Origin of the sequence: Streptomyces sp. NPDC048142, assembly GCF_043202835.1 — a bacterium.
Classification (GTDB): domain Bacteria; phylum Actinomycetota; class Actinomycetes; order Streptomycetales; family Streptomycetaceae; genus Streptomyces.
Genome location: NZ_JBIDBC010000026.1, coordinates 1 through 57,671 on the forward strand (window position 1 = coordinate 1; position 57,671 = coordinate 57,671).

Annotated in this window: 45 protein-coding genes and 3 pseudogenes (1 of these 48 running past the window's edge); 25 read left to right on the forward strand and 23 right to left on the reverse strand. The window is 72.1% G+C overall.

Annotation, left to right across the window (positions count from 1 at the left end):
• From ACGF2Y_RS27110 to ACGF2Y_RS27120, 3 genes and pseudogenes are all read right to left on the reverse strand, one after another.
• Positions 1 to 172 (reverse strand): helix-turn-helix domain-containing protein (locus tag ACGF2Y_RS27110; RefSeq protein WP_392952717.1); only part of this gene is annotated, 172 nt, incomplete at its 3' end.
• Between the two features lie 109 nt (positions 173 to 281).
• Positions 282 to 1,778: pseudogene (gene ligA / locus ACGF2Y_RS27115) on the reverse strand (NAD-dependent DNA ligase LigA); the annotation flags it as partial.
• 162 nt (positions 1,779 to 1,940) lie between these two features.
• A complete protein-coding gene (locus ACGF2Y_RS27120; RefSeq protein WP_392952719.1) occupies positions 1,941 to 4,142 on the reverse strand; it encodes an alkaline phosphatase family protein in 2,202 nt (733 codons plus the stop codon).
• A gap of 284 nt (positions 4,143 to 4,426) precedes the next feature.
• On the opposite strand from ACGF2Y_RS27120, the gene ACGF2Y_RS27125 reads away from it, so the two are divergent.
• Positions 4,427 to 5,209: an MBL fold metallo-hydrolase gene (locus ACGF2Y_RS27125; RefSeq protein ID WP_392952482.1), complete on the forward strand. Its 783-nt coding sequence runs from the start codon at positions 4,427 to 4,429 to the stop codon at positions 5,207 to 5,209.
• The gene (locus tag ACGF2Y_RS27130; RefSeq protein ID WP_392952485.1) at positions 5,206 to 5,856 is read left to right on the forward strand and encodes a DedA family protein; all 651 of its coding nucleotides are present in this window, start codon (positions 5,206 to 5,208) and stop codon (positions 5,854 to 5,856) included. Before ACGF2Y_RS27125 ends, ACGF2Y_RS27130 begins: the two co-directional genes overlap by 4 nt.
• A 141-nt stretch (positions 5,857 to 5,997) precedes the next feature.
• Here the strand turns inward: ACGF2Y_RS27130 and ACGF2Y_RS27135 are convergent, their stop codons facing one another.
• Positions 5,998 to 7,371, reverse strand: a complete 1,374-nt coding sequence (locus tag ACGF2Y_RS27135) for an aminotransferase class I/II-fold pyridoxal phosphate-dependent enzyme (protein WP_392952488.1) — start codon at positions 7,369 to 7,371, stop codon at positions 5,998 to 6,000.
• A 373-nt stretch (positions 7,372 to 7,744) separates the two neighbouring features.
• Here ACGF2Y_RS27135 and ACGF2Y_RS27140 point away from each other — a divergent pair, with 373 nt between their 5' ends.
• Together ACGF2Y_RS27140 and ACGF2Y_RS27145 are read left to right on the forward strand one after the other, a co-directional pair.
• A complete protein-coding gene (locus ACGF2Y_RS27140) occupies positions 7,745 to 8,554 on the forward strand; it encodes a methyltransferase domain-containing protein (RefSeq protein WP_392952491.1) in 810 nt (269 codons plus the stop codon).
• Positions 8,555 to 8,699: 145 nt separating this feature from the next.
• A complete protein-coding gene (locus ACGF2Y_RS27145; RefSeq protein ID WP_030588922.1) occupies positions 8,700 to 9,053 on the forward strand; it encodes a VOC family protein in 354 nt (117 codons plus the stop codon).
• 44 nt (positions 9,054 to 9,097) lie between these two features.
• Here the strand turns inward: ACGF2Y_RS27145 and ACGF2Y_RS27150 are convergent, their stop codons facing one another.
• The 6 genes from ACGF2Y_RS27150 to ACGF2Y_RS27175 form a co-directional block, all read right to left on the reverse strand.
• Positions 9,098 to 9,337, reverse strand: a complete 240-nt coding sequence (locus ACGF2Y_RS27150; RefSeq protein WP_392952494.1) for a LapA family protein — start codon at positions 9,335 to 9,337, stop codon at positions 9,098 to 9,100.
• Between the two features lie 139 nt (positions 9,338 to 9,476).
• Positions 9,477 to 11,234: a CocE/NonD family hydrolase gene (locus tag ACGF2Y_RS27155; RefSeq protein ID WP_392952497.1), complete on the reverse strand. Its 1,758-nt coding sequence runs from the start codon at positions 11,232 to 11,234 to the stop codon at positions 9,477 to 9,479.
• Positions 11,235 to 11,521: 287 nt separating this feature from the next.
• Complete coding sequence (locus ACGF2Y_RS27160; protein ID WP_392952500.1) at positions 11,522 to 12,484, reverse strand: LD-carboxypeptidase; 963 nt, start codon at positions 12,482 to 12,484, stop codon at positions 11,522 to 11,524.
• Positions 12,481 to 14,496: a S9 family peptidase gene (locus tag ACGF2Y_RS27165; RefSeq protein ID WP_392952503.1), complete on the reverse strand. Its 2,016-nt coding sequence runs from the start codon at positions 14,494 to 14,496 to the stop codon at positions 12,481 to 12,483. The genes ACGF2Y_RS27160 and ACGF2Y_RS27165 overlap by 4 nt, the downstream gene beginning before the upstream one ends.
• A 29-nt stretch (positions 14,497 to 14,525) precedes the next feature.
• Entirely contained in the window at positions 14,526 to 15,887 is a 1,362-nt protein-coding gene (locus tag ACGF2Y_RS27170; protein ID WP_392952506.1) for a M20/M25/M40 family metallo-hydrolase, read from the reverse strand.
• Entirely contained in the window at positions 15,880 to 16,713 is an 834-nt protein-coding gene (locus ACGF2Y_RS27175; protein WP_392952509.1) for a M55 family metallopeptidase, read from the reverse strand. The genes ACGF2Y_RS27170 and ACGF2Y_RS27175 overlap by 8 nt, the downstream gene beginning before the upstream one ends.
• A gap of 276 nt (positions 16,714 to 16,989) precedes the next feature.
• Here ACGF2Y_RS27175 and ACGF2Y_RS27180 point away from each other — a divergent pair.
• Positions 16,990 to 17,410 (forward strand): annotated as a pseudogene (locus ACGF2Y_RS27180) (allantoin permease); the annotation flags it as partial.
• Between the two features lie 24 nt (positions 17,411 to 17,434).
• Here the strand turns inward: ACGF2Y_RS27180 and ACGF2Y_RS27185 are convergent.
• On the reverse strand, positions 17,435 to 18,439 hold the full coding sequence (locus ACGF2Y_RS27185; protein WP_392952512.1) for an aldo/keto reductase: 1,005 nt from the start codon (positions 18,437 to 18,439) through the stop codon (positions 17,435 to 17,437).
• A 282-nt stretch (positions 18,440 to 18,721) separates the two neighbouring features.
• Here ACGF2Y_RS27185 and ACGF2Y_RS27190 point away from each other — a divergent pair.
• Positions 18,722 to 19,312: pseudogene (locus tag ACGF2Y_RS27190) on the forward strand (LysR substrate-binding domain-containing protein); the annotation flags it as partial.
• A gap of 11 nt (positions 19,313 to 19,323) precedes the next feature.
• Here the strand turns inward: ACGF2Y_RS27190 and ACGF2Y_RS27195 are convergent.
• The gene (locus ACGF2Y_RS27195; RefSeq protein ID WP_392952515.1) at positions 19,324 to 21,816 is read right to left on the reverse strand and encodes an MFS transporter; all 2,493 of its coding nucleotides are present in this window, start codon (positions 21,814 to 21,816) and stop codon (positions 19,324 to 19,326) included.
• 220 nt (positions 21,817 to 22,036) lie between these two features.
• A complete protein-coding gene (locus ACGF2Y_RS27200; protein ID WP_392952517.1) occupies positions 22,037 to 22,480 on the reverse strand; it encodes an SRPBCC family protein in 444 nt (147 codons plus the stop codon).
• Between the two features lie 275 nt (positions 22,481 to 22,755).
• On the opposite strand from ACGF2Y_RS27200, the gene ACGF2Y_RS27205 reads away from it, so the two are divergent.
• The 3 genes from ACGF2Y_RS27205 (at position 22,756) to ACGF2Y_RS27215 (ending at position 26,191) form a co-directional block, all read left to right on the forward strand.
• Positions 22,756 to 23,793 (forward strand): Rv2578c family radical SAM protein, encoded by a 1,038-nt coding sequence (locus tag ACGF2Y_RS27205; protein WP_392952520.1) that lies wholly within the window; start codon positions 22,756 to 22,758, stop codon positions 23,791 to 23,793.
• A 155-nt stretch (positions 23,794 to 23,948) separates the two neighbouring features.
• Positions 23,949 to 25,535, forward strand: a complete 1,587-nt coding sequence (locus ACGF2Y_RS27210) for an alpha/beta hydrolase (protein ID WP_392952523.1) — start codon at positions 23,949 to 23,951, stop codon at positions 25,533 to 25,535.
• Between the two features lie 92 nt (positions 25,536 to 25,627).
• The gene (locus tag ACGF2Y_RS27215) at positions 25,628 to 26,191 is read left to right on the forward strand and encodes a GNAT family N-acetyltransferase (protein WP_392952526.1); all 564 of its coding nucleotides are present in this window, start codon (positions 25,628 to 25,630) and stop codon (positions 26,189 to 26,191) included.
• Here the strand turns inward: ACGF2Y_RS27215 and ACGF2Y_RS27220 are convergent.
• Entirely contained in the window at positions 26,169 to 26,741 is a 573-nt protein-coding gene (locus tag ACGF2Y_RS27220) for an adenylosuccinate lyase (RefSeq protein WP_392952528.1), read from the reverse strand. The genes ACGF2Y_RS27215 and ACGF2Y_RS27220 overlap by 23 nt on opposite strands.
• Positions 26,742 to 27,100: 359 nt before the next feature.
• Here ACGF2Y_RS27220 and ACGF2Y_RS27225 point away from each other — a divergent pair, with 359 nt between their 5' ends.
• From ACGF2Y_RS27225 to pssA, 10 genes are all read left to right on the forward strand, one after another.
• On the forward strand, positions 27,101 to 28,882 hold the full coding sequence (locus tag ACGF2Y_RS27225; RefSeq protein WP_392952531.1) for a 3-hydroxyacyl-CoA dehydrogenase family protein: 1,782 nt from the start codon (positions 27,101 to 27,103) through the stop codon (positions 28,880 to 28,882).
• A gap of 91 nt (positions 28,883 to 28,973) precedes the next feature.
• Positions 28,974 to 29,789, forward strand: coding sequence for a TetR family transcriptional regulator (locus tag ACGF2Y_RS27230; protein WP_392952534.1), 816 nt, complete (start codon positions 28,974 to 28,976; stop codon positions 29,787 to 29,789).
• 65 nt (positions 29,790 to 29,854) lie between these two features.
• On the forward strand, positions 29,855 to 30,652 hold the full coding sequence (locus ACGF2Y_RS27235; protein ID WP_392952536.1) for a GNAT family N-acetyltransferase: 798 nt from the start codon (positions 29,855 to 29,857) through the stop codon (positions 30,650 to 30,652).
• A gap of 353 nt (positions 30,653 to 31,005) precedes the next feature.
• Positions 31,006 to 32,343 (forward strand): crotonyl-CoA carboxylase/reductase, encoded by a 1,338-nt coding sequence (gene ccrA / locus ACGF2Y_RS27240; RefSeq protein ID WP_392952540.1) that lies wholly within the window; start codon positions 31,006 to 31,008, stop codon positions 32,341 to 32,343.
• 9 nt (positions 32,344 to 32,352) lie between these two features.
• On the forward strand, positions 32,353 to 34,365 hold the full coding sequence (locus ACGF2Y_RS27245; protein WP_392952543.1) for a protein meaA: 2,013 nt from the start codon (positions 32,353 to 32,355) through the stop codon (positions 34,363 to 34,365).
• Complete coding sequence (locus ACGF2Y_RS27250) at positions 34,362 to 35,336, forward strand: HpcH/HpaI aldolase/citrate lyase family protein (RefSeq protein WP_392952545.1); 975 nt, start codon at positions 34,362 to 34,364, stop codon at positions 35,334 to 35,336. The genes ACGF2Y_RS27245 and ACGF2Y_RS27250 overlap by 4 nt, the downstream gene beginning before the upstream one ends.
• Before the next feature lie 2 nt (positions 35,337 to 35,338).
• Entirely contained in the window at positions 35,339 to 35,842 is a 504-nt protein-coding gene (locus ACGF2Y_RS27255) for a MaoC family dehydratase (protein ID WP_007450804.1), read from the forward strand.
• Positions 35,843 to 35,922: 80 nt separating this feature from the next.
• Positions 35,923 to 37,128, forward strand: coding sequence for an acyl-CoA dehydrogenase family protein (locus ACGF2Y_RS27260; RefSeq protein ID WP_392952549.1), 1,206 nt, complete (start codon positions 35,923 to 35,925; stop codon positions 37,126 to 37,128).
• A 180-nt stretch (positions 37,129 to 37,308) separates the two neighbouring features.
• The gene (locus ACGF2Y_RS27265) at positions 37,309 to 37,956 is read left to right on the forward strand and encodes a phosphatidylserine decarboxylase (protein WP_392952552.1); all 648 of its coding nucleotides are present in this window, start codon (positions 37,309 to 37,311) and stop codon (positions 37,954 to 37,956) included.
• Positions 37,943 to 38,806 (forward strand): CDP-diacylglycerol--serine O-phosphatidyltransferase, encoded by an 864-nt coding sequence (pssA, locus tag ACGF2Y_RS27270; RefSeq protein WP_392952555.1) that lies wholly within the window; start codon positions 37,943 to 37,945, stop codon positions 38,804 to 38,806. The genes ACGF2Y_RS27265 and pssA overlap by 14 nt, the downstream gene beginning before the upstream one ends.
• Positions 38,807 to 38,971: 165 nt before the next feature.
• On the opposite strand, the gene ACGF2Y_RS27275 is transcribed toward pssA, so the two are convergent.
• Positions 38,972 to 41,548 carry a collagenase gene (locus ACGF2Y_RS27275; protein WP_392952558.1) on the reverse strand — a complete coding sequence of 859 codons (2,577 nt, stop codon included), beginning with the start codon at positions 41,546 to 41,548 and terminating at the stop codon, positions 38,972 to 38,974.
• Positions 41,549 to 41,952: 404 nt separating this feature from the next.
• Here ACGF2Y_RS27275 and ACGF2Y_RS27280 point away from each other — a divergent pair, with 404 nt between their 5' ends.
• Complete coding sequence (locus ACGF2Y_RS27280) at positions 41,953 to 42,663, forward strand: GntR family transcriptional regulator (RefSeq protein WP_392952561.1); 711 nt, start codon at positions 41,953 to 41,955, stop codon at positions 42,661 to 42,663.
• Between the two features lie 237 nt (positions 42,664 to 42,900).
• On the opposite strand, the gene ACGF2Y_RS27285 is transcribed toward ACGF2Y_RS27280, so the two are convergent.
• The 8 genes from ACGF2Y_RS27285 to ACGF2Y_RS27320 all read right to left on the reverse strand — a co-directional run bounded on the left by ACGF2Y_RS27285 (position 42,901) and on the right by ACGF2Y_RS27320 (position 53,487).
• Entirely contained in the window at positions 42,901 to 43,848 is a 948-nt protein-coding gene (locus tag ACGF2Y_RS27285) for an ornithine cyclodeaminase family protein (RefSeq protein WP_392952563.1), read from the reverse strand.
• Entirely contained in the window at positions 43,845 to 44,891 is a 1,047-nt protein-coding gene (locus ACGF2Y_RS27290) for a proline racemase family protein (protein ID WP_392952722.1), read from the reverse strand. Before ACGF2Y_RS27290 ends, ACGF2Y_RS27285 begins: the two co-directional genes overlap by 4 nt.
• 190 nt (positions 44,892 to 45,081) lie before the next feature.
• Positions 45,082 to 46,083: a proline racemase family protein gene (locus ACGF2Y_RS27295; protein ID WP_392952566.1), complete on the reverse strand. Its 1,002-nt coding sequence runs from the start codon at positions 46,081 to 46,083 to the stop codon at positions 45,082 to 45,084.
• A 1-nt stretch (position 46,084) separates the two neighbouring features.
• Entirely contained in the window at positions 46,085 to 46,993 is a 909-nt protein-coding gene (locus ACGF2Y_RS27300; RefSeq protein ID WP_392952569.1) for a dihydrodipicolinate synthase family protein, read from the reverse strand.
• A 9-nt stretch (positions 46,994 to 47,002) separates the two neighbouring features.
• The gene (locus ACGF2Y_RS27305; protein WP_392952725.1) at positions 47,003 to 48,442 is read right to left on the reverse strand and encodes an NAD(P)/FAD-dependent oxidoreductase; all 1,440 of its coding nucleotides are present in this window, start codon (positions 48,440 to 48,442) and stop codon (positions 47,003 to 47,005) included.
• 73 nt (positions 48,443 to 48,515) lie between these two features.
• On the reverse strand, positions 48,516 to 48,779 hold the full coding sequence (locus ACGF2Y_RS27310) for a (2Fe-2S)-binding protein (RefSeq protein WP_392952571.1): 264 nt from the start codon (positions 48,777 to 48,779) through the stop codon (positions 48,516 to 48,518).
• Positions 48,776 to 49,936 carry an NAD(P)/FAD-dependent oxidoreductase gene (locus ACGF2Y_RS27315; RefSeq protein WP_392952574.1) on the reverse strand — a complete coding sequence of 387 codons (1,161 nt, stop codon included), beginning with the start codon at positions 49,934 to 49,936 and terminating at the stop codon, positions 48,776 to 48,778. The genes ACGF2Y_RS27310 and ACGF2Y_RS27315 overlap by 4 nt, the downstream gene beginning before the upstream one ends.
• Positions 49,937 to 50,553: 617 nt before the next feature.
• Positions 50,554 to 53,487, reverse strand: coding sequence for a BTAD domain-containing putative transcriptional regulator (locus ACGF2Y_RS27320; protein ID WP_392952576.1), 2,934 nt, complete (start codon positions 53,485 to 53,487; stop codon positions 50,554 to 50,556).
• A gap of 80 nt (positions 53,488 to 53,567) precedes the next feature.
• On the opposite strand from ACGF2Y_RS27320, the gene ACGF2Y_RS27325 reads away from it, so the two are divergent.
• The 5 genes from ACGF2Y_RS27325 to ACGF2Y_RS27345 all read left to right on the forward strand — a co-directional run.
• Positions 53,568 to 54,113, forward strand: coding sequence for a carboxymuconolactone decarboxylase family protein (locus tag ACGF2Y_RS27325; RefSeq protein WP_392952579.1), 546 nt, complete (start codon positions 53,568 to 53,570; stop codon positions 54,111 to 54,113).
• Between the two features lie 182 nt (positions 54,114 to 54,295).
• Entirely contained in the window at positions 54,296 to 55,300 is a 1,005-nt protein-coding gene (locus ACGF2Y_RS27330; RefSeq protein WP_392952582.1) for a GNAT family N-acetyltransferase, read from the forward strand.
• Positions 55,301 to 55,353: 53 nt separating this feature from the next.
• The gene (locus tag ACGF2Y_RS27335) at positions 55,354 to 55,926 is read left to right on the forward strand and encodes a dihydrofolate reductase family protein (RefSeq protein WP_392952585.1); all 573 of its coding nucleotides are present in this window, start codon (positions 55,354 to 55,356) and stop codon (positions 55,924 to 55,926) included.
• Positions 55,923 to 56,375 carry a VOC family protein gene (locus tag ACGF2Y_RS27340; protein WP_392952588.1) on the forward strand — a complete coding sequence of 151 codons (453 nt, stop codon included), beginning with the start codon at positions 55,923 to 55,925 and terminating at the stop codon, positions 56,373 to 56,375. Before ACGF2Y_RS27335 ends, ACGF2Y_RS27340 begins: the two co-directional genes overlap by 4 nt.
• A 182-nt stretch (positions 56,376 to 56,557) precedes the next feature.
• Positions 56,558 to 57,671: the 5' portion of a glycosyltransferase gene (locus ACGF2Y_RS27345; RefSeq protein WP_392952591.1), read on the forward strand. 134 nt of this gene lie beyond the right edge of the window; the window shows 1,114 of its 1,248 coding nt (coding positions 1–1,114); it begins with the start codon at positions 56,558 to 56,560; the stop codon falls past the right edge of the window.

Consider the following 57,671-nt stretch of genomic DNA (forward strand, 5'->3'; position numbering starts at 1 on the left):
CCTCGGCCCACGCATGACGCCATCGCTGGACCGAGCGGACACTGACCCGCAGATCTCTGGCGATCGCGGTACTGCCCTCGCCCCGGGCGAACCGCTCGGCCGCCTGGAGCCGTAACTCTTCGCGGAACTGCTGCCGTTCGGCGGTCAGCCCGCCCCCTTGTGGATACCGCATGACTCCGGTGATACCGCAGCCACCGGCCAGCCGTCACCCCCTACGACACTACGAGTTCAGCCTCAGTAACAACTAGCCTCAGTATGTGTCAACTAAAGGCAGTAGTTGCAGAGGTCTCGCCCATCCGGTCGAGGGTGATCAACTGCTCGCGCTCCAGGGTGAACAGGTCCACATAGTCCGCGACCAGGCCCGCGTCGACGAGCTGGACGACCCGCGTGGAGCCGAGGCCCTCGATGTCGAGCTGATCGCGCCCCGCCGCGTACGACACGGAGGCGACCAAACGGCAGTCTCGGCCCCGGGTGCAGCGCCAGCGCTGCTCGCTCGTGTCGATGGCGGAGCCGCACTGCGGGCAGCTCTCGGGGAAGGCGATGGGCGTCTCCTCGCCGGTGCGCAGGTGCACGACGGGGGCCTCGATGCGCGGGATGATGTCCCCCGCCTTGTAGACCATGACCTGGTCCCCCAGCCGCAGGTCGCGGCGGGTGATGTCGGCCGGGTTGTGCAGGGTGGCGTAACCGACGGTGGAGCCGTCTATCTCCACGGGCTCCAGGACGGCGCGCGGCGCGATGATGCCCGTGCGGCCGACATTCCACTCGACGGCCAGCAGGCGGGTGATCTTCTCCACGGCGGGCAGCTTGTGGGCGACGGCCCAGCGGGGCGCGCGGGTGCCGGAGCCGGCCTCGCGCTGATCGGCCGCCAGGTCGGCCTTGATCACGATGCCGTCGATACCGAACGGCAGCGAGGCACGCAGGGAAGCCGTCTCGGCCACCCGCGCCTGGACCTCCTCGACCGTGGTGGCCCGGAGCGGCGCCACGTCGGTGCCCGCTGCCGTGTGCACGCCGAGGCCGGCGACGTACGCCAGGACCTCGCTGTGGGGCAGTTCGGCGAGGGTCTCGGCGAGCTCCCCCGAATCGGGCAGCGGCAGTGCGCCGTAGGCGAAGAACGTGGTCTCCACCCGGTAGGCGCGGTCCTTGGCGCGGAGGGTGCCCGCCGCCCCGTTGCGCGGGTTGGCGAAGGGGGCGCCGCCGTGCTCCGTGCGGATCGCGTTGCCCTGTTCGAACTGCTCGTTCGTCATGAGGATCTCGCCGCGCACCTCGATGGTGACCGGGGCGGCCAGCCGCTCCGGCAGTCCGACGACGGCACCGGCAGCGTGCGAGACGTCCTCGCCCGCCGTGCCGTCGCCCCGGGTGATGAGGCGTTCGAACCGGCCGTCCCGATAGCGCGCGGCGACCGCCAGTCCGTCGAGCTTCGGCTCGACGCTCCACGCGGTCACGGGTCGGCCGATCCGCCGCTCCAGCGACGCGGTCCAGGTCGCGAACTGCTCGGCCGAGAACACGTTGTCCAGCGACAGCATGGGCACCGTGTGCGGCACATCGCCGACGGCGGCCCCGCCCGCGACCTTGCCTGTCGGCGACGCGGCGAGCACCTCCTCCGGATGGTCCGCCTCGTAGGCCGCTATCCCCCGCGCCAGCCGGTCGTAGGCGTCGTCGTCCAGCGCGCTCTCGCCCGTGGCGTAGTACGCGGCGGCGGCGAGGGATGCCTCTTCCACCGCGGCGGCATAGGCGGCGGCATCGGCGAGCACAGCAGCTGAGTTCGTCATGACCACCATTCTTCCGCCCACCACTGACAGCGCCCCTGATCTCTCCCCTCGCCCTCCGTGCTCTTCCCGTCTACGCCGGTACGGCGGGAGAGTCGGCCTGAGCCGGCGAGTACACCCTCGCCGCCGGCGGGGCGCCCCCGTACGGGCGACGTCCCGGAGAGGTGACCTCACTCAGGCCGTCGCTCCAGGCGCGTCCGGCACCGGCGTTTCTCCCGGGAACGGCGCGCCCGGCACGGGAGCCTCTCCCGGAAACGGCGCGCCCGGCGCCGGAGCCTCTCCGGGAAGCGGCTCGTCCGCCCGATCGGCCCCGGCGAAGCCCTCGGCCCGGACCGGTACTTGCGGGCCGGAGGACTCCTGGAGCCAGCGGGTCAGCACCCGGTGCACCGCCTCGGCGCCCACCAGCCCGCCGCCCGGCGGCGCGGGCGCACCCTCCGCGGTCTCGGCGGCCACGATGTCGAGCGGGTCCGTCAGCCCGCGCGGCCAGAGCAGGAACGGCCGGGACTGTTCACCGCCGAGGCCGCCGTGCGAACCGATCTGCTCCTCGAAGGCGTGCACGGTCCCGGTGTCAGGGTCGTACATGGAGTTGACCATGATGTCGGCGACGTGCGGGAAGATGTCGGTGCGCCGTACGGCGGCGGCCGCCCCGACGCCGAAGACCGCGAGCGGTCCCCCGCCGTCCGTCAGTTCGGCGACGGGGACTTCCGCCCCGCCGGGCCCGAGCACCACCGAGCCGTGCTCCCCGCGGACGAGGAGGAAGCCGATTCCCGGGTGGTTGGCGAGCGTGGAGAGCAGCGCCGGGTGGCGGCGCTCGATCTGTCCGCGGGAGGCCCGGCCCTCGATGTCGGGGAAGGAGATCAGCCCGAGGTTGCCGGAGGCCAGCACGATCGGGTCGGAGAGCTTGGCCGGGTGCTCGGCCTCCTGCCCCTCGACGGGGCGGTGCAGCGCGATCCGCACCGCGTCGCGGGCCTCGGACGCGCTGCGGGTGCGCTGGGCCCGGCGTGGCACGGGCAGCCCGCAGCCCGCCCGTACGAGGTCCTTGAGCGTGAGCCCGTACTCCCCCGCGAACGTCTCCCCGGGGCTCTGGCCGTGGTCGGACAGGAGCACGATCCGGTAGCTGCGCGGGGTGTGGTCGGCGATCTTCGCGATCAGGGCTAGGGAACGGTCGAGGCGTACGAGGACCTTCTCCGCGTCGCGGCTGCGCGGGCCCGAGTGGTGGGCGACCTCGTCGTAGGCGACGAGGTCGGCGTAGACGACGGTGCGTCCGGCGAACATGTCGCCGAGGACGGCGGCGGCGACCACATCGCGCTCCACGACGGTGGCGAAGGCGCGGATGAAGGGGTAGAGCCCGCCGCGCTTGATCCGCGGGGTGACCTTCCGGGCGCGGGCCCGGGTCGACTGGCCGATCTCGCGGAGGATCTCGGCGACGAAGGAGAGAGCGGTGCGGGTGGCGTTGGCCGGGTCGGAGAAGTAGGCGAAGTATCCGGCGCGGGAGCGGCGGCCCTTGCCGCGCCGGGCGGCCATGGAGAGCACCAGGGCCAGCTGTCCGGCGCCGCCGCTGAAGAGGTTGCCCCGGCTTGCCCCGTCGACGGTGAGCAGACCTCCGTCGCGGGTGCGCTCGATGGCCCGGCGCTGCATTTCGAGTGCGCTCGCCGGACGGCTGGAGACCATGACCGTACGGGTCTCCTTCTCGTACCAGCGGAACGCGGGCACGTCGTGGTTGCTGCCGTGCAGGATGCCGAGCTGGCTGGCGCCGGTCTGGCTGGACCAGTCGGTGCGCCAGGGGGTGAGGCGGTGTCCGGAGGGGTCGGCGAGCCAGCCGGCGACGGTCGGCATGAGCCCGTCGTCGGCGGCCTTCACCAGGACGTCGTGGCCGACGCCGTCGAGCTGGAGAAAGACGGTGCCGGGCGGTCCGTCGCGGCCGGGTTCCGGCGGGCCCGGGGAGCGGCCGCGTCTGCGGCGCCGGTCGGCGAGCCGGGACAGCCTGCGGCGGTAGGCCTCGTCGTCGCGGACGGCGAGGGCGGTGGAGGTGGCGGAGGCGACGGCGGACATCACCGCGGCGACGACGACCGCGGTCTCCGGCGCGGCGTCCCCGCGCCCGTCCGGGATGAGGCGCAGCGCTATCAGCAGCAGCGAGCCGTTGAGGAAGAAGACCAGCGCGCCGAGGACGAGCGCGGGCACGATGAGCAGGGACCGTACGAGAACGGGCCAGACCAGTGCGGAGAGCAGGCCGAACGCGCCCGCGCCCCAGGCGGCGGTGAAGGCGGTCCTGGTGATGGTGTCGCCGTCGTCGGACTGGAGCTGGAAGTCGGGCAGGATGCCGGCGAGCGCGAGCATGGTGAGGGTGGACACCGCCCAGACCGCGATCACCCGCATCAGGGCTCTGCCCGCCGTACGCCACTTCCCGTCACCCACGCCGGTCCACCTCACGCCCTCTCCGCCCCCGGGCCCGGCCGTCCGGGGCCCGCCCTTCAGCTTTTCACAGCGCCGGTCCCGGTCAGCGGCTTCGGCCGACCGGCCAGGGGGCGGCGGGACGGTACGGGGGGCGCATAGGCTCGTACCGGCAGCGCACCCGGGCGCGGGCCGCGCGGGCCGTGCCGGGACACGAGGTCGCGGGGATCCGGCAGGGATCGAGCAGGGATCGAAGGAGGGAGCCGGACGTGCCGGTGGAGGTCACCTGGTGGGGTCATGCCACCTGCACGATCGAGGACTCGGGGGTGCGGGTGCTGACCGACCCGCTGTTCGTACGGCGCTTCGCGCATCTGCGCCGCCGCCGGGGCGAGGTGCCGCCGCCGCAGGCCGCGGTCGCCGAGGTGGTGCTGATCTCCCATCTGCACTCCGACCATCTGCATCTGCCGTCGCTGGCCCGGCTCGCTCCCGGCAGCCGGCTGATCGTGCCGAGCGGCGCGGTGGCGGCCGTGCCGGGGCTGCGGATGCTGCGGCGGATGCACCGGCTGCACATCACCGAGGTGAGGCCGGGCGAGACCGTGCGGGTCGGTGAGGTGCGGGTGCGGGCGGTCCCCGCGCTGCACGACGGGCGGCGGCTGCCGGTCGGGCCGCACCGCGCGCCCGCGCTCGGCTATGTGGTCGAGGGCGAGGCCCGGACGTACTTCGCCGGGGACACCGGGCTCTTCGACGGGATGGCCGACGCGGTGGGGCCGGTGGACGTGGCGCTGCTGCCGGTGGGCGGCTGGGGGCCCTACCTGGGGCACAGCCATCTGGACCCGGCCCGCGCCGCCGAGGCCCTGACCCGTCTCGCACCGCGTTCGGCGGTGCCGGTGCACTACGGCACGTACTGGCCGATCGGTCTGGACGGGGTGCGTCCGCACGAGTTCCACGCGCCGGGCGACGAGTTCGTACGGCACGCGGCGAAGCGGGCGCCCGAGGTGACGGTCCATGTGCTGGGGCACGGCGAACGGGTCAGGCCGGAGGCCGGCCGGTGATCCACGAGATCCAGCAGGTGGTGCGGGAGCTGCCGCCCGAGTCGACCCAGCAGGCGGTCGGCTATCCGACGCTGTTCACGCTGGTGGCGCTGGGGTCCTTGGTGCCCGTGGTGCCGACGGGGGCGCTGGTGAGTTCGGCGGCGGTGGTGGCTTTCCATCAGACCTCTCCGCTCGCCCTCCTCTTCGTGTTCCTGGTGGCGTCGGCCGCCGCGTTCCTCGGGGACATCTGTCTGTACTGGCTGGGTCAGCGCGGGTTGAGATCGAAGAACGGCTCGAAGTGGCTGGAGGCGATCACCCGCCGGGCCGCCCCGGAACGGCTGGCCCAGGCGCAGGCGAAGCTGGACGAGCGCGGCGGGACCGTGCTGGTGCTGTCCCGTCTGGTGCCGGCCGGGCGGATACCGGTGATGCTGGCGTGTCTGCTGGGCCGGATGCCGTTGCGGCGGTTCGCCCGGGGCGACGTTCCGGCGTGTCTGGCCTGGGCGGCGACGTACCAGTTGATCGGGATCCTGGGCGGCTCGCTGTTCCCGGAGCCGTGGCAGGGGGTGGTCGCGGCGGTGGCCCTGACACTGCTGATCAGCGGGGCTCCGGCGGTGTGGCGCCGGCTGCGGTCACGGTTCGGCCGGGGGGCGGGCCGCGCGACGGGGTGAACGTTTCGCTTCCGGCCCGGGGCGGCCGTGGGTCTCGTAGACCTCTCTCCCCCCGGGTCTCGCGCTTCCTCCCAGATCTCTCTGACTTCCCGGGGCTCTCAGCCTTCCCGGGCTCTCAGCCTTCCCGTTTGCCGGCCGCGTTCAGCGCGGCGCGCCGAAGACCGCCGCGAAGCTGTCCAGCGCCTGCGCGACGTGTGCGAGCTCCAGGGGCTTCGCGGCGGTGAGGGACTCCGTCTGCTGCTGCGGCGTGGCGCCCAGCAGCGGACCGGTGCCCAGGCGTACGCGCAGGGCGCCCAGCTCGTCCCCGAAGCGGTGCCCGCCCGGGGCCGGTGCGCCGAGCCGGTCGGTGAGGTACTCCTCCAGCTCCATGGAGTCCGTCACGCCCAGCTCCGCCAGCCGGCCGCGCAGCGGGCCGAGGTCGGCGTAGAGGTGGCGGCCCGCCTGCGGGGGGCGGGCCAGCGCGCCGGAGCCGAGTACCGCGCGGTGGGCGGCGGCGGCGACCTCGCAGTGGAGCGCCGCGGCCCGCCGGGTCCGGTCGCGTACGGACTCCGGCTCCCCCAGGGCGTGCGCGGCCGCGTGGGCGAGGGGTCCGGCGACGAGGGCGCCGAGTGCGGTGAGGATGTCCAGGGTGCGGGCGTGCCGGACGGCGGCGCGGGCGGTGTCCGGGAAACGGGCGACGGCGACCGGCCAGGCGGCGGGCGTGAGGGCTCCGGCCAGGTCACCGATCACCGTGACGTCGTCCGGGCACATCTCGGCGGGGCTGAGCAGGACGGTGTCGCGGGGCCGGTGCACGGTGTCGCGCCAGGTCTCGTCGCTGATGATGTGCAGCCCTTCGCCGACCGCCGCCTCGCAGGCCTCGCGAACCAGCTCGGGCGGGGCGACGGTGGCCGTGGGGTCGTCCACGACGGACAGCAGCAGCAGCTTCGGCCTGCCGCCCTCCGCACGGACCCGGCGGACGGTCTCCAGCAGGGCGTACGGGTCGGGCACGCCGCCGCACTCGGCCGGGGTCGGCACATGGTAGGCGGGCCGGCCCAGCAGCCGGGCCTGCGGCATCCAGGTGGCCGGGCAGGGGCGCGGCATGAGGACGTCACCGCCGTGCGCGCCGATCAGGGCCAGGAGGAGCGGCTGGGCGCCGGGGGCGGCGGCGATGCTCCCCGCCGTGCCGTGCAGTCCGCGCCGGTCCCAGTAGCCGCGGGCCGCCTCGCGCAGGAGCGGGCCCCCTCCGGGAGGCTCCGGACGGGTCCGGGCGGAGGCGGCGGCGAGGACGGCGGCCAGTTCGGGGAGGACCGGGAGGCCGGGGTCGGGGGCGGGTGGCCCGTAGCGGACGGGGCCGTGATCCTCGTGCGTGGGCGCGTGGACCTCGTGCGTGGGCGGTGGTCGTCGGCCGGACGGGCGCGAGGCGCCGCCCGGGACGGCTTCGGTGGCGTGGCGCGGCGCGTCGGCCCGTTCGTCGCCGCCACGCGCCTCGGGCCGTTCGTGCGCGCCGAGCGGGCCGGTGTCCTCGGTCCCGTGCATCCGGCCCTCCTCCGCCGCTCGTCGCTCCGCGTATCGGGCGCTTCCGGCGTCTCTCCGACGTCTCCACGCCTCCGGCTCGTCGGCCGGTCGTCGTCGGCCCCGGGTCCTGGTCCGGCTCCGGTTCCACGTCCGCTTCCTCTGGCTTCTTTATACGGAGGTTCCGGGCGGCCCGCCCGCCCAATAGGGATGGACCTCGTCATGGCGGTGCAGTACGGGCCGGAGCGCGCACTGCACCGCACCTACCGGCGGTGACCGTGACCGTGACGGGCGTCCACATTGCAAGACTTCGATCTCGCCATCCGACATATCGACGTACGGTGGTTCCTGTCGCCGCGCCCGTCGGCGCGAGGTTTTCGGGAGAGGACGCACCGCCATGCCGAAGGAGACTGCCGTGTACACGCACGGCCACCACGAGTCGGTCCTGCGCTCGCACCGCTGGCGGACCGCCGCCAACTCGGCGGCGTATCTCCTCGACGAACTCCGCCCCGGCCTGGCTGTGCTGGACGTCGGCTGCGGCCCCGGAACCATCACCGCCGATCTGGCCGCACTGGTCGCGCCGGGCCGGGTCACCGCGGTGGACACCACCACCGACATCCTCGCCCAGGCCGCTGCGGTGGCGGCCGAACGGGGCCTGGACAACGTCGAGTTCGCGGTGGCCGACGTCCACGCCCTGGATTTCCCCGACGACTCGTTCGACGTGGTCCACGCCCACCAGGTGCTCCAGCACGTGGGCGACCCGGTCCAGGCGCTGCGCGAGATGCGGCGCGTCTGCCGCCCCGGTGGTGTGGTCGCGGCGCGCGACAGCGACTACACGGCGATGACCTGGTATCCGGAGGTCCCCGGTCTCGGCACATGGCTGGACGTGTACGGCAGGGTGGCCCGCGGCAACGGCGGCGAGCCCGACGCCGGCCGCAGGCTCCTGTCGTGGGCGCGGCGGGCCGGGTTCACCGACATCACCCCGACCGCGGCCGCCTGGTGTTTCGCCACCCCGGAGAGCCGCGCCTGGTGGAGCGGCCTGTGGGCGGACCGTACGACGGACTCGGTCTACGCAGAACTGGCCGTACGGGGCGGCCATGCGAGCACCGAGCAGCTCACGGCCATCGCCGGGGCGTGGCGCTCCTGGGGCGAGGAGGGCGACGGGTGGTTCATGGTCCCGCACGGCGAGGTGCTGTGCCGGGCGTGAGGCCAAGAGGGCCTGAGGCGTAGGGCACGGCAGGCGTACGGCACGGGCAGGAGAGGCACGGGCGGGAAGGCCCGGACGGGAAGAGCGGATCCGGCCCGCCCGGAATCGATCACACCGGTCGCGGCCGCCAACTACCCTCGTACGCATGGAGATCCTCGGAACCACGCTGCGTATCTGCGTCGACGACCTGGAGGCCTCGGTGGCCTTCTACGAGGGGCTGACGGGCACGTCGGCCCTGCGCTTCGAGCGCGGTGGGGTGTCGGTGGCCGCGATCGGCTGCTTCCTGTTGATGAGCGGGCCGGAGTCGGAGCTGGAGGTGCTGCGCAAGGTGGGCGCGACCATCGCCGTCAAGGACGTCGACGAGGCGAACGCGGCGCTGACCCGGGCGGGTGCGCGAGTCATCGCGGGACCGGTGCCGACCCCGGCGGGCCGGAACCTCATCGCGCTGCACCCGGACGGCTCGGTCTTCGAGTACGTGGACCGCAACGTCACCGTCTGACCGGCCGCCCGGAGTGCCGGCGGCCCGCCATGGCCTCCAGGACCTCACTTCCCCCGGCGGCGGAAAAGGTAGCCGCCGCAGCCCAGGCCGATCAGGAACATGGCCAGCAGGGCGAACCAGAGGGGCATCGTCACTTCGGGGATCAGCACCCGGATGGTGACCTTGTTCGTGTTCACGCAGATGAACACGATGACGAGCACGACCAGCACTCCGACCACGATGCGCCCCGGAGTGAGCCACCCCTTGGCGCGCGCGGTACCGCTCGGTACATCCTTGGGGCTCATGGTCCGGCCTTCCGCTCGCTCTTCGCCCGTCCGGCCCGCCGTCGTGCGCGCGGCCGCCCCCCGGAGTCCCAGCATGTCCGGCTGCCGGGCTCGGGGGGCGGTGCTGTACGGCCGTTCGGGTGAACGGGGGCGCCGGGCGTCAGCCGGCCGGGACCACCGGGAGCTCCAGTACGCCGGTGTCCTGGGGGGCGTGGACGACGGTGACGGGCTTGATGCCCCGGTTGCCGAAGTACGCGGTGTCGCTGGCGGCGATCACGAACTCCAGGCGGTGCCCCGTTTCGTACCGGTGGACGATGCCGGGCAGCTCCACCGTGAAGGGCCGGGTGACGTCGGGGACCCGGACCGGGGAGACGAGCCGGTTCACCAGCGTTCGGCTGCCGTCGGGCGCGACGTCGTAGACCTTGGCGAACAGGACGAGCTTGTCCGAGGCGTCGCCGCTGTTCTGGACCCGTTCCGCCTTCGGGGAGACGACCTTCAGGGTGGCCTTCGGTGCGCCGACGACGTCGAGGGGCGCGGTGAGGGGTTCGCTGCGCCAGCCGAGGTAGGTGCCCTTGGTGTCGTACGGCTTGGGGTCGGGCAGCCCGATCAGCGGGGCGATGGAGCTCTCGGAGTGGCTGGTGGGCACGAGCCAGTTGGTGTACTGGCGGCTGCCGCGTGCCACCTTCGCCCGGTTGTCGACGAGTTTGCCGTCGCCGGAGAGATACAGGGACCGCGAGAGGGCGGGAACGTCGGCGGCGGTGCCGTAGCCGCTCCGCCAGTCGCGGTAGTAGGAGAAGGCTGGTCCGGTGTCGGTGTCCGTCTTCTTCTGGAGGTAGCGGTCGAACCAGGCCAGGACCCGCTGTCCGACGTGGCTGGTCTCCAGATTGCCCTGGCTCAGGTCGAGTTCGCCGGGGACCTGGCCGCCGCTGTGCCCCCAGGACTGCCAGATCATCTTCGTCTCGGTGCCCTGCGCCTTGAGCGTCCGGTACGTGGCGGTGGCCTCGTTGAGGTTGAACAGGCTGTCGGCCTGGCCCTGGACGATCAGAGTGGGGGCCTTGACCCGGTCGAGGTAGGAGACGGGCGAGACGCTGCGCGCGTAGGCGAGCATCTCCTCGGCCTGGGCGGCGGGGTAGCGGCCGGAGTTGAGCAGCCGGATGATCTCGCAGGCGCGGGTGGCGAAGTGCAGGCAGTCCAGCCGGTTGATGCGGGACGGGTCCGGGCTCGGGTTGAGGAGCGGCTGGCCTTCGCCGATCAGGTAGAAGCCGTTGGTCCACTGCCACTTGAAGACGCCGGGGGTGTCGGAGGTGACGCCGGTGCGCGCCCCGGTGTTGTTGGGGGCCAGTGCGTAGCCGAGGTCGTTCCAGGTGATCAGCGGGACGAGGGCGTCGACGCGGGGGTCGACGGCGGCGGTCGCCAGTTGGATCGCCCCGCCGTAGGAGCCGCCGATCATGCCCACGCGCGGGTCGCCGTCGGCGTCCTGGGTGACGTAGTCGGCCTTGGTCCCGTCGTCGGCCGCGCGAACTCCCCCGAGGAAGTCGAGGAGTTCAGTCGCGGCCCTGCCGTCGATGGCGGGGTCGTCGAGGGTGATCAGGCAGCCGGACTCGCCGAAGCCGAGGCCCGAGTAGACGAGCCCGACGTAGCCGCGCTCGGCGAAGGCCTTGCCGATGACGTCGGTGGAGCCGTCGGACTTGCTGCCGCCGAAGCCGTTGGTGGCGAGGACGGCGGGGGCGGGGCGGTCCGCGTCGACCCCGGCGGGCCGGTAGAGATCGGCGTCCACCGCGCAGGTGCGGCCGCCCGCCTCGACGGTGAACGTCAGCGGAGTGACGGTGTACGGTTCGGCCTCGGCGTGGGCCGGACCGGCGAGGACGAGGGGGGCGACGAGGGCCGCCCCGGCGACCGCGACGAGCGGGCCGCGCACTCTGGAAACAGCACCTGACACGAGGACCTCCACACCGAGGACACCTTACCGACCGGTAAGTATTGGCCGCGCCCATGCTGTGACACAGCTCATAGCCGTGTCAACGTATCGGTCAGCGGTTCTTGACGGATGTTCACGTTCCGCGCGCGAATGCACACTTCCGGATGCCCGCACGGACAGCGGCACGGGCGTTCGGAAGCGATACGGGCACGAGTACGGGTACGGGTACCGGTACGGGCACGGGCATGGGCGAGTACCGATACGGCTCGGGGCGGCCGAGGAGAGGCTCAGCGCAGGGCCGGCGCCTCGACGGTCAGCGTGCAACGCCCGCCGTCCGCCGGTGCGTCGAGCACCGCGGGCAAGCCCAGCGGAATCGTCAGCGCGGTCGCGCTGTGCCCGAAGCCCAGCTCCTCGACCACGGGTATGCCCAGCGGGCCCAGCCGGTCGGCGAGCACGGAGCGGATCTTCTCGTACGGTCCGCACTCCCGCCAGGAGCCGCAGGCCACCCCGGCGACTCCGTCCAGGGCTCCGGACCGCAGGAGCCGGGTGAGGTTGCCGTCGAGCCGGTAGGGCTTCTCCCCCGTGTCCTCGATCACCAGCAGTCCGCTGCGGGTGCGGGTCCGGCCGCCCGGGGTGCCGGCGTCGTCGGCGAGCAGGCTGACGCACCCCCCGTACAGGACGCCCCGCGCCCGGCCGGGGACCAGGGTCCCGGCTGATTCGAGGCCGAGGGTGCGGACGGTCTCCGGTGCGAAGAGCGTGGCGCGCAGGTGCTCACGGGTCGCCGCGTCCGTCAGGAACGTCTCGGTGGCGACCATCGGCCCGTGCAGGGTCGAGAACCCGGCCCGCCGGGCGAACGCCTCGTGCAGGACCGTGATGTCGCTGTAGCCGACGAACGCCTTGGGCCCGGCGGTCCGGATCGCCGCCCAGTCGACCAGGTCGACCATCCGGTGCGCGCCGTATCCTCCCCGGGCGCACAGCACGGCGTCCACGGACGGATCGCACCACGCCTCCTGAAGGTCCGCCGCACGGTCCGCGTCCGCCCCGGCGAGATAGTCCAACGCCGGGTGGGTGTCCTGGACATGCGGGCCGACGACGGGTTCGAGACCCCAGTCGCGCAGGACGGCCAGGCCCTCCTCCAGTCGGTCGGCGGGCACGGGACCGCTGGGCGCGACGACGGCGACCCGGGAGCCGGGGCGCAGCCGTGGCGGCCGGGCGAGGGGGGTCGCCCGGCCGTGCTGCTCCCGGGTCACGTCGTCAGCTCCAGGGGCGGCACGTCGGGGCGGTCGATACCGAACGTCTGCGCGTAGAGGGAGAGTTCGGCCTCCAGCGCCTGGACCAGTGTCTCCGCGCGCCGGAAGCCGTGGCCCTCCCCCTCGAAGGCGATGTAGGCGTGGGCGATGCCCCGGCCGGCGAGGGCGGCGAGGAACCGCTCGCACTGGGCGGGCGGGCAGATCACGTCGTCCAGGCCCTGGAGCAGCACGAACGGCGTGCTCAGCCGGTCGGTGCGGTGGATCGGGGAGCGTTCGCGGTAGCGCTCGGGCACCTCGGCGAACGGACCGACGAGGGACTCCAGATACCGCGACTCGAAGTCGTGGGTCTCGTCCGCGGCCCACCCTTCGAGATCCAGGATCGGGTAGAGGATCGTCCCGCAGGCGTAGAGGCCGGTGGAGGTCAGCGAGGCGGCGGCGGTCCAGCCGCCCGCGCTGCCGCCCCGGATCGCGAGCCTGTCCCGGTCGGCGGCGCCCTCCTCGACCAGGGCCGAGGCGACGGCCGCGCAGTCGGCCACGTCGACCACGCCCCACTGGCCGCGCAGCCGTTCCCGGTAGTCGCGGCCGTAGCCGGTGGAGCCGCCGTAGTTGACGTCGGCCACGCCGATGCCGCGCGAGGTGAAGTAGGCGATCTCCAGGTCGAGGACGAGCGGGGTGTGGCCGGTGGGCCCGCCGTGCGCCCGGACGACGTACGGGGGCTTCTCGCCCTCGGGGCCGGTGCGGTCGGGACTGTGCGGCGGGTAGATGTGGGCGTGGATCTCACGGCCGTCGGAGCCGGTGAAGGTGCGGTCCTCGGGCACCGGGTAGTACGCGGGGTCGACCGCGTCGTGGTGGGGTGCGCCGATGGTGCGGGTGTGCCCGGTCGCGGTGTCCAGCTCGACGATCTCGGGGCCGCTGCGGGGGCTCGCCGCGATGCCGACGACCCGGCTGCCATGGACGGCGAGCGTGTCGGCCCAGGCGGTCCAGGGGCCCGGTACGTCGGCGAGTTCGCCGGTTTCCGGGTCGAGGATGCCGAGCCGCATGCCGCCCCTGCCGTGCAGGACGGCGATCAGCCCGTTCTCCAGCGGGTGGAACCAGCGCAGCCCGATCTTCCACAGCGGTCCGCCGAACTCCTCGCCCCGGGGCGGCAGGAGACGGCTGCCGGAGACCGTGCCGCCCCCGACGGCGTCGGGGCGGATGCGCTGGATCTCCCACCAGCCGGCGGGGTCGGAGACGAACAGCAGGCTGCCGTCACGGTCCCACTCCACCTGACAGACCGCTTCGTCGAGGCCGCCGACGAGGGGCCGTGCGCCCGTGAGTTCGCCCGCTGCGGTGATGTCCGCCAGCATGACCACCGTGCCGTCCCACGGCATCCGGGGGTGGTCCCAGGCGATCCAGGCCGCCCGCCGGCCGTCGTGGGAGATCCGGGGGCCGGTGACGAACCGGTGCCGGTCGTCGGAGAGTTCACGGACCGCCGAGCGGTCGTCGGCCGCCGAGCCGTCCAGCGGCACGGCGGCGACGACGCGCCGCACGTCGGTGGGTGCGGGTCCGGTGAACTCCTCCAGTACGCACCAGACTTCGCCCGCCGCCCCACGCTCCGGGCACAGCTGCGGGTCCGCCCAGCGCAGCCCGCCACCGACGTCCGAGACGGGGGTGAGCGGCCAGGGCTCGTCCGGGCCGTCGGGCGCGTAGGCGTACAGCCGCTGGTCGGTGAAGTGGACGAACACCACGAGGAGTTCGCCGTCCTCGCGCACCGTGCCCGCCCAGGGCTGTCCGCCGTACTCGATCACCCGGCTGCGGGCGTTCCAGGGGGCGGGCAGCACGGGGGCGGTCGTGCCGTCGGCGCGGCGGCGCATCAGGGCACGCCGGCCGCCCTCGGCGGGGCGGGGTTCGGTCCACCACACCTCCTCCCCGAGGGTGCCGAGGTGGTCGGGGCGGCCGTCGTGCGAGGCGGCGAGTGCCGCGTCGATCGGCGACGGCCAGGTTCCGTACGGGGCTGCTGGCACGGTGTTCACGAAGGTCCCCCCGGGTGCGGGTCGGCAGGTCAGGCGGTGCGCAGGTAGTGGTCGAGGACGCGGACGCCGAAGTGGAGGGCGTCGACGGGGACGCGCTCGTCGACGCCGTGGAACAGCCGCTGGTAGTCGAAGCCGACGGGCAGCTTCAGCGGGGTGAAGCCGTATCCGGTGATGCCGAGGCGGGAGAACTGCTTGGCGTCGGTGCCGCCCGACATGCAGTACGGGACGGTGTGCGCGTCCGGGGCGTAGCGCTCGACGGCGGCGCGCAGCTTGGCGTACGTCGGTGAGTCGAGGGGGGCTGTCAGTGCCGTCTCGCGGTGGTAGAACTCCCAGGAGACCGAGGGCCCGGTGAGCCGGTCCAGGGTCTCGTGGAACTCGTCGTCGCCGCCGGGGACCATGCGTCCGTCGACGAAGGCGGCGGCGTGGCCGGGGATGACGTTGACCTTGTAACCGGCGTCCAGCATCGTCGGGTTGCTGCTGTTGCGGATGGTGTTCTCGACGAGGGACGCGGCCGGGCCGAGCTTGCCGAGGAGCTGGGCGACGTCGAAGCCGGGTTCGTCGAGGTCGGGAGTGATGCCGTGCAGGGCGGCGATCTCGGTGATCGCGGCCCGGACGGTCGGGGTGAGGCGGATGGGCCACTCGTATGCGCCGATCCGGGCGACGGCGGCGGCCAGGGAGCTCACCGCGTTCTCCCGGTTGACCTTGGAGCCGTGCCCGGCCCGGCCCTCCGCGGTCAGCTTCAGCCAGCCGGTGCCGCGTTCGCCCGCCGCGATCGGGTAGAGCGAGAGGCCGTCGCCCGCGTGGAAGGTGAAGGCGCCCGACTCGCTGATGCCCTCCGTGCAGCCCTCGAACAGCTCGGGGTGCCGGTCGACGAGGAAGCCGGAGCCGTCGGCGGCGCTGTCCTCCTCGTCCGCCGTGTAGGCGATGACGATGTCGCGCCGGGGGCGGAACCCCTCGCGGGCCCAGCCCCGTACGACGGCGAGGACCATCGCGTCCATGTTCTTCATGTCGACGGCGCCGCGCCCCCACACGACTCCGTCGCTCACCTCGCCGGAGAAGGGGTGCACGATCCAGTCGGCCGGCTCGGCGGGTACCACGTCGAGGTGGCCGTGGACGAGCAGTGCGTCGGCCGACGGGTCGGTGCCGGGGATCCGGGCGACCACGTTGGTCCGGCCGGGGGTCCGCTCCAGCAGCGTCGGTTCGATTCCGGCGTCGGCGAGCCGCTCCGCGACGTATTCGGCGGCCGGACGCTCCCGGCAGTCGCCGCCGCCCCGGTTGGTGGTGTCGATGCGGATGAGTTCGGAGGTGAACGTCACCGCCTCGTCGAGCGCCTGCCGGTCAACGGGTCCGAGCGGGTCGACGGGTCCGAGCAGGTCGGGGGCCTCAGCCATACTGTTCCTCCACAGCGGCCGACACGATCGTCGTCACCGCCTTGAACGTGCGAATTCCTTCGTACATCGTCGCGCTGGTGTACGCGACGCGCCTTTCGCCGCTCGCCGCCACGCCGGGGACGACGGTCGCCGCCGCCGCCAGATGTTCGGCGTCGAACTCCAGCTCCACGGTGAACGTGGCTCCGGTGACGGGCTCCCGCCGGCCCGCGAGGGCGCCGGCCTCTTTCGCCGCCGCCCTGATGTCGGCGGCGGTACGGGCGGGGGTGCGGCACACCGCCGCGTACCGGGAGACATAGTCCTTGACGGCGACCTTCCGGGCGTCGGGGGCGTATCCCTCGGCGTCCACGCAGGTCAGGTCGTCGCCGGTGACGAGGACGACGGGCACGCCGTACTCGGCGGCGACGTGCGCGTTGAGCAGCCCCTCGCTCGCGCGGACTCCGTTCAGCCAGACTCCGGTGATGGAGTTGGCGAGGTAGGTGTGGGCGAGGACGCCCTCCGTGCCGGCTCCGGTGTGGTAGCCGACGAAGGCCACCGCGTCCACGTCGCCGTGCTGGATGCCCTCCACCATGGACAGCGACTTGTGCTTTCCGGTGAGCATCTGGACCCGTTCGTCCATGTGCTCCAGCAGCAGGTTGCGCATCGACCAGTGGGCCTCGTTGACCAGGACCTCGTCGGCGCCGCCGTCGTAGAAGCCGAGTGCCGCCGCGTTCACGTCCGAGGTGAACATCGACCGGCAGCGCTCCCACTGCGGAGTCCCCGGCAGCACGTCGGCCGGCCAGGTCACTCCGGTGGCGCCTTCCATGTCCGCGCTGATGAGGATCTTCATGCCGCCACACCGTACGCGCCGTGAGCGGCGCGGGCCAGGGAGGGGCCGCCCGTCAGAGGTCCAGTCCGCCGAAGGCCCCTCCAGTGGTCCCTGCGGTGGTCCCGTCGGTGGTCCGTCAGCGGTCGCTGCGGTGGTCCGTCAGCGGTCCGCCCCTGAGCGCGCCGAAACTCCCCCGTCATACCGGCCGTACGCGAGGGTAACGGCGGCTGCCCAAGGGCTGTCCCGTCATCCCTGGCGGATCAGCGCGCGGCGTCGGATGCGGTGCGTCGCAAGGCGGAGGGACGCCGGGGCATGGTCTACGCGGTCAACCCGGTCGGCGTGACCGCGTTCACCGCCGCCTCCGGGCGGTCCATCGCGATGTACTTCCACGCCTTCGGGGACGCCCTCCAGCCCTGCTCCCCGGTCGCCGCCGTCGTGATCGCCTTCGTCCTCACCCCGGTCATGGCCATCGCCACCCCGGGGCAGGTACTACCTGCGCCGGAGCGACGACGGCATCGCGGTGCCGCTGCTGGACGCCGAGGGCAACCCGAGCGCGGTCACCCACGGCTGTCACGTCTGCCGTCAGTCCTTCGAGCGCCCCGACCTGGCCGCCTGCCGGGCGCACGACGCCATGGTGTGCTCGCTGTGCCTGAGCACGGACAAGGCGGGCGGCCATGTCCTTCCGGCCGCACCGCCCGTACCGCTCTCGCGCACCTGACCTCCGGTCACGCGTGACCCGGCGTCAGCCCGTCTTCGCGTCCCGCAGCAGTTCCTCGATCCGGGACAGCTCGTCCTCGCCGAACTCCAGGTTCGAGACGGCCTCGACGCTGTTCTCCAGCTGGGCGACGCTGCTCGCGCCGACCACGGCGGAGGTGAGCCGGCCGCCGCGCAGCACCCACGCCAGGGCGAGCTGCGCGAGCGACTGACCGCGCTCCTTCGCCAGGGCGTCCAGCGCGCGCAGTCGCTCCACCAGCTGCGGGGTGACGGCGTCGGGGGTCAGGAAGGGGCTCGCGCCCGCCGCCCGGGAGCCGGCCGGGATGCCGCTCAGATAGCGGTCGGTGAGGATGCCCTGCTCCAGCGGCGAGTAGGCGATGGACCCGGCGCCCAGCTCGTCGAGGACGTCCGGCAGCCCGTCGTCCTCGATCCGGCGGTCGAGCATCGAGTAGCGGGGCTGGTGGATGAGGAGCGGGGTGCCGAGATCCTTCAGGATCGCGGCGGCCTCGCGGGTCTGCGCGGCGGAGTAGTTGGACAGCCCGGCGTACAGCGCCTTGCCCTGCCGTACGGCGGTGTCGAGCGCGCCCATCGTCTCTTCGAGGGGGGTCTCGGGGTCGGGCCGGTGCGAGTAGAAGATGTCGACGTAACCGACGCCGAGGCGCTTCAGGCTCTGGTCGAGGGAGGAGCGCAGGTACTTGCGCGAGCCCCACTCCCCGTACGGCCCGTCCCCCATGCGGTGGCCGGCCTTGGTGGAGATGACGATCTCGTCGCGCAGCCGGGAGAAGTCGGTCGCCAGGGCGCGGCCCAGGGTGAGTTCGGCGGAGCCGGGCGGCGGGCCGTAGTTGTTGGCCAGGTCGAAGTGGGTGATGCCGAGGTCGAAGGCGCGGCGCAGGATGCGGCTCTGCTCCTCGGGCGCCCGGTCCCCTCCGAAGTTGTGCCAGAGGCCGAGGGAGAGCGCGGGCAGCAGCAGACCGCTGCGGCCGGTGCGCCGGTAGGGCATGGCGGAGTAGCGGTCGGCGGACGGCAGATACATACAGGGCTCCGCGGGAGGGGTACGGGGTGGCGCGCCGGGACCGGCGCGCCATGTACGGGCTTCCGGCGATGGATGCTTCCGCAGATGGATCCATCAGTCCAGCAGGAGATTCCGCTCGGATTCATCGCCCAAGGACTGTCCCGTCATCCCTGGCGGATCAGCGCGCGGCCTCGGATGCGGTGCGTCGCAAGGCGGAGGGACGTCCGCATACGGGATGTATCCGGGCGTTCCGACAACGCGGCGAGGTGCCGTAGCTGTCGCCGTGCGCCAGCCAGGGATGAGGCGGGGGTGAGCCCGGCACGGCTGCTGGCGGCGTTCCACCGGGAGCATCCGCAGATGGAACTGCGGCTGCGGCAGGAGGGCACCAGCAGTCTGCTGGGCGGGGTGGCGGGCGGACGCCTCGATCTGGCGTTCGCGGCCACGGTCAGCCCGGCGGAGTGGCGCGGGGAGCTGGTGCCGCTGGCCCGGGAGCCGATGGTGCTGCTGTGCGCGGCGGGCCACGCGTTCGCGGGGCGGCCGGAGGTGGGGTGGGAGGAGCTGCCGGGGGCGTCGTTCATCGACTTCCACCCGGACCGGGGTCCCCGGCGGGCCGCCGACGAGGCGTTCGCGGCGGCGGGGGTGCGGCGGACGGTGGGGCTTGAGGTCAACGATGTGCACAGCCTGCTGGAGCTGGTGCGGGAGGGGCTGGGGATCGCGGTGGTGCCGCACCACTTCGCCCGTAAGCCGGGGGCGGCCCGGCTGGTCGCGGTGGACCTGGCGGGCGGGCCCCGGCCGGTGTACGAGAGCGTGGTGGTGCTTCCGGCGGCGCGGAGTCCGAGCCCGGGAGCGCGGGCGCTGACGCGGCTGGTGCGGGAGGGGGCAAAGGTGCGCTGAGCCCGGGAGCCTCACCCGGCCCATGGGCCCGGCGCGCCGGTGTGGCGGCCGGACGCCCCCTGGTCCTCGTGGCCGAGCTGGAGGTCACGCTCGGTACGGCCGCCGCCCGCGACCTGGAGGACGGTGGCGACCGGCGGGTATCCGGCGGCGATCACCGTGTACTCGCCGGACGACAGGTCGACGAACCGGAACGAGCCGTCGGGCCCGGTCGTGAGGGTGTCCACCACATTGCCCGCGGCGTCGAGCAGGGTGACCCGGGCGTCCTCGACGGGGCGTCCGCCGGTGGCCCGGACGGCGCCGCGCAGGACGGCTCCGCCCGCCAGCTCGATGTCCTGCCGGGTCTCGCGGGCGGCCTGCACGCTGACCGGGAGGGCGGCGGGGCGGAAGGCGGGTGCGCCGGCGGCGAGGGTGTACTCGCCGGCGACCAGGTCGCCGATGACATAGCCGCCCTCGCGCCCGGAGCGGGTCGAGGCGACGACCTCGCCGCGTACGTCGGTGAGGGTGACGGCCGCGTCGGGTACGGGGGCGCCGTCGGGGGTGAGGACGGATCCGGCGAGGCGTCCGGCGCCGCCGAGCACCACGTCCAGCTCGACGGGCCGCTCGCCCACGGTGACACTGACGGCCTGCGGCTGGTGGCCGCCCGCCGCGGCGATCAGGACGTAGGAGCCGGCGCCGGGGACACTGAGCGCGTACCGCCCGTCCCCGCCGCTGGCCCCGCGTCCGACCTGCTGCCCCTGGACGTCGATGAGGGTGAGGGCGGCGCGGGGGACGGTGGTGCCGTCGGGGTGCTGCACGCTCCCGTGGACCGGGACCCCGGAGAGGTGGCCGACGGCCGGCCGGCCGAAGTCGGCGCGGGCGGCGGGGATCCGCGTGGTCTCGGCGGCGGCTTCGGGGCTGTGGTGGGACACCAGCGGTTTCTCCTTGAGGAAGAAGGCGAGGATCAGGCCGAGCACGAGCACCGGCACGAGGTGGAGGAAGATGCGGGGCATCGCGTCGACGTACGCCTGGATGTAGGCGTCGCGCAGCGCGGGTTCCATCGCGTGGACGATCTGCGGGGTGATCGACTCGGGGTCGGGCAGCTCCGCGCCGGCGGGCAGGCGTACGCCGAGGGCGTCGGAGAGCCGCCCGGCGAACAGCGTGCCGAAGACCGCCGCGCCCACGCTGCCGCCGATCTGCCGGAAGTAGTTGTTGGCGCTGGTGGCGGTGCCGAGGTCCGAGGGGCGTACGGAGTTCTGCACGGCGAGCACGAGGACGGACATGACCAGTCCGATGCCGGTGCCGAGGACGGCCTGGTAGAAGCCGTACGCCAGCGGGGAGGTGTCCGCCTCCAGCAGCGAGAGCAGCCACATGCCGACCACCGAGACGGCGCTGCCGATGATCGGGTAGATCCGGTAGCGGCCGGTGCGGGTGATGAGCCGGCCGGAGACGATGGAGCCGCCGACGATGCCCATCATCATCGGGAGCATCAGCAGCCCGGATTCGGTGGCGCTGACCCCGTCGACCATCTGGAGGTAGGTGGGGAGGTAGCTGGCGGCCCCGAAGAGCGCGATGCCCACGACCGCGCCGACCAGGCCGGTGACGTTGAAGACGGAGTCGCGGAACAGCCGCAGCGGAATGATCGGTTCTGCGGCCCGGTGTTCGGCGGCGACGAAGAGCACCGTCGTGACGGCGGCGCCCGCCGCGAGGCCCAGGATGGTGCGCGAGCCCCAGGCGTACTCGGTGCCGCCCCAGCTGGTGACCAGCACCAGGCAGGTGGAGGCGACGGCGAGGAGCACCGCGCCCAGGACGTCGAGCCGGGGCCGGACGGCGGGCCTGGGCAGCTTGAGGACGACCGCGATGACGGCCAGGGTGACCAGGCCGAAGGGGACGTTGATGTAGAAGCACCAGCGCCAGGAGGCGTGGTCGGTGAAGAAGCCGCCGAGCAGGGGTCCGGCGACCGAGGCGAGGCCGAAGACCGCGCCGATGAGGCCCATGTAGCGGCCGCGCTCCCGGGCCGGGACGATGTCCGCGATGATCGCCTGGACGCCGATCATGAGGCCGCCGCCACCGATGCCCTGGAGGGCGCGGAAGGCGATCAGTTCGTCCATGGTGCGCGACCAGCCCGCCAGCGCGGAACCGATGACGAAGACGACGATGGCGAACTGGAAGACGCCCTTGCGGCCGAAGAGGTCGCCGAGTTTGCCGTAGAGCGGCAGGACGACGGTGGAGGCGAGGAGGTAGGCGGTGACCGCCCAGGACATCTTCTCCAGGCCGTGCAGCTCACCGACGATCTTCGGCAGGGCGGTGGCGACGATCATCTGGTCGAGCGCCGCGAGCAGCAGGGTGAGCATCAGCCCGAGGAAGACCGTGCGGACCTTGCGGGGGCTGATCTCCGCCGCGTACGGACCGGATCCGGCCGGTGGGGGTGGCGGGGGTGGTGCGGCGGGGGCTCCGGCTGTCGCCGCTCTGCCGTCCGGTGCCGGACCGTCCGGCTCGTCCTTCACCAGCGTGATCCCACCCACCACGTAACGCTCCCCTCGTCGCACCTGCGCCGCCCATTTCTCGCATCGCGCGGCAAGGCGGGGCAAACGTGACGAGGGGCGTACGCGGCGCGCACGGAGGGCTTATGCGCCGGTGGGAGCCACTACGGCGCACAACCGGCCGCCCCGGAAAACCACCCGTTCCGGTGAGGCCGGTTGTGTTCGCGGAGGCCGGAACTCCGGCCTCCGGTGTGGTGAAAGGGAATTACTTCTCGACCTCGGTGGCGAGGTTCTGGAGGAGATCGTCGTAGATCCGGCCGAGGCCCTTGGGCGCGAAGGTCCGCTCGAAGAACCCGCCGATGCCGCCCGCGCCGTCCCAGACCGTGGTCACGACGGCCTTGGACTTTCCCTCACCGGCCGGGGTGACGGTCCAGGTGGTGACCATGGAGGAGTTGCGGTCCTTCTCGACGAGCTGCCCGTCGGTCGGCTCGCTGACCTCCAGCAGGCAGTCGCGGACCCGCTTGCTGGTCGCCTGGAGCTTCCAGTGGACGAGGGTGCCCTCGCCGTCGCCGCCCTCCCGGACCTCGTACTCACTGAAGTGCCCGGTCAGCACCTTGCCGCGGACCTCCTTGTAGTCGGCCAGCGCGTCGAACACCGCCTCTGCGTCCGCCGCGATGATCCGCTCCGTCGTGGCCTCGACCTGCGCCATGGCTGTTCCTCCAGCACTCGGTTGTTCGGTGGGTGAGCTGAGCCAACCACCTCGGGCACAGCCGCTCAAAATCGGGCCGGCCGGGATCGGGGACGGCGGTCCGCGAGGACACAGAGCGCGTCGCCCTCCGGGCCGGTGAGGACGACCCGGCTCGCGTCGCCCCGGCCGACGCCGGTTCGGCGTCCGGCGTCCGGCGAACGCCGGGACTGAAGCCGCCCGCACGATCAAGGGAACACGTGTTCTATTCTTCGGACAGTGCTACCGAGGAGGCGTCCATGCGCTGGGACAATCTGGTCGAGAAGAACTCGACGGCCGGGAACAGCGCGCTCTTCGCCGCGGATGCGGTGACCACGCGCACGTTCGACACCCCCGAGTTCCGGGGGATCACCTTCCACGAGATCCGGGCCCGGTCGATCCTGAACCGGGTGCCCGGGGCCTCGCGGATGCCGTTCGAATGGACGGTGAACCCGTACCGGGGCTGTACGCACGCCTGTGTGTACTGCTTCGCCCGCAAGACCCACAGCTATCTGGACCTCGACACCGGCATCGGCTTCGACTCCCAGATCGTCGTCAAGGTCAACGCCGCCGAGCTGCTCCAGCGGGAGCTGGCCTCCCGGCACTGGCGGGGCGAGCACATCGCGATGGGCACCAACGTCGACTGCTACCAGCGGGCCGAGGGCCGCTATCGCCTGATGCCCGGGATCATCGGGGCGCTGCGCGACCGGGCGAACCCGTTCTCGATCCTGACCAAGGGCACGCTGATCCTGCGGGACCTGGAGCTGCTGCGGCAGGCCGCCGAGGTCGCCGAGATCGGCGTCTCGGTCTCCGTGGGCTTCACCGACCGGGAGCTGTGGCGGACGGTCGAGCCGGGCACGCCCTCCCCCGAACGCCGGCTGGACGTGGTGCGCACGCTGACGGACGCGGGGATCGGCTGCTCGGTCCTGATGGCCCCGGTCATCCCGTTCCTCGGCGACCGCCCGGAGCAGCTGCGCGCCACCGTCGCCGCCATCGCGGACGCGGGGGCGGCCTCGGTGACCCCGCTGGTGCTGCATCTGCGCCCCGGCGCACGCGAGTGGTATCTGCACTGGCTGGAGCAGCACCATCCGCATCTGGTGGAGCGCTACGAGCGGATGTACGCGGACGGGGCGTACGCCCCCACCTGGTACCAGCGCCGGATCACGCGTCAGGTGCACGAGCTGGCGGACGAGTTCGGGATCGGCCCGGCGCACCGGGGCGAGGCCCGGCGGATCGGCCCGGCTCCGGCGCCGGCCGCCGCACCGGAGCCGGGGCCCACCCAGCTGACCCTGCTGTGAGGTCCGCGGCGGAGTCCGGGAGACCGCGCGCAGGGCCGATGGCGTGACCGCACGGGTCGACTTCGCGCGGAACAGACCCTTCCGCAGGGGAATTCGGAGAGCATACGGCGGGGACCGGTGATCCGGCGCCGCGTCCCGCCACTCCGGGAGGCCCCATGACGAAACGTGCAGGAATTCTGGTCGCCGTCGGTGCGACCGTCGCCGGTCTGCTGACCGCCGCGCCCGCGCCGGCCGCCGCTACCGCGGCGAGCACGCCGCCCGCTCCGCGGCTGAAGTGGACCGACTGTGCGACCGAGCGCTATCCGACGCTCCAGTGCGCGAAGGTCCGCGCCCCGCTGGACCACCGCCGCCCGTCGGGCCGTCAGGTCACGCTCGCGCTGTCCCGCGTCCCGCACACCGCGAAGACCTACCAGGGCCCGCTGCTGGTCAATCCGGGCGGACCGGGAGGCAGCGGCCTGTCGATGGCCGGGTTCGTGGCGTCCTCGCTGCCCGAGAAGGTCGCAGCGCAGTACGACGTGATCGGTTTCGACCCGCGTGGGGTCGGCAGGAGCACCCCGGCCCTGAACTGCCTGCCCGGACACTTCGATCCGGTGCGCCCGGACTCGGTGCCGGACTCCTACCGCTCGGAGCGGATCGACCGCGACCGGGCGGAGACCTTCGCCCGTGCCTGCGGGGAGAAGCACGGCGACGTACTGCCGTACATGGACACGGTCAGCGCCGCCAAGGACCTCGACGTGATCCGCCGGGCGCTGGGCTCCCGGCAGATCAACTACTTCGGCTACTCCTACGGCACCTACCTGGGCGCGGTCTACGCCAAGCTGTACCCGGAGCGCGTGCGCCGCCTGGTCCTGGACTCGGTCGTCGACCCGGACGACGTCTGGTACGAGGGCAACCTCGGCCAGGACTACGCGTTCGACGACCGCCACAAGGCCTTCGCCGCCTGGATCGCGAAGAACGACGCCGCGTACGGCCTGGGCACCGACCCGGCAGCCGTCGAGGCCGCCTGGTACCGGATGCGGGCCGACGTGGCACGGGAGCCCGCGGGCGGTACGGTCGGCGCGAGCGAGCTGGAGGACACCTTCCTGCCCGGCGGCTACTACAACGGCTACTGGCCCTACCTCGCCGAGGCGTTCGCCGCGTATGTGAAGAACCGGGACGCCGGGGCGCTGGTCGAGGTGTACGAGAACTTCGGCGCGGTCGACGCGAGCGGCGACAACGGCTACTCGGTCTACGCCGCCGTCCAGTGCCGCGACGCCGGCTGGCCCGAGCACTGGAGCACCTGGCGCAACGACAGCCGCCGGATCCACAAGAAGGCGCCGTTCATGACCTGGAACAACACCTGGTACAACGCGCCGTGCGCGAACTGGCCGGTGGCGCCGCTGCGCCCGGTCCGGGTGAACAACCGTCAGCTGCCCCCGGCGCTCATCCTCCAGGCCACGGACGACGCGGCGACCCCGTACGGCGGCGCGGTCAGCATGCACCGCAAGCTCAAGGGCTCCAGCCTCGTCGTGGAGGAGGGCGGCGGCAACCACGGCATCACGCTGAGCGGCAACGACTGCCTGGACGAGCATCTGACGGCCTATCTGACCGATGGGACGGTCCCGCGCGGCCGGGGCGAGGCGGACGCGGTCTGCGCCGCCCTCCCGAACCCGAAGCCGCTGCCCGCCGAGAAGGCGGCGGCCCAGTCGGTGGACAACAGCAAGGGCAGCCGTCTGCACGGTCTGCTCGGCTTCCGCCGCTGAGGCGGACGGGCCCGCCCCCGGCCGGGCGGCCGGGGGCGGGCCCACCGGAAAACAGGGCGCGCCTCATGGGGCGCACGCGAGGATGGACCGCCATGAGGCACTCCACCACTTCCCCGCAGCCGCCCGGCGTCACCGTCCGCGACCTGCGGATCGAGGACTGCGAGGCGGTCGCCACGATCCGGGTGCGCGGCTGGCAGCACGCGTACCGGGGCATGATTCCGGGGCCGTACCTGGACGCGATGGACATCGGCCGCGAGACCGAGCGGCGACGCGCGCAGTTCGCCGATCGCGGCGAGGCCGTCCATGTGGTGGCCGAACGTCCGGACGGGGCGCTGACCGGCTGGGCCTGCACCGGCCCGTACCGCGCCGACGGCCACCGCCTCGCCCGCTGCGAGCTGTACGCGATCTATGTGCTGCCCGAGCACATCGGGACCGGCACCGGCCGCGCCCTGCCGGCCGAGCTGACGGCCCGCGCCGCCACGGCCGGTTTTCCCGACATGGCGCTGTGGGTGCTCCGGGAGAACGCGGCGGCGCGCAGGTTCTACGAGCGGGCCGGATTCCGGCCGGACGGGGCGCAGGAGGACTTCGAGGCCGGCGGGGTCATGGTGCCCGAGGTGCGCTACGTCCGCCCGCTCACTCCCCCGGCAGCCGGCTGAGCGCCGCCGCCGCGGCGGGGCCGAGGCGAGGGTGCGGGAGGGCCGCCGTGAGGACCGGGCGGGCCTGTTCGTCGGCGAGGCGGCCGAGGCCCTCGACGCAGGCCAGGGCGACGCGCCAGTGGGGTTCGCCGGGGGCCAGCAGGCGTTGGAGGGTGGTGACCAGGGCCGGGACCGATTCGGGGGCCCGCAGGTCGGTCAGCAGGCGCACCGGGTGCAGGGCGTAGGCGGTGCGCAGGGCGTTGGTGGCGAGGGCGGCGGCCGCCCGCGGAGTGCGGGGGTCGTTCAGGCGGGCCAGGGCGTGGGCGGCGGAGACGCAGCGCTCGGGGTCGCGGTGGTTGAGCAGGAGCACCAGCGCCTCGAAGGCCCGCCGGTCGCCCGCGCAGCCGAGCCGGAAGGCGGCCAGCTCGCGGGCCCACAGAGGGCGGTGCGGTTCGACGAGGACCCGGGCCAGCTCCTCCGGGTCGTCGGCGGCGACGAGCCGGGCGTACTGCGGCGACCCGGCCGCCTCGGGTTCCAGCCGGTCCATGAGTGAACGGAACTCCTCATCCATGACGCTCAGCGTATCGGCGGACACGCTCCGTGCGGGTCGGCGCCGGGGGGTCCGTGTGGTCCAGGGCACAAGGATCCAGGGGTGGCGCGCTCGTTACTGGCCAGTTACTCTCATCTGAGCGGGACACACTCCCCGCAGGCTCCGGTGGCCTGGTGACGCAGCCATCCGGAGTGCTTGTCGGTTCGGCTTTTCCGTGCGACGCGACTCCGGGACAGAGTCCGTCACCCCTCACGGCCGGGCGCGCCCTTCGCGCGCCGGCCCCGTGCTCCACGACACGCAGCTTCCGTACGCCACGCGCCGCTCCCTCATCGCCGCGCGTTCCGTGCTCCCACAGTCGTCACTCACCCTGGAGTCCCGTGATGGACACCCCTCTCTCCACCATCGCCGTCGTCGGCCTCGGCACCATGGGCACCGGCATCGCCGAGGTCCTGGCCCTGGCGGGCCGCGAGGTCATCGGCATCGACATCAGCGAGGCGGCCGCCCTGGGCGCCGTCGCCTCCCTCGAAGCGTCCACCGCTCGGGCCGTGAGCCGTGGACGGATCACCGAGCGGGAGCGGACCGACGCCCTGGCCCGGTTCCGTACGTCCGACGACCTGCGCACCGCCGCCGGGGCCGAGCTGGTCATCGAGGTGGCGCCCGAGACGTACGAGATCAAGCAGCGGGTGTTCCGGGAGCTCGACGCGATCGTCTCCCCCACCGCGATCCTGGCCACCGGCACCAACGCCCTGTCCGTGACCCGGCTGGCCGCCGAGTCCCAGCACCCCGAGCGCGTCCTCGGCCTGCACTTCTTCAATCCGGCGCCCGCGATGAAGCTGGTCGAGGTGGTCTCCTCGGTGCTGACCGCGCCGCCCGCCGTCGAGGCCGTCACCAGGCTGGCCCGGGAGCTGGGCAAGGAGCCCGTCGCGGTCGGCGACCGGCCCGGGTTCGTCGCGGACGGGCTGCTGTTCGGCTATCTCAACCAGGCCGCCGCGATGTACGAGGCGAACTACGCCTCCCGCGAGGACATCGACGCGGCGATGAAGCTGGGCTGCGGGCTGCCGATGGGGCCCCTCGCCCTGCTGGACCTGATCGGGATCGACACCGCCCGCACCGTCCTGGAGGCCATGTACACCGCGTCCCACGACCGGCTGCACGCCCCGGCCCCCGTTCTCGGGCAGCTCAGCAGTGCGGGCCTGACCGGCCGCAAGGCCGGGCGCGGCTTCTACACCTATGACGCCCCGGGCGGCCAGGACGTGGTGCCCGACGCGCTGACCCCGGCCGCCGACGCCGTCTCCTCGGCCGGGCGCGATGTGGCGTCCGTCGGGGTCGCGGGCTCCGGCACGATGGCCTCCGGGATCGCGGAGGTCTTCGCGAAGGCCGGATACGGCGTGGTGCTGGCGGCCAGGTCCCAGGAGAAGGCCGACATCGCCAAGGGCCGGATCGCGAAGTCGCTGGAGCGCTCGGTGACCAAGGGGCGGCTCACCGCCGAGGCCCGGGACGAGACGCTGGCCCGGATCACGGCGGCCGGTTCGCTGGAGGCGTTCGCCGAGGTCGACCTCGCCGTCGAGGCGGTCGCCGAGGACCTGGAGGTCAAGCAGCAGCTGTTCGCCGCGCTGGACAAGGTCTGCCGGCCGGGCGCGGTGCTCGCCACCACCACCTCCTCGCTGCCGGTCGTCGCCATCGCCCGCGCGACCGCGCGCCCCGAGGACGTGATCGGGATGCACTTCTTCAACCCGGCGCCCGCGATGAAGCTGGTCGAGGTCGTCCGCACGGTCCTGACCGCCGACGATGTGCACGCCACGGTCCGCGCGGTGTGCGCGAAGATCCGCAAGCACCCGGTGGACTGCGGGGACCGGGCCGGGTTCATCGTGAACGCGCTGCTGTTCCCGTACCTCAACAACGCGATCAAGATGGTCGAGGAGCACTACGCCTCGCTGGACGACATCGACGCGGCGATGAAGCTGGGCGGCGGCTACCCGATGGGTCCGTTCGAACTGCTCGACGTGGTCGGCCTGGATGTCTCGCTGGCCATCGAGAAGGTGCTGCACAAGGAGTTCCGCGACCCCGGCCTGGCGCCCGCGCCGCTGCTGGAGCACCTGGTCGCCGCGGGCTGCCTCGGCCGCAAGACGGGGCGCGGCTTCCGCGAATATGCCCGTCGCTGACCCGGGAGCCGGGTGGGGCGGGCTGCTGGGACCCTCCGGCGGCCCGCCCCCGCAGGCGCGCTCTCCTGCACCGATGCGTTACGTTCATGCCATGTCCCAGCCCGCCAAGTCACCCCGTGCCACCACCGCGACCGACGCCCCGGAGACCGCCGCGGGGACGCGCGCGGCCGCCCAGCGGCTCAAGATGCGCCGCGAACTGGCCGCCGCCGCGATGGAGCTCTTCGCCACGAAGGGCTACGAGGCGACCACGGTCGACGAGATCGCGGGTGCCGCGGGCGTCGCCCGGCGGACCTTCTTCCGGCACTTCCGCTCCAAGGAAGAGGCCATCTTCCCGGACCACGACGACACCCTCGTCAGGGCCGAGGCCGTCCTCAACGCCGCCCCCGCGCACGAGCACCCGCTCGACACCGTCTGCCGCGGCATCAAGGAAGTCATGAAGATGTACGCGGCCAAGCCCGCCGTCTCCGTGGCCCGTTACAAGCTGACCCGTGAGGTGCCGACGCTCCGGGAGGCCGAGATCGCGTCGGTGGCCCGCTACGAGCGGCTGTTCACCCGCTATCTCCTGGGCCACTTCGACGAGCGCGACCACCATGTGGGCAACGACGACCCGCTGCTCGCGGAGGTCGCCGCGTCCGCCGTGGTCACCGCGCACAACCATGTGCTGCGCCGCTGGCTGCGGGCGGGCGGCCAGGGCGATGTGGAGTCCCAGCTCGACCGCGCCTTCGCCATCGTGCGCGACACCTTCGGCACGGGCATCGGCGCCGGCCGGACCGCGGGGGCCGAGCCCGAGCGCGCCCCGGCCGCGACCGTGGCCGCGGACGGCGAGGTGCTCGTCGCGGTGGCGCGTACCGACGCCCCGCTGGACGAGGTCATGCGGACGATCCAGCAGGCGCTCAAGGGCCGCTGAGGGTCTCTGCGGGCCGGGGCGTAAACCCGTTCGCGGCGGTCCCGGGCCCGTGGTGTGGTTCGCCCATGCGAACCGACGAAGTACGTGACCTGTACGACCGCACGATGCGCGAGCACGCCCGCCCCGACGGCCCCGGGGCCGAGGTCGAGCGCGCCGGGCCCCTGGTGCGCCAGGTCGGCGGCCCAGACGACTGGAACGGGATCGTCTGGTCGGACCCGGGCCTGGACGCCTCGGGGGCCGACGCGGCGATCAGGGCCCAGATCGGGCACTACACCGCGCTCGGCCACGAGGAGTTCGAGTGGAAGCTCTACTCCCATGACCGGCCCGCCGACCTGGGGCAACGGCTGCGGGCGGCCGGATTCGTACCGGATCCGCCGGAAACCCTGCTGGTCGCCCCGGTCGGGGCACTGGCTTCCCGGCCCGGGACCGGGCTCCCCGAGGGCGTCGTCCTGCGCCCGGTGGCCGACGCCGCCGGGGTCGAGCTGATGGCCCTGGCGCACGAGCGGGCGTTCGGCACGGACGCGGGCCGGCTGCGCCACCAGGTGCTGACGCGGCTGGAGCGGGCTCCGGACGACTTCGTGGCACTCGTGGCGATGGCCGGCGGGGAACCGGTCAGCTCGGCCCGCATGGAGCTGTATCCCGGTACCGGCTTCGCGGGGCTCTGGGGCGGCGGAACGGTCGCCGCATGGCGCGGCAGGGGTCTGTACCGGGCCCTGGTCGCGCACCGGGCCGCCGTGGCCGCCGAGCGCGGCTACCGCTACCTCCAGGTCGACGCGACGGGCATGTCGGCCCCGATCCTGACCCGGCTCGGCTTCACGGCACTCGGCACGACGACGCCGTATGTGTACCGCGCGCCTCAGTAGGCGCCTGCCAGCAGGACAGACCGTCCCGTAACACCCATCGTGTTGCTCATGCGTGCCCACAGGATGACAAGTGAGAGAAATTGTTGGCACTGGGTGCCTTGTCAGGTGTCACAGAGTGCCATACGTTGAAGGTGTCCGGGCGGCCGGCGTGCTGAGACCTCATACGTACGCCGGCTGTCCCCGCAACCACCGTGCTGCGCGCCCGGACGCCTGCGTCACAGGCACCCTTCTGCTCCACCGGGCAAAGCCGAGCTCCACCCGCCGAACCGACGGCACACACCTCCACACCGCACCCCCCTGCCAGCAGGGCCCCTCAAGCGTTCCCTCGACGCCGCATCACCGGAGGCAACACCGTGAAGGAAATCCTGGACGCGATCCAATCGCAGGACAGCACGGCCGCGGACTTCGCGGCCCTGTCCCTCCCCGAGTCCTACCGCGCGATCACCGTGCACAAGGACGAGGCGGAGATGTTCGCGGGGCTCGAAACCCGGGACAAGGACCCCCGCAAGTCGATCCACCTGGACGACGTCCCGGTGCCCGAACTCGGCCCCGGCGAGGCCCTCGTCGCCGTGATGGCCAGTTCGGTGAACTACAACTCCGTCTGGACCTCGATCTTCGAGCCGGTGTCGACGTTCAGCTTCCTGGAGCGCTACGGGAAGCTCAGCGAGCTGACCAAGCGCCACGACCTGCCGTACCACGTCATCGGCTCCGACCTGGCGGGCGTCGTGCTGCGCACCGGCCCCGGCGTGAACGCCTGGAACCCGGGCGACGAGGTCGTCGCGCACTGCCTGTCGGTCGAGCTGGAGTCCTCCGACGGCCACAACGACACGATGCTCGACCCCGAGCAGCGGATCTGGGGCTTCGAGACCAACTTCGGCGGCCTGGCGGAGATCGCGCTCGTCAAGTCCAACCAGCTGATGCCCAAGCCCGACCATCTCAGCTGGGAGGAGGCGGCAGCGCCCGGTCTGGTCAACTCCACCGCGTACCGCCAGCTCGTCTCGCGCAACGGCGCGGGCATGAAGCAGGGCGACAACGTGCTGATCTGGGGCGCCAGCGGCGGACTCGGCTCCTACGCCACCCAGTTCGCGCTGGCCGGCGGCGCCAACCCGATCTGTGTCGTCTCCAGCCCGGAGAAGGCCGACATCTGCCGCGCCATGGGCGCGGACGCGGTCATCGACCGCAATGCCGAGGGCTACAGGTTCTGGAAGGACGAGCACACCCAGGACCCCAAGGAGTGGAAGCGGCTCGGCAAGCGCATCCGCGAGCTGACCGGCGGCGAGGACGTCGACATCGTCTTCGAGCACCCCGGCCGCGAGACCTTCGGCGCGAGCGTCTACGTCACCCGCAAGGGCGGCACGATCGTCACCTGCGCCTCGACCTCGGGCTACAACCACGAGTACGACAACCGCTACCTGTGGATGTCCCTCAAGAAGATCGTCGGCTCCCACTTCGCCAACTACCGCGAGGCGTGGGAGGCCAACCGGCTCATCGCCAAGGGCAAGATCCACCCGACGCTCTCCAAGGTCTACTCCCTTCAGGACACCGGCCAGGCCGCCTACGACGTCCACCGCAACCTGCATCAGGGCAAGGTCGGCGTCCTGGCGCTGGCACCGCGCGAGGGTCTCGGCGTGCGCAACGAGGAAATGCGCGAACAGCACATCGACGCCATCAACCGCTTCCGCAACGTCTGAGGTTCTCCGATGAACGAACGTCAGAAGGACCGGCCCTGGCTCATGCGGACGTACGCCGGTCACTCGACCGCCGAAGCGTCCAACGAGCTCTACCGCCGCAACCTCGCCAAGGGCCAGACGGGTCTCTCGGTCGCCTTCGATCTGCCGACGCAGACCGGATACGACCCGGACCACATTCTCGCCCGCGGCGAGGTGGGCCGTGTCGGTGTTCCCGTCTCACACCTCGGTGACATGCGGCGGCTGTTCCAGGACATCCCCCTGGAGCAGATGAACACCTCGATGACGATCAACGCGACCGCCATGTGGCTGCTGGCGCTCTACCAGGTGGTCGCGGAGGAGCAGGGGGCCGACCCCGACAAGCTCCAGGGGACCACCCAGAACGACATCGTGAAGGAGTACCTCTCACGCGGGACGCATGTCTTCCCGCCGGTGCCCTCGCTGCGGCTGACCACGGACATGATCACGTACACGGTCAACCGCATCCCCAAGTGGAACCCGATCAACATCTGCAGCTACCACCTCCAGGAGGCGGGGGCCACCCCGGTCCAGGAGATCGCGTACGCCATGTCGACCGCCATCGCGGTGCTCGACGCGGTCCGCGACTCGGGCCAGGTGCCCGAGGAGAAGTTCGGTGACGTGGTCGCCCGGATCTCGTTCTTCGTGAACGCGGGCGTCCGCTTCATCGAGGAGATGTGCAAGATGCGCGCCTTCGGTCGCATCTGGGACCAGGTCACGCGCGAGCGCTACGGCATCGAGAACCCCAAGCAGCGCCGCTTCCGCTACGGCGTCCAGGTCAACTCCCTCGGGCTGACCGAGGCGCAGCCGGAGAACAACGTCCAGCGCATCGTCCTGGAGATGCTGGCCGTCACCCTCTCCAAGGACGCCCGCGCCCGCGCCGTACAGCTGCCGGCCTGGAACGAGGCGCTGGGCCTGCCCCGGCCCTGGGACCAGCAGTGGTCGCTGCGGATCCAGCAGGTGCTGGCGCACGAGAGCGATCTGCTGGAGTACGAGGACATCTTCGCCGGTTCGCATGTCATCGAGGCCAAGGTGGACTCGCTGGTCGAGGAGTCGCTGGCGGAGATCGACCGGATCCAGCAGATGGGCGGCGCGATGGCGGCCGTCGAGTCCGGCTATCTCAAGTCCGAGCTGGTCTCCTCGCACGCGGCGCGGCGGGCCCGGATCGAGGGCGGTGCGGAGAAGATCGTCGGCGTCAACATCTACGAGACGACGGAGCCCAACCCGCTCACCGCCGACCTCGACGGCGCGATCATGACCGTCGACCCCGAGAACGAGGCCCGGGTCGTCGCCGCCCTGCACGAGTGGCGGGACAACCGCGACGAGACGCGCGCCTCCGAGGCGCTGGCCGCGCTGAAGAAGGCCGCCGCGGGCACCGAGAACATGATGGAGGCCACCGTCGAGTGCGCCCGCGCGGGCGTCACCACCGGCGAGTGGTCCTGGGCGCTGCGGGACGTCTTCGGCGAGTTCCGCGCGCCTACCGGGGTCTCCTCGGCCCCGGTCGCGGTCACCGCCGAGCCGGGCAGCACCCTCGCCCTGGTCCGCGAGAAGGTCACCCGTACCGCCGCGGACCTGGGCGTGGGGCGGCTGCGCCTGCTGGTCGGCAAGCCGGGCCTGGACGGGCACTCCAACGGCGCCGAGCAGATCGCCGTACGGGCCAGGGACGCCGGCTTCGAGGTGGTCTACCAGGGCATCCGGCTCACCCCGGAGCAGATCACCGACGCGGCGCTCGCCGAGGACGTGCACTGCGTGGGGCTCTCCATCCTCTCCGGCTCGCACGCGGAGCTGGTGCCCGACGTGCTGCACCGGCTGCGCGAGGCCGGGGCCCCGGACATTCCGGTGATCGCGGGCGGGATCATCCCGCCGGCCGACGCCGCCGCGCTCATCGAAGCCGGTGTGGCCGCCGTCTTCACCCCGAAGGACTTCGGCATCACCGAGATCATCGGCCGTATCGTCGACGAGATCCGGAAAGCGAACAAGCTCGACCCTCTGGAGGTCCCCGCATGACCACGCCCACCCCCTCCGTCAACCGGCTGCGCCCCCGGCGCTCGTGTCTGGCCGTGCCGGGCTCGAACCCGCGCTTCCTGGAGAAGGCCCAGGGCCTCCCGGCCGACCAGGTCTTCCTGGACCTGGAGGACGCCTGCGCGCCGCTCGCCAAGGAGGGCGCCCGCCACACGATCGTGGACGCGCTGAACAACGGTGACTGGAGCGGCAAGACCCGGGTCGTGCGGGTCAACGACTGGACGACGCACTGGACGTACCGGGACGTCATCACGGTCGTCGAGGGCGCGGGCCCCAACCTCGACTGCATCATGCTGCCGAAGGTCCAGGACGCGCAGCAGGTGGTGGCGCTGGATCTGCTGCTGACCCAGATCGAGAAGACGATGGGCTTCGAGGTCGGGAAGATCGGCATCGAGGCGCAGATCGAGAACGCCAAGGGCCTGGTGAACATCGACGACATCGCCGCCGCCTCGCCCCGCCTGGAGACGCTGATCTTCGGCCCGGCGGACTTCATGGCGTCGATCAACATGAAGACCCTGGTCGTCGGCCAGCAGCCGCCCGGCTACCCGGCGGACGCCTACCACTACATCCTGATGCGCATCCTGATGGCGGCCCGTACGCACGACCTCCAGGCGATCGACGGCCCGTTCCTCCAGATCCGTGACGTGGACGCCTACCGCGAGGTGGCCGGCCGCGCCGCCGCCCTCGGCTTCGACGGCAAGTGGGTGCTGCACCCGGGTCAGGTCGACGCGGCCAACGAGGTGTTCTCCCCCTCGCAGGAGGACTACGACCACGCCGAGCTGATCCTCGACGCGTACGACTGGTGCACCTCCGAGGAGGGCGGCAAGAAGGGCTCCGCGATGCTCGGCGACGAGATGATCGACGAGGCCAGCCGCAAGATGGCGCTGGTGATCGCGGGCAAGGGCCGGGCCGCCGGAATGCGGCGCACCTCCAAGTTCGAAGCCCCGGAGGCCTGATCATGCAGTTCGGACGCACCTTTGAGGAGTTCGAGGTCGGTGCCGTGTACAAGCACTGGCCCGGAAAGACGGTCACGGAGTACGACGACCACCTCTTCTGCCTGCTGACCATGAATCACCACCCGCTGCACATGGACAGCAACTACGCGGAGAGCACGACCGACTTCGGGAAGAACGTCGTCGTCGGCAACTACATCTATTCGCTGCTGCTCGGCATGTCGGTGCCGGACGTCTCCGGGAAGGCCATCGCCAATCTGGAGGTCGAATCGCTGAAGCACATCGCGCCGACCTTCCACGGCGACACCATCTACGGCGAGACGACCGTGCTGGACAAGACCCCGTCGAAGTCCAAGAACGACCGCGGCATCGTGTACGTCGAGACCAAGGGCTACAAGCAGGACGGCACCGTGGTCTGCGTGTTCCGCCGCAAGGTGATGGTCCCCACCGAGACGTACATCAAGGAGCGGGGCGGCGAGCAGCCGGGCCGCCCGACGCCCGCCAAGTAACCGGCCACGGACAAGCAGTCGGCCAACCAGCCGCGCGCAGCCTCAAAAGCCATCCGCGTGAAGCCACAGGAGAAGCAGCCATGACGCGACTCGCCCAGACCGCCGGTCTGAACGACATCCAGCGGGAAATCCTCGCCACGGTCCGGGATTTCGTCGACAAGGAGATCATTCCGGTCGCGACCCAGCTGGAGCACCGCGACGAGTACCCCACGGAAATCGTCGAGGGGCTCAAGGAACTCGGTCTGTTCGGGCTGATGATCCCCGAGGAGTACGGGGGTCTGGGTGAGTCGCTGCTCACCTACGCGCTGTGCGTGGAGGAGATCGCGCGCGGCTGGATGAGCGTGTCGGGCATCATCAACACGCATTTCATCGTGGCCTACATGCTCAAGCAGCACGGCACCCAGGAGCAGAAGGACACGTTCCTGCCGCGGATGGCGCTCGGCGAGGTGCGGGGCGCGTTCTCGATGTCCGAGCCGGCGCTCGGCTCGGACGTCTCGGCGATCTCGTCGAAGGGCGTGAAGGACGGCGAGGAGTACGTTCTCAACGGCCAGAAGATGTGGCTGACGAACGGCGGAACGTCGACTCTGGTGGCCGTTCTCTGCCGAAGTGACGAAGGCCACCCCGAGGGAACCGCGCCGCACAAGTCGATGACGACCTTCCTCATCGAGAAGGAGCCCGGTTTCGGAGAGGTCCGGCCCGGCCTGACCATCCCCGGGAAGATCGACAAGATGGGCTACAAGGGCGTCGACACGACCGAGCTCATCATGGACGACCTGCGCATTCCGGCCAATCGCGTCCTCGGGGGCACGACGGGCCGAGGTTTCTACCAAATGATGGACGGCGTCGAGGTCGGCCGGGTGAATGTCGCCGCACGTGGCTGCGGTGTCGCACAGCGTGCATTCGAGCTGGGCGTTTCCTACGCGCAGCAGCGCCACACCTTCGGCAAACCGATCGCCCAGCACCAGGCGATCCAGTTCAAACTGGCCGAAATGGCCACCAAGGTCGAAGCCGCTCATGCGATGATGGTGAATGCGGCACGCAAAAAGGACTCCGGGGAACGAAACGACCTGGAGGCAGGGATGGCGAAGTACCTCGCCTCCGAGTACTGCAAGGAAGTCGTCGAGGACGCCTTCCGCATCCACGGCGGTTACGGCTTCTCCAAGGAGTACGAGATCGAGCGCCTCTACCGTGAGGCGCCGATGCTGCTGATCGGTGAAGGTACCGCCGAGATCCAGAAAATGATCATTGGCCGGCGCCTCTTGGAGGAGTACCGATTCCAGGGCTGATTGTCCCTTTCGAGGTGATTTGGTGGCGAAGAACATCACACCGAGTCATCCTCGGCGGGTGCCTTTCCGCCGTCCGACTCGGCTGCTGGCTTGCCCAGTTGCGCCCGGCAACCGATAGCATCGCCGGAAAGCCGCCGTCCCCCGTTGCCAGCGCGGCATCATCCGCTACGAAGGTCATCCATGCCCGACAGCCCTATCTCTGCACCCCGCGGCGGGGTCCGCATCGCCCGCGGAGCATCGCCGTGGCTCCTGCCGACCGTCGCCACCGCAGCCCTCAGCCTGGCCCGCGCCCGCAAGTCGGGGCGCTGGGCGGCCGTGGCTGTGCCCACCACCGCGCTCGCGGCGGGCATGCTGTGGTTCTTCCGTGACCCCGAGCGCGAGATCACTGACGGCCGGGTCATCTCCCCGGCCGACGGTGTGGTGCAGAGCATCATGCCGTGGAAGGACGGGCGCACCCGCGTCGCGATCTTCATGAGCCCGCTCAACGTCCACGTCAACCGCGCGCCCCTGGCGGGCACCGTGACGTCGGTCGAGCACATCCCGGGCGGGTTCGTTCCGGCGTTCAACAAGGAGAGCGAGAACAACGAGCGCGTTGTCTGGCACTTCGACACCGAGCTCGGCGACATCGAGATGGTGCAGATCGCGGGAGCGGTCGCCCGTCGGATCGTGCCGTACCTCCCCGAGGGCACCAAGGTGGAGCAGGGCGAGCGCATCGGCCTGATCCGCTTCGGCTCACGCGTGGACATCTACCTCCCGGAGGGTGTCGATGTCGCGGTCGAGGTCGGTCAGGCCACCACCGCGGGGGTGACTCGAATTGACCGTGATTGATCCTGATACCAAGGCCGGCTGGGTACCGGAGGCCGACGAGGCGAGCGACGCCGACGGCGCGGAGGACATGCCGCTGTCGATGCGGCTGTCGATAGCGGACACACTCACGCTCGGTAACGCGACGTGCGGGTTCATGGCGGTGTACTTCACCACCACGGGCATTCTGATCCCGCACCTCACGGGCAGCGACGAGACGGGCATGGCCCGGCACTCGGCCGCCACCGCGGTGATCCTCATGCTGATGGCCGCGATCTTCGACCTGTTCGACGGCCTCGTGGCGCGCAAGCTGCGCTCCTCGCCGATGGGCGCCGAGCTGGACAACCTCTCGGACCTGATCAGCTTCGGGCTCGCGCCGGCCTACTTCGTACTGGTGTACGGGATGGTCGCCGACGACGCCTACCAGCGGGTGTCGGCGCTGGCGGCGATCGTCGTGTTGCTGGCGGTAGTGCTCAGGCTGGCCAGATTCTCCTGCGTGACACTGAAGGACGGCATGTTCCAGGGCATGCCGAGCCCCTTCGGAGCGCTGACGGTCGTCTCGATCGTGCTCCTGGAGCTGCCCTTCGTCCCGACGCTGCTCGCGATCGTCGGCGTGGCCTGGCTGATGGTGAGCCGGGTGGAGTACCCCAAGCCGCGGGGCATCCTCGCGGTGGCGATGCTCGGCTGGATCGTGGCCGCGATGGGGCTGCTCGCCGCATGGGCGTTCGACGCGCCCGGCGGTCAGCTGCTGCTCCAGACGGGCTGCGCGCTCCAGGTGGTGCTCGGCGCGGTGATCCCGCTGTTCGCCACGGCGCGACGGGTGAACACGTTCCGTGACAACCGGCGCGAGGCGCGGGCGGCACAGCTGCCGTAGCGGCGGACAGACCCTCGGGGCCCGGATGCTCCCCGGCATCCGGGCCCTCGTGCGTTCCCGTCACGTCCAGAGGGCGGCTCGATGTCGCGTACCACCGCGCGCCGCGCCGCGCACGCCGGGGCCGGCGCCGATGGTGCCGACGCCGGCCGGGGAGTGGGGCGAAGGTCAGTAGCTGGTGGTGACGGTGGCTCCGCCGAACGTGGTCGCGGCGTGGACGCTGATGAAGTGGGCGCCGCTGCGCGGGTTGTCGATCGTCAGGGTGTGGGAGTTGCCGGGGCCGGTGTCCCGGTTGGTGTGGGCACCGATGGTGGCCCAGTTGGAGTGGTTGTAGTAGAGGTCGGCGTCGCCGGTGCCGCCGCTGACGGTGATCTTCAGCTGGGTGGTGCCGGCCGGGATGTACAGGTAGTGGTAGGCGTAGTTGCCGGTGGTGGCGGAGAGGTTGCTGCGGCGGCAGTTCTTGCCCAGGACGCGGGTGTCGGGGTCGGTGCACTCGCCGACGGTGGGGCCGCTCACGGCGACGGTCCGGGTGGTGGTGGCCGTGGCGCCCTTGTCGTCGGTCACGGTCAGCCGGACGGTGTAGCCGCCCGCGGCGCTGTACGTCTTGGTCGGGCTGGTCCGCGTCGAGGTGGTGCCGTCTCCGAAGTCCCAGGAGCGGGAGGCGATGGTGCCGTCGGCGTCGGTGGAGCGGTCGGTGAGGGTGACCGTCAGGTCCTTGACCGCGGCGGTGAACTCGGCGGTGGGGGCCTGGTTGCCCGGCTGGCCGCCGCCGTCGCACTCGCCGGCCGCACAGGCCGCCAGCCAGGTCTTCCAGTCGCTGTCGTAGCGGGTGCCGATGGTGCTGGTGAGGTAGGTGCGGGCGGCGTCCCACTCCCCCGCGCGGTAGTGGCCGAGCACCTTGTCCATGTCGGCGGGGTGCTTCTCCAGCATGTAGCGCACGGCGAGGTAGCCCCAGCGGTACACCCGGGTGGTGCCGTGGCTGTAGTCGGTGCTGAACAGGGTGCTCAGGGCGTAGGTGCCCTTGCCTGCCTCGGTGATCGCCGCGGTGTAGGGCTCCTCGCGGTAGTGGTAGGAGATGTACTCCGCGAAGCCCTCCACCCACCAGATGGTGGGGGTGGTCATGCCGGCGGCGAAGTCGCCGTACATGGTGAAGCGGCCGTCGAGGTAGTGGGTGTACTCGTGGTTGAGGTTCCAGATGTGGAAGTCCGGCCGCAGCCACTCGGCCTCGTAGGCGATGAAGCGGGGCTGATTGCCCACGACGGAGGGGTCGCCCTCCAGGTACATGCCGCCGTTGTTGGTGTCGATCCCGTACATCGCCCCGGCGTACGTCTGGTAGTCGGTGCTGGAGTCGTAGGCGATCACCTCGACGGTGGTGTTGTTGTCGTCGGCGACCGGGCCGTTGTCCCGTGCGATCCGGTGGAAGTAGGCGTCCTGCTGGATGAGGCTGGTGCAGCTGGCGTTCAGCTCGGCGGACGTCATCTGCTGGGCGAGGATGCGGATGCTGGGGCTACAGGTGTGGCGGACCGGCAGGACCTCGCGCTTGAGGCGCTCCTGGAGGTCGCAGACACCGTAGACGGAGCAGTTCGCCCTGTCGAAGTAGTCGGCCATCTCCGCTATGCCCACCCAGAGCTGGGCGGTAGGGCCGGTGATGGAGGTCTCCTGGAGGAGGGCGGCGGCCAGCGGGCGGACCTTGCTCCGCAGGCTCGCGTGCTGGAGGAAGCGGCCCAGCTCGCGTCCGGCGTTGGAGGTCAGATACGCGTGGTCGCCCTCGAGCAGGGCGATGTGGTCGGCGGCGAAGCGGTACAGCGAGTCGATGAGGCTCGGGTCCGCCTCGACGGCGCGGACGAAATCGGGCGTCTGGTGGCCCCGGAAGGTGACCGTGTACACGTTGTTGACCGCGGCGAGCATGCGCGGGGACGCGTTCCAGGAGGAGTCGTAGTCCGCCAGCATCCGTTTGACGACGTGAAGATAGCGGGCGTTCTCCTGGGCGCTGTCGATCAGGATGACCGCCTCGGAGAGCGTCTCGCCGTTGGCGTCGGTGACGTCGCGTGAGCGAGGGCTCGCGAAGAAGCTGTCGAGGCCCGAGCGGATGGCGGTCGTCAGGGCGCTGCCGTACGGTCCGACGACGTCCGGGTTGTACCACTGCACGTAGTAGCCGGCCCGGAGGTAGAGCACGAGCTGCGGGGTGCCGGTGCTCGCGTCACCCGGGTAGTAGGGGGAGTTGTCGCGCAGCGCGCGGGCCACCGAGATCATCTGGGCTTCGCGGAAAGCCAGTTGGGCGTTGCTGCCGGTCAGGCCGAACAGGGTGTTGACGCAGCCGGTGGTGGACTCCTTGATCTGCCGAACCAGTTCGCTTCCGGTGCGGCCGGTGAAGTCGGCCGGATCGCACGCGGCGGCCGTCTTCGCGGAGGACTTCTTGCCCGCGTCCTGCTTCCGCGGGGCGTCGTGGTGGCCGTAGGCCTCCTTGAGGGGGGACTTGTCGGCGCTCAGCGGGGGGAGCTGGGACACCTTCAGCCGTTCCTTGAGCTGGTGACCGGTGTCCGATGCGGGGGACTGCTGCGCCTGCGGCGCGGGGTCGGCCGACCCCGCGGGGCGGGACGGTTGCGACGCGCTCGATGCCATGGCGGCCGAAGGTGAGTTCGGCTGCGCCTGGGCCGGCTGCGCGAGCAGCGCGATGCCCATCGCCCCGGCAAGAGCCAGGGGCAGAACGGCACCCACACCTCGGCGGACGAGTGTGGTTCTCACGTTGTTTCCTCCCATGAGGGATCGGGGCACGCGCATGCGTGACCGATGGGATGTACAGGGCGCGGGCCAGAGGTGTTGTCGTGCCGCGCTGTCGGCCGGACGGAATGGGGCCGATGTCCGAATTGACATGCCCACGCCCTGTGCCATGTACAATGGCACAGGTCACACTTCACTGGGAAGATGCAGGACCGAACCCGATGCGACTCCCCGGTGAACGCCGCTCGACACGATGGGGCGGCCCGGCGAGGAGGAGTGACCCGCTCCGCAGCCGTACGCCGACCCGGGCCCGCTCCGCCCCGGCTCCCCTTGCCCTTCGGGGGTGTGGCGCGCACCTTTCAAGGGGCGACTCGCCGCCGCGCAACGTGACATTGTATAGTGCGGTGACAAATCGTGAAGGGGAACGCATGAGTGAGCTGAAGTCCCGCAAACTCATCTCGGTGCAGGAGCATCTGCGCGACCAGGTGGCCAACGCCCTGCGTGCCGCGCTGATCGCGGGGGAACTCCAGCCCGGCGTGATCTACTCGGCGCCCACCCTCGCCGCCGAGTACGGCGTCTCCGCCACGCCCGTGCGCGAGGCCATGCTGGATCTGGCCCGCGAGGGCCTGGTCGAGGCGGTACGCAACAAGGGGTTCCGCGTCACCGAACTCTCCGAGCGCGACCTGGACGAGTACACCGAGATCCGCGCGCTCATCGAGATCCCCACCATCGGCCGCGTGACCCGCACCGCCTCCCGTGAGCAGTTGGAGGCGGTGCGCCCGGTGGCCGAGGAGATCGTGACCGCCGCGCAGTCCGGCGACCTGATCGCCTACCTGGAGTCGGACCGCCGCTTCCATCTCGACCTGCTCGCCCTCGCGGGGAACGCCCGCCTCGTCGAGACCGTGGCCGACCTGCGCAAGCGCTCCCGGCTCTACGGGCTCACCGACCTGTCCCAGGAGGGGTCGCTGGTGGGTTCGGCGCGGGAGCACACCGCGCTCCTGGACATCATGATCGCGGGGGACGCGGAGGGGGCCGAGGAGCATATGCGCCGCCATCTCGCACATGTGCGGACCCTGTGGGCGGCCCGGAAGCGGGAAGCCGAACGCGCCGCTCCGGCCCGCAAGCTCGGCGCGCACTGATGCCGAAATCCGGCGGAAGCGGCATGTGTTGGGGTCGCTGTCCGGCAGGGGCAGCGCGCGCTGAATCCGAAGTCCGGCGGGGACAGCGAGCGTTGACGTCCAGGGCCGAGAGGCACCGCACGCGCTGACGCCGAAGCCCGGCGGAGACAGCACGCACTGACGCCGAAGCCCGGCAGGCACGGCACGCGCTGACGCCCAAGCCCCACCGGCACGGCACGCGTTGACGCTCAGCTCCGCTCAACTCGACTCCGCAACCCCGCCCGTTCCCTCCTTCCGCCGGTAGGCCGCGACGGCGACCACCAGGTCCTGCCAGCCCATCCCGCACGTCTTCACAACCAGCGGGCGGTCGGCCGGGGCGGCGGCCTGTACACCGGTCAGGTCCGCCAGGGCGACCAGGGCGTCCGGGGCGAGCGCGCCCTCGCGGATCGCCATGGCGACGTCGCCCGCCTCGCGGAGGGCGGTGTCGCGGCTCTCCACCAGGACGGTGGCGCGCCCCATCAGCGCGCTGTCGAGCTCCCGCGCGTCCGGTTCGTGCGAGCCGACCGCCAGGACGACCGCGCCGTCGCGCACCAGCCGCCCGTCGACCACCGGTTCGCGCGCGGACGTCGCGGTGACGACGACCTCCGCGCGCCGCACCAGGGCCGCCACTCCCCCGCCGTCCGCAGCCGTGTGCCGGTCCGCCCAGCGGGGAACAGGCCCCCCGCGCCGGGTGACGACCGTGACGTCGGCCACCGGGACATGGGCCCGTACGGCGGCGACATGCCCCTCCCCCTGGGGGCCCGCACCGTAGACCACCAGGCGCAGCCCCCCGCACCCGTCCGCGAGCGCGCGCAGCCGCTCCAGGCAGGCCGCGACCGAGACGGCGGGGGTACGCAGGGTCGTCAGCGCCACCCCGTCCAGGAGGGCCACCGGTCTCAGGGTCGCGCTGTCGTGCAGCAGATACGTGGCGTTGATCCGCCGCAGCCCGCGCGCGGCGTTGCCGGGCGCGACGGTGGCGACCTTCACGCCGAACCAGTCGCCGGACTCGGAGGGCATGAGCAGCCCCTGACCGTGCGCCAGCGGCAGGACCGCCCGCGGTACGTCACCGTCCGGGTCGAGCCCTCCGGCCAGCGCCTCCCGGACCGCGGCGACGGCGGCCACCGGACCGAGTGCGAGCACGTCCGCCGCGTCGAGTGTCACCGTCATCGCAGGACGAACCCGGGTACGAGCGTGTCGTCGGGGTCGACGGTGAAGCGGCTGGTTCCGATGGCGTACGCGGTGCCCGTCACGGCCGGGACGACCGCGGGGCGGCCGTGGAGCGTGGTCAGCCGCTCGATCCGGGCGCGGAAGACGGAGCCCACCACCGACTCGTGCCGCAGCTCGTCGCCGAGGCGCAGCTCCCCGGCGTCGGCGAGGAGCGCCACCCGGGCCGCGGTGCCCGAGCCGCACGGGGAGCGGTCGACCTGGCCGTCCGCGAACACCGTGACGTTGCGGTGGTGCAGCCGCCATGTGCCGTCTGGCCGTTCGACCGGGGCGCCCGCCTCCTCGGTGAACACCGTGCCGTAGACGCCGGACAGCCGGGGATCCCCGGGGTGTTCGGCGGCGTCGGCGGCGTTCAGCGCGTCGCGGATCTCGCGGCCGGCCGCGATCAGGGCGGTGACGTCCCGCGGCCGGACCCGCAGGCCGAACCGGTCCGCCGGAAGCACGGCGTACATGGCGCCGCCGAAGGCGATGTCGACGGTGACCGTTCCGTACGAGGTCGCCACCTCCACACCCCGCGCGTGGACGTGGCCGGGGACGTTGATGAACGTCACGTCCGCGACCCGGCCGCCGGCTGTGCGCACGCTCGCCGTGACGCGGCCGGAGGGGACATCGATGACCACGTCCGTCGTACCGTCGGCCGGCGCCGGGACCCGGCCGGTGGCGACCGCCCAGGCGCCGAGGGCGATCGTGCCGTGGCCGCAGGCCGTGGAGAAGCCGTCCTTGTGCCAGAAGAGGGCGCCGAGGTGGGCCCCGGCGTCGTCCGGCGGGACCAGGAAGGCCCCGTACATGTCGGCGTGGCCGCGCGGTTCGCCGCACAGCAGGGCCCGGGTCCACTGCACCCCGGCGTCGGCCATGGCGGCCGTGCGGCGCTCGGCGACGGTGAGCCCGTGCCCGGTCACGGCGGGCGGGGACGCGGGCACGATCCGGAACGGTTCGCCTCCGGTGTGCCAGTCGGCCGTTCCGATCGGCGCGGTGCCCGGCGGCACGTGCACCGCCGCAGGCTCCGGCGTCGCGCCTCCCTGCGCTTCCGGTGCGTCTGCCGTTCCCGGTGTCTGCTGTGCCACCCGCGTCACGCTCCTCGTAGAGGTACCGACATGTCTGCGCCGGTCCGTCGTCCGGCGGCCGGGCAGGGGGCGCGGCGGGCCGGACACCCCCGGCGTCCGGCCCGCCGCGCGGTCATACGGTGAACCCCACAGGGTAGGGGTCCGTGGGGTCGAGCAGATACTGCGCGGTCCCGGTGATCCAGGCGCGGCCGGTGACGGAGGGCAGCACGGCGGGCCGGCCGCCGACCGTGGCCTCTGCCAGGATCCGGCCGGTGAAACGGGAGCCGATGAAGGACTCGTTGACGAAGTCCTGCCCGGTCTTCAGCAGTCCCCGCGCGTGCAGTTGGGCCATCCGGGCGCTGGTTCCCGTCCCGCAGGGCGAGCGGTCGAACCACCCGGGGTGGATCGCCATGGCGTGCCGCGAGTGCTCGGCGGTCGAGCCGGGAGCCTCCAGATAGACGTGGTGGCAGACGTCGATCGCGGGATTCTCCGGATGCGCCACCGGGTTCTGCTCGTTGATCGCCTTCATGACGCCCAGGCCCGCGTCGAGCAGCCGCTGTTTCTCCGACCGGTCGAAGGGGATGCCGAGGTCCTCGGTGCGCACGATGGCGTAGAAGTTCCCGCCGTACGCCATGTCGTAGCGGACCGGGCCGAATCCCTCCACCTCGACGACCTGGTCCCGTGCGTGGCTGTAGGAGGCGACGTTCTCCAGGGTGACGGACTCCGCGCGGCCGTCGCGCACGGCGACCCGTGCCGTGACGAGACCGGCGGGGGTGTCGAGGCGGATGAGGGTCTCCGGTTCGACCGCCTCGACCATGCCCGTCTCCACGAGGACCGTCGCCACGCCGATGGTGCCGTGGCCGCACATGGGCAGGCAGCCGGAGACCTCGATGAACAGCACGCCGAAGTCGGCGTCCGGCCTGGTCGGGGGCTGGAGGACGGCTCCGGACATGGAGGCGTGCCCGCGCGGCTCGCACATCAGCAGGGTGCGCAGCCCGTCGCGCTCCGCCATGAACCGCTCCCGCCGTTCGGCCATGGTCGTGCCCGGCAGGACGCCCACCCCGCCGGTGATGACCCGGGTCGGCATTCCCTCGGTGTGCGAGTCGACCGCGTGGTAACAGACCGTCGAACGCACGTCAGTTCACCCCCGCGTCGATGAGGGCCCGGGTGGCGGAGCGCACCACGGCCTCGGTCTCCGGGTCCAGGGGCTGCCGGGGCGGCCGGCAGACGCCGCCGGTCCGGCCGATCATGTCCTGGCCGAGCTTGATCGCCTGGACGAACTCGGTCCTGCTGTCCCAGCGCAGTACGGAGTGGAGCCGCCGGTAGAGCGGGAGCGCGGTGTCGAGATCGCCTGCCAGCGAGGCGTTGTAGAGGTCGAGGCAGGCGCGCGGGAAGACCTGCGGGTAGCCGGCGACCCAGCCCTTGGCGCCGGCGACGGCGACCTCCAGGAGGGTGTCGTCGGTGCCGATGATCAGGTCCAGGCCGGGGGCGAGTTCGTTGATGGCGTAGCACCTGCGGACGTCGCCGGAGAACTCCTTCACGCCCACGATGAACCCCTCGGCGTGCAGCTTGGCCAGCAGCTCCGGGCGCAGGTCGACCTTGGTGTCGATGGGGTTGTTGTAGGCGGTGACGGGAAGCCCGGCGGAGGCCACCATCGCGTAGTGCTCCAGGACGGCGCGGTCGTCGGCCCGGTAGGCGTTGGGCGGCAGGCACATGACGGCCTGGCAGCCGGCGTCCTTGGCGAACCGCGCGTGCCGCCTCGCCTCGATCGCACCGTACGCTCCGACGCCCGGCATCACGGTGAAGCCCTCGGGGGCGTTCGCGACGGCGGTCTCCACGACACGGTCGCGTTCCTCGTACGTCAGGGTCTGGTACTCGCCCAGCGAGCCGTTCGGGGCGACGCCGTGCAGGCCCTGTTCGGCGAGCCAGGCGACGTTGTCCCCGAAGGCGCCGTGGTCGACGGCGAGGTCCTGGTCGAACGGGAGGCTCGTCGCGACGATGACGCCGTGCCAGGGCATACGGGTGTGGGTGCGGGTGCGGTCCATGGGAACTCCTCAGGTGTGATCGGAGGTGGACTCGCCGGAGTCGGCGAGCGCACCGAGGGTGACGGGGGTCGCGATCAGCCGTTCGGCGGGGGCGTACGGCTGATCGCGGGCCACGAGGCAGTGCACGGCGGGTCCGCACATCCGGCCCTGGCACCAGCCCATGCCGGCCCTGGTCAGCTGTTTGACCTGCCGGTGGTCGGATGCCGCATCGTCGGCGCGAACGGACCGGACCGCCCCCGCGGTGACCTCTTCGCACCGGCAGACCGGTGTGTCGTCGGTCAGCCACGCGGGCCAGTCCGGCGGCAGGGGATGCGCCTGTGCCATCGCTCGGGCGAAGGCGCGGTGCCGGGCCACCGTCCGGCGCTCCGCGGCCGCGCGCCGGGCGTTCGGCCGGCCCGGCGCGGGAAGGTCGGTGAGCACCGAGACAGCGGCGACGCGGCCCTCGCTCACCGCGAGCGCGGCCCCGCCCACGCCGCAGGTCTCCCCCGCCGTGTACAGACCGGGCACCGTGGTGCGCTGTCCGTCGTCGACGGCGGCGGCCATGGTGCCGTCACCCGCGTCGGCGAGGTCGCAGCCGAGGGGGAGCAGAAGGTCGAGCTGCGGGACGAAGCCCCAGCCGACGCCCACGGTGTCGGCCTCGATCCGGCGCTCCGTACCGGGGAGCGGCCCCCCGTCGGCGTCCAGGGAGGCGGTGCGCACGACGGCGACCCGCCCCTCCTCTCCTTCCGCGCCGACGATCGCGGTGCGGGTGCGGACCGGGACCCGGTGGCGGGCGAGTGTGCCGGCGTACCGGGCGGCCTCGGCCCACTTGGCGGGGTTGCGCAGCAGGGGTACGGGGTGGCGCAGCCAGGCCGTGGGCGCGGCCGCCTCACACACCGCGACGACCTCGGCCCCGCGCGCGGCGAGGGCCGCGGCGACCGGCAGCAGGAAGGGGCCCGTGCCACCGAGGACCACCCGGCGGCCGGCGACGACTCCACCGCCCTTGAGCAGCGCCTGAAGCCCGCCGGCGGTGAGCACACCGGGCAGGTCCCAGCCGGGGAAGGGGAGTTGGCGGTCGTAGGCGCCGGTCGCCACCAGCAGGGCCGGTGCGCGCAGCACGACGGCCCGCTCCTCGGGCGCCCTGCCGCGGTCCACGGCGTGGACGGTGAAGCCGTCCTCCTCGCGGGCCGTGGTCCACACATGGTGGTTGAGCAGCAGCGTGAGCCGCCCGCTGCGCTCGTGGGCGGCCAGGGTGGCGCAGAGCGCCCGGTAGGTGCGGAGGCCGTGGTGGAGGTCGGCGGTCGGTACGGCCCGCCGTGCGTGCGGCGGGGGGTGGCGCCAGAACTGGCCGCCCGGGGCGGCGCCCGAGTCGATGAGGACGACCCGCAGCCCGCCGTCCAGGGCGGTGGCGGCGGCGGCCATGCCGGCCGGGCCCGCGCCCACCACCACGAGGTCACGGGGCTCACTCATCAGCCCGTGGTCACGCGACTCACTCGTCTCCACGTGGTCACGGGGCTCACTCGTCTCCACGTGGTCACGGGGCTCACTCATCGTCGGCCTCTCCTGTTGTGACGGCCATGCCCGCGCGGGCCTGCACCAGGCAGGCGCGCTGCCCGTCCGCTCCGTCGACGGTCACGAGGCAGTCGTAACAGACGCCGATCCCGCAGAAGATCCCCCGGGGCCGCTGCCCGCCCCTGGTGGTCCGCCAGGCGACCCGGCCCGAGGCGACGAGCGCGGCGGCCAGGGTCTGTCCCGGTACGAACGGCAACGGCTCGCCGTCCACGGTGAACACGGTCGCTGCGGTCACTTCGGCACACCTCCGGGGTTAAGGAATCGGTCGGGCAGAAGGCCGGTGTGGGCGGCCGGGTCGGCGCCGCGCCACGGGCGGCCGAGCAGCTGGGCGGTGACCAGGGCGCCGGTTCCGGGGGCGAGGCCGATGCCGGCGCCCTCGTGGCCGCACGCGTGGACGACGCCCGGGACACGGGGGTCCGGGCCGATGACCGGCAGATGGTCCGGGCAGTACGGCCGGAAGCCCCGGTAGGCGCGGATCAGGTGGACGCCGCGCAGGAACGGGAAGAGGCGGCATGCCTGGGCGGCGAGCGTCGCCACCACGGCCGGGTTCATCGCGGTGTCGAAGCCGACGCGTTCGCGGCTGGCGCCGATCAGGATCGTGCCCGCGCGGGTGCCCTCGACGACGCAGGAGGTCTCAAGACCCTCGTCGCTGGAGGCGACGTTGGCCACGTAGTCGGCGGAGTAGACCTTGTGCCGGATCATCGGCGGCAGCGGCTCGGTGACGAGGACGAAGCCCCGGCGCGGCAGGATCTCGACGGGGGCGCCGAGCCGGCGGCCGACCTCGCCGCCCCAGGTGCCCGCGGCGTTGACCACGGCGTCGGCGGGCAGCACCGTGCCGTCGGTGGTGCGCACTCCGGTGATCCTGCCGTCGGCTCCGGTGACCGCGGCGGCGGCCTCACCGGTGTGCGTCCGGGCGCCCCGCCGGACGGCGGCCCGCAGCAGTGCGGCCGCCGCGAGGACGGGCTGCACCTGGGCGTCCTGCGGGTAGTGGACGCCACCGGGGAGGCCGGGCGCGCTGTGCGGTTCGAGGTCGCCGACACGTTCGACGGGTTCGGTGCGGACACCGGCCGCCGCCTGGCGCACGGCGAACGCGTGCAGGGCGGTGAGGGCATCGGGCGTACTCGCGACGACCAGGCCGCCCTTGGCCTCGAATTCGACGGTATCCGGGCCGAGTTCCTCCCCGGCCTCGTCCCACAGGTCACGGCTGAGCCGGGCCAGTTCCAGTTCGGGTCCCGGCTCCTTGTCGGAGAGGAGGATGTTGCCTTCCCCCCGGCTGGTCGTGCCCGCGCCGACGGGCCCCCGGTCGAGAACCGTGACGTCGAGGCCCGCCGCGGCGGCGTGGAACGCGCACGCGGCGCCCACGATGCCCGCGCCAACGACTACGACTTTCATGGCCACCCCCTAGTGCAATGTCACATGCCATTGCTTAGGCTATACATCCGGACGACCCGAGGACAACGCCGCCGCCCCGGTGACTTTCACCCGGACACCCGACGACCGCGCGCCACCCACCGGCGCGCGCAGGGAGACGCACCACGGCGAATCCGACCGGGCGTCCGCTCCGGAGCGGGTGTCCGATCCGGACCGGGCGTCCGCTCCGGATCGGACGCCGCCTCCAGACCGCCCACCCCAGACGATGAACGGACGTGCATCTGCGGTCAGTTGCGCTTCTTCACCGACCTGACCAGGAGGGGGACGGCACCCGGCAGCCGACTCGGCTCCGGGCCATCGGGTGCACAGGCGTACGGCTCCGGCGCATCCCCCTCGGCATGCCGGCCGGTGAGTTCTCCCTGCTGATGGGCCGGGCACGACAGGGGCCGGGCACGGGAGAGGCCGGGCACGGGAGAGGCCGGGCCCGTACACGCACCGGCCCCTGCGATCCTGGCGTGCGACGCGGACACGTACAGCGCGCACGAGGATCTCAGCGGCGAGGCCTTCGGGGCTGCGGGGCTGCGGGGCTGCGGGGCTGCGGGGCCCGCCGTACGCACCCCGACGCTGGTTGATGGCGTTCAGGACGGCCGGTCGGCGGTGGAAGCCTTCAGTGGTTCTGGAACATCCGCGGTCGGCGGCAGCCCGGTGAGGAAGGTTCGGATCTCCTCGGCCTCGGGGAGGGCGAGGACGGTGTAGAGGTCAAGGGCCTGCCGGGCGTGGTCGTGGGCGAGGTCGATGCGGCCGAGGTCGCGGTGGACGCGCGCCAGGCCGTCGTGGGCGCGGGCCTGCTCGGGGCGGTAGCTGAACTCACGGGCGAGGGTCAGCGCGGTGTCGTGTTCGGCCGCCGCCCTGGCGAGGTCGCCCATGGACCGGGCGGCTTCCGCGAGGGCGTTGAGCGACTCGGCCTCGTCCCCGGGGAAGTCGAACCTGCGGCTCAGCTCCAGGGCGCGACGGTGATGCTGCCGGGCCTCGTCGTAGCGGCCCTGCCGTTGGTACAGCAGCCCGATGTTGTTCAGCACGACGGTCTCGCCGATGCGGGATCCCGTCTCGTGGTGCACGTGCAGCGCTTGGCGATGATGCTCGTGGGCGTCCTCGTACCGCCCCTGGCGTTCGTGGATGACGCCGAGGCCTGCCATGCATCTGGCTTCGCCACTGCGGTCGCCGAGCTCGCGGAAGAGCACGAGGGACTGCGTGTAGTGGTCGCGTGCCCGGTCGTATTCCCGCCGGCGCGTGGAGAGGGTGCCGAGGTTGTGCCAGGCGCGGGCCTCGGCGCCCGGGTCGGCGATCCCCCGTGCGAGGCCCAGGGCCTGCCGGTAGTGCTCGGCCGCCTGCTCGTAGGCGCCGTGCCACCAGAAGTGCACCTCGCCGAGATCGAGGAGCGTGTGTGCTTCGGCGGCCGCGTCCCCGCTCCGGCGGCCGGCGCGCAGGGCCAGGCCGTGGAGGGTCAGCGCGTCGGCCTGGTGGGCGTGGCCCAGCAGGTAGCGGTGCAGGGTGGCGGCCAGTTGGCCGGTGTGTGGGAGCCAGTCGTGCTCGGCCGCGTACTGGCCGGTCGCCATGAGGTTCGCGCGTTCGCTGTCCAGCCAGGTGATCGCCTCGGCCTCGCCCTGTGGGGGCGAGGCCGGGTTGTCCGGCGTGGGGATGCGTGGCCTGCGGTTCTTGCCCTCGGGGTAGAGGTGGTCGACGGCCGTGCTCGCGGTGTGGAGGTAGTGATGGAACAGTCGGCCCAGGGCCTCGCGCCGGGCGTCGGGGGGTTCGTGGGCGGCCGCGGTGGCGAGGGCGTGTTCGCGCAGCAGGTCGTGGAAGGTGTAGCGGCCGAACTGATGCTGGGTCAGGACATGGGCGTCCAGGAGGTCTTCCAGGAGCGTCTCGGCCTGCTCCGGCGAAAGGTCGGCCAGCGCGGCTGCCGCCTCGGGGCTGATGTCCCGGCCCGGCTGGAGCCCCAGCAGCCGGAACATACGTTGCTGATCCGATGTCAGCTGCTGGTAGGACAGCGTGAACGCCGCTGCCACTCCTCGCTCCGAGGTGGCCAGCTCGGCGAGTCTGCGGCGCTGGTCACGGAGCCGGCCGGCCAGGTGGGCGACGGTCCAGCGGGGGCGATGGCGCAGGCGGGCGGCGGAGATGCGGACGGCCAGCGGCAGGAATCCGCACAGTTGCAGGACATCGAGAACGGCCAGGGGTTCGGCGGCCGCCCGTTCGCCGACGATCGCCGTGAACAGCTCCACGGCGTCCGCGGCGGGCAGTACGTCCAGGGACATCGCGTGTGCCCCGTCCAGGTCGGTCAGCCGTCGCCGGCTGGTGATCAGGATGAGGGCGCGGGAGGCTCCGGGCAGCAACGGGCGTATCTGGTCGGCGCCGAGGGCGTTGTCCAGCACGGCCAGCACGCGACGGCCGGAGAGTTCGGACCGCCACAGCGCGGCGCGGTCGGCGACCGTAGCAGGTATGTGCGGGGCGGGTACGCCGAGTTGGCCCAGCAGCACTTCGAGTGCGGTACCGGCGTCGAGCGGTGTCTGGCCGGCGGTGTGTGCCTGTAGGTCGATGAAGAGCTGTCCGTCCGGGAAGTGTCCCGCGAGGCGGTGTCCCGCGTGGACCGCGAGCGTCGTCTTGCCGACCCCGGCCATCCCGTCGATCGCCGAAATCGTCACGACGCCACCGCTGTTGCCCGACCACAGGCGGATCAGCCCGTCGAGCTCGTCCTCACGTCCGGTGAAGTCCGGGACGTCGTACGGCAGGAAGTTGATGCCCGGCGGTCTCGTCGGCGCGGTGTCCGGCGGCCGCAGGTCGGGGGCGTCCCGCAGGATGTCCTGTTCGAGCTTGCCGAACGCGTGGCCGGGGTCCAGTCCCTGCTGTTCGGCCAGGGTCTCCCGGAAGGTCCTTGCCACGTGCAACGCGTCGGTCTGGCGTCCGGCGCGGTACAGGGCGAGCATCAGCTGGCAGCTGATCCGTTCCCGCAAGGGGTTGGCCGCGACATGGAGGGACAGTTCGTCGATGAGGTCGTCGTGCCGCCCCCGGGCCAGTTCCAGCTCGGCCAGGCGCTCGACGGCGGTCAGCCTCTGCCCGTTCAGACGGGCTCTGGCGCTCTGGACGTAAGGGGCGGTGATGTCGGCCAGCGGCTCGCCCCGCCACAGCGCCAGCGCGGCACGTATCCGGTCCACGGTGTCCTCCGGGTCGTCGGAGACGGCCCGCGCCTTGGCGGTCAGGCTGGTGAACTCCTCCAGGTCGAGTTGCCCCGGCTCGGGGGTGATCACGTACCCGGCCGGCCGGGTGGCCAGCATCCGGTCGGCTTCAAAGGCGCGCAGCATCCGTCGGATCGCGGCGATCGTGGTCTGGATCTGCGCGCGGGCGGAGTCCGGCGGCAGCGGCCCCCACATCGCGTCGATCAGGCGATCCGTGCTGATCGCGACCCCGGCGTGCAGCAACAGGTAGGCGAGCACGGCGCGATGGCGGGGCGCCAGTCCGGGCGCGTCCGAGCCGGGAGCCAGGGCCTCCACCGGGCCGAGGATCGTGAACCGCATGCCGTCACTCCAGGGGTCGCCCTTGCGTGCATCGAGGAAGCATCGGGAATGTATCAAGATCAACGGGCAAGGTTGCCGGCATGCCAGCACTCCACACCGTCGAACCGGAGATCGCGACCGGTGAAGCCGCAGCTCTGTTCACCGCCACGCATCAGACCCTGGGCGTCGTTCCCAACCTGGCCCGGGTGATGGCCAACAGCCCGGCCGTACTGAAGGGGTACTTGGCCGCCGTCACCGCCCTCAGCACGGAGGGAACCCTGTCGGCTGACGTGGGCGAGAGCATCGCGTTGCTGGTGGCGCAGGAGAACGGGTCCGACTACTGCCTGTCCGTGCATACCTTCCGCGGGGCCAGGACAGCCCGGCTGAGTGCGGCCGAGGCCACCCGCGCACGCCGGGGCGAGGCCGACAGCCCCTGGACCGCCGCTGTCCTGGAGCTGGCCGCCGCGACGGTCCGTGACCGCGGAACCCTTGCCGACGAGCAGCTGACCGCGGCCCGGCGCGCCGGCCTGTCCGACGGGCAGATCGTCGAGGTCATCGCCCATGTCGCTCTCAACGTGTTCACCAACTACCTTGCCACGGCCGCCCGTGTCGACATCGACTGGCCGCTCGTACGCCACACCGACTGAGAGAACGCGAACACGATGACTCGGCCGGAGCCCGGCCGCCTGAACCGGGCCACCCCAGCCCGTCCGAGCCCGCCGTCCGAACCCCCCTCCAAGCCCCTTCGTTGCGGTGCCTCGGCCGACGAGAGCACACCTACGACACGCCGTCCCGAAGTACGACCGACCCGATCACGAAGGCCATCACTTTGCCCACATCAGTACGCATCAATCCGCTCCAGCGCGTTTCGGCCGCCGAAGCCGGCGCGTGGCATCAGGTCGTCGCGGCCTCGATGGCCCACGACCTGCCAGGAGTGCCGATTCCCGACCCCGGACAGATCCACGCCCAGCTCACCCGGCCCGCCCTGGGCAGCCACCGGCTGGCCTGGCTGGCCACCGGTGCGGACGGCGTCCCGGCCGGAGTCGCCGGTCTGCGGGTGTTCACCTCCCCGGGCCAGGAGCACCTGGCCGAACTGGAACTCCACATCGCCCCCGCACACCGCCGCCTGGGCACCGGCTCCCGCCTGCTGTCCGCGGTCGTGGCAGCCTGCCGCGCCGAGAACCGGCGCAGCCTGATCGCCACAGCCGCGGCCGACAGTCCGGGCGAAGCGTTCAGCGAACGGCGGGGTTTCCGCCGGGCACTGGCCTTGAGCCACCTCATGCTGCGCCTCGACGAGACGGACCGGGCCGACGACCTGTTCCGGATCGCCGATGCCGAGCACCCCGGCTACCGGCTGACCGGCTGGACCGGTACGGTTCCCGACGGCCTCGCCGACGCTTTCGCCGCGGCCAAGAGCGCGATGAACGACATGCCCGTCGGAGACCTGGACTACGGCAGTGTGGCGTGGGACGCGGACCGCGTTCGCGCCATGGCCGCGGTGATCGCCGACCGCGGGGACACGCTGCTGACCGTGGCCGCCGTCCACGACGGCGGCGCCATGGCCGGTTACACCGAGATCCTGATTCCCCGGGGAGCGGCGCCGCGCGTCCAGCAGTACGACACGGCGGTCGTGCCCGAACACCGCGGCCACGGCCTGGGGTTGTGGGTCAAGGCCGCCATGACACGTCGGCTGCGCGCCGAGTACCCCGACGTCGTCGAGATCGAGACGGACAACGCCGACGACAACGTCCACATGCTGGCGGTCAACCACCGGCTGGGGTTCCGCTCCTACCGGCGCACCCGCGAGTTCCAGCTCGACGTGCCCACCACGTGATCCGTACCCGAGCCCGTACCCGTGCCCCGTCCGTACCGAAGGAGCGAGAGTCCATGCGCAAGCTGATCTACTACATCGCCGCCACCCTGGACGGTTACATCGCCGGTCCCGACGGCCAGTACGACTTCTTCCCCTTCGGCGGTGAGGAATCCGCGGCGATCCTGGCGGACTTCCCCGAGACCATGCCCACACCCGCACGGGAACCGCTGGGCATCGCCGACCGGTCCGCCGAGCGGTTCGACGCCGTCATCATGGGCCGCGCGACCTACGCCCCGGGCCTGAAACTGGGGTGGACCAGCCCGTACGGCCACCTCAAGCAGTACGTGGTCTCCCGCACGCTCATCAGCCCCGATCCGGCGGTGACCGTCGTCGACGACCCCACAGCGCTCGTTCGGACGCTCAAGGAGCAGGACGGCATGGACATCTGGCTGTGCGGCGGCGGAAAACTGGCGGCCACCTTGCGCGACGAGATCGACGAACTGATCATCAAGCGTCACCCCATGGTCATCGGAACCGGCATCCCCCTGTTCGACGGTCCCTTCACCCCGGCGAACTTCCTCCCCGTCAGCACACGGTGCTTCGACTCGGGGTTCACCATCACTCGCTTCGCGAAGGGCCTCTCATGAACGTCTCCTCCTCCACCCTCTCCCTGACCGTCGCCGACGTGGACGCCTCCCGCGCGTTCCTGTGCAGCCACCTCGGCTACGAGGTGGCCATGGCCGATGACGGCTTCGTGTCCCTGACGCGCGGGGACGCCGCCGTCGACGTCGTCCTGCTGCGCGGAGGTACGGACGTCCTTCCGCCCGAACAGCGCGACCAGCGGGCGTCCGGTCTGATCCTGGCGCTCACCGTCGCCGACCTCACGGCGGAGGAGGCCCGGCTGCGTGCGGCGGGCGCCCCCATCACGATGCCGCTGCGCGAAGAGCCGTGGGGCGAGCGGCTGTTCCAGATGACCGACCCGAACGGTGTCGTCGTCCAGCTCGTCGAATGGGCGACCACCGCCGACGCCAACGCCGACGCCACCGCCGACCGGGCCGACGACGAGAGCGCCGCCGTGATCGTGATCACGCCCTGATCCTGCCGCCCGGCCGCCTCCGCCGGATCCACGCCCCGGAACAGACCGAGGTCCACGTCTCGATGCGCTCGGACGGGATCGCCTCCGTTCCCGGCGCCGAGGGCACCCGTGAACTGCCCTGGGCCCGGTAGCGCGGCACGGTCGGCCCGGCCCGGAAACCATCGAAAGAGGAGATTCACGAAGTGCGTGTGCTGTTGTCGACATATGGGTCGCGTGGGGACGTCGAACCGCTGGTGGGGCTCGCGGTGCGGTTGCGGGAGCTCGGCGCGGAGGTGCGGGTGTGCGCGCCGCCGGACGAGGACTTCGCGGAGCGGCTGGCCGGGGTCGGTGTGTCCGTGGTGGGTGTCGGGAAGTCGGCCCGCGCGCTGACGACAGCGGCTCCGCCGCCGTCGCCGGGCAATCTGCCGCAGCGCGCGGCGGAACTGATCGCCAGTCAGTGGCAGGTGATGCCCGCGGCGGCACAGGGGTGCGACGTACTGGTGGCGACGGGGGCGATGCCGGCCATCGCCGGTGCGCGGTCGGTGGCCGAGAAGCTGGGCATCGGCTATGTGTCCGCGATCTTCCAGCAGCTGACCCTGCCTTCGCCGAGGCGCCCTCCGCTGGCCTACCCCGGGCGGCCGTTCCCGCCGGAAGTGACCGACAACCGGGCGCTGTGGGAGCTGGACGCCCGGAGCATCGACGCGCTGTTCGGTGAGGCGCTGAACACCACCCGGGCGTCGGCCGGCCTGCCCCCGGTGGACAACGTCCGCGACTACGCCTTCGGCGACCGGCCGTGGCTGGCGACGGACCCGGTGCTGGACCCGTGGCTGGAGACGGCGGACCTCGACGTCGTACAGACCGGCGCGTGGGCGCTGCCCGACGAGCGGCCGCTCCCGGCGGAGCTGGTGGCCTTCCTGGATGCCGGCGCGCCGCCCGTGTACGTGGGGTTCGGCAGCATGGCCGTGCGCGCAGGTGAGGAAGCGGGCCGGGTGGCCATCGAGGCGGTCCGCTCGCAGGGCCGCCGGGTCCTCGTCGGGCGCGGCTGGGCGGAGTTGGGTCTCATCGACGACCGGGACGACTGCTTCGCCGTCGGCGAGGTCAACCATCAGCAGCTGTTCGAACGAGTGGCCGCCGTCGTGCACCATGGCGGTGCGGGTACGACGACGACGGCCGCTCGGGCCGGCGCTCCGCAGGTGGTGGTGCCCCAGCTGGCGGACCAGCCGTACTGGGCCGCCCGGGTGGCCGAGCTGGGCATCGGCGTAGCCCACGACGGCCCGGTGTTGACCGTGCGGTCCCTGTCGGCCGCGCTCAGGACAG

Coding starts and splice junctions, on each gene's coding strand:
- ACGF2Y_RS27335 (WP_392952585.1), top strand. CDS start 55,354: ATGCGCAAGCTGATCTACTACATCGCCGCCACCCTGGACGGTTACATC.
- ACGF2Y_RS27220 (WP_392952528.1), bottom strand. CDS start 26,741: ATGGATGAGGAGTTCCGTTCACTCATGGACCGGCTGGAACCCGAGGCG.
- ACGF2Y_RS27265 (WP_392952552.1), top strand. CDS start 37,309: ATGCCCGACAGCCCTATCTCTGCACCCCGCGGCGGGGTCCGCATCGCC.
- ACGF2Y_RS27255 (WP_007450804.1), top strand. CDS start 35,339: ATGCAGTTCGGACGCACCTTTGAGGAGTTCGAGGTCGGTGCCGTGTAC.
- ACGF2Y_RS27230 (WP_392952534.1), top strand. CDS start 28,974: ATGTCCCAGCCCGCCAAGTCACCCCGTGCCACCACCGCGACCGACGCC.
- ACGF2Y_RS27235 (WP_392952536.1), top strand. CDS start 29,855: ATGCGAACCGACGAAGTACGTGACCTGTACGACCGCACGATGCGCGAG.
- ACGF2Y_RS27120 (WP_392952719.1), bottom strand. CDS start 4,142: ATGCGGGTGATCGCGGTCTGGGCGGTGTCCACCCTCACCATGCTCGCG.
- ACGF2Y_RS27145 (WP_030588922.1), top strand. CDS start 8,700: ATGGAGATCCTCGGAACCACGCTGCGTATCTGCGTCGACGACCTGGAG.
- ACGF2Y_RS27140 (WP_392952491.1), top strand. CDS start 7,745: ATGCCGAAGGAGACTGCCGTGTACACGCACGGCCACCACGAGTCGGTC.
- ACGF2Y_RS27320 (WP_392952576.1), bottom strand. CDS start 53,487: ATGCGGTTCACGATCCTCGGCCCGGTGGAGGCCCTGGCTCCCGGCTCG.
- ACGF2Y_RS27200 (WP_392952517.1), bottom strand. CDS start 22,480: ATGGCGCAGGTCGAGGCCACGACGGAGCGGATCATCGCGGCGGACGCA.
- ACGF2Y_RS27340 (WP_392952588.1), top strand. CDS start 55,923: ATGAACGTCTCCTCCTCCACCCTCTCCCTGACCGTCGCCGACGTGGAC.
- ACGF2Y_RS27250 (WP_392952545.1), top strand. CDS start 34,362: ATGACCACGCCCACCCCCTCCGTCAACCGGCTGCGCCCCCGGCGCTCG.
- ACGF2Y_RS27135 (WP_392952488.1), bottom strand. CDS start 7,371: ATGCACGGGACCGAGGACACCGGCCCGCTCGGCGCGCACGAACGGCCC.
- ACGF2Y_RS27150 (WP_392952494.1), bottom strand. CDS start 9,337: ATGAGCCCCAAGGATGTACCGAGCGGTACCGCGCGCGCCAAGGGGTGG.
- ACGF2Y_RS27170 (WP_392952506.1), bottom strand. CDS start 15,887: ATGGCTGAGGCCCCCGACCTGCTCGGACCCGTCGACCCGCTCGGACCC.
- ACGF2Y_RS27215 (WP_392952526.1), top strand. CDS start 25,628: ATGAGGCACTCCACCACTTCCCCGCAGCCGCCCGGCGTCACCGTCCGC.
- ACGF2Y_RS27210 (WP_392952523.1), top strand. CDS start 23,949: ATGACGAAACGTGCAGGAATTCTGGTCGCCGTCGGTGCGACCGTCGCC.
- ACGF2Y_RS27280 (WP_392952561.1), top strand. CDS start 41,953: ATGAGTGAGCTGAAGTCCCGCAAACTCATCTCGGTGCAGGAGCATCTG.
- ACGF2Y_RS27225 (WP_392952531.1), top strand. CDS start 27,101: ATGGACACCCCTCTCTCCACCATCGCCGTCGTCGGCCTCGGCACCATG.
- ACGF2Y_RS27325 (WP_392952579.1), top strand. CDS start 53,568: ATGCCAGCACTCCACACCGTCGAACCGGAGATCGCGACCGGTGAAGCC.
- ACGF2Y_RS27205 (WP_392952520.1), top strand. CDS start 22,756: ATGCGCTGGGACAATCTGGTCGAGAAGAACTCGACGGCCGGGAACAGC.
- ACGF2Y_RS27245 (WP_392952543.1), top strand. CDS start 32,353: ATGAACGAACGTCAGAAGGACCGGCCCTGGCTCATGCGGACGTACGCC.
- ACGF2Y_RS27175 (WP_392952509.1), bottom strand. CDS start 16,713: ATGAAGATCCTCATCAGCGCGGACATGGAAGGCGCCACCGGAGTGACC.
- ACGF2Y_RS27300 (WP_392952569.1), bottom strand. CDS start 46,993: ATGGACCGCACCCGCACCCACACCCGTATGCCCTGGCACGGCGTCATC.
- ACGF2Y_RS27285 (WP_392952563.1), bottom strand. CDS start 43,848: ATGACGGTGACACTCGACGCGGCGGACGTGCTCGCACTCGGTCCGGTG.
- ACGF2Y_RS27305 (WP_392952725.1), bottom strand. CDS start 48,442: ATGAGTGAGCCCCGTGACCTCGTGGTGGTGGGCGCGGGCCCGGCCGGC.
- ACGF2Y_RS27185 (WP_392952512.1), bottom strand. CDS start 18,439: ATGTATCTGCCGTCCGCCGACCGCTACTCCGCCATGCCCTACCGGCGC.
- ACGF2Y_RS27260 (WP_392952549.1), top strand. CDS start 35,923: ATGACGCGACTCGCCCAGACCGCCGGTCTGAACGACATCCAGCGGGAA.
- ACGF2Y_RS27315 (WP_392952574.1), bottom strand. CDS start 49,936: ATGAAAGTCGTAGTCGTTGGCGCGGGCATCGTGGGCGCCGCGTGCGCG.